Origin of the sequence: Scopulibacillus cellulosilyticus (assembly GCF_042665295.1) — a bacterium.
In the GTDB taxonomy this organism is placed as follows: Bacteria; Bacillota; Bacilli; order Bacillales; family Sporolactobacillaceae; genus Scopulibacillus_A; species Scopulibacillus_A cellulosilyticus.
The window spans coordinates 114,800-158,110 of the sequence record NZ_JBHTCO010000044.1 but is presented as its reverse complement, the minus strand read 5'-3'; the positions used below and the strand labels follow the sequence as shown (position 1 = coordinate 158,110).

The window sequence follows — 43,311 nt, the reverse complement described above, 5'->3', positions numbered from 1 at the left end:
TTGGTTTTAAGCGTTATGATCGTTTACGATTACGTGTTTTATTACATCATCAATATAAATCAATGGCATATCAGTTAGGTTAAGGAGTAGGAGCTATTACTCCTACCCCAACATTTGACGTAGAACCATTAAAAAAGCAGCAGAGGATATTTAAGATACCTTTGCTGCTTTTATTCTTTAATAATCATCCATATTTTTTTAAGTTTATGTAATAGATCATCATGATTTAAAAGATCATAAATAAACGATTCCAATTCTGGAGATCTTTTTATAGATTTTAGTAATGCAATATCCTTTTGGCTAAAATAAGTTGAGGTATTTTCTTGAACGATAGATGAGGATAACCCCAATAAGAAATCCGCCGGAACCTTAAAGAATTCAGCAAATGCAGCAATCATTTCCGGATCAGGTTTACGGTCGCCTGATTCGTAACGGCTCAACTGAACATTGCTGATTTTAAGCTGCTCCGCAAGTTGTTTTTGTGAAAGATCGCTCTTTTCACGAAGTAAACGTATTCTGGAACCAAGTGTATTCCCCATTAGAGGAAACACCCTTTCGTTTTTTTATTTTTACGTATGCTTTCAGAAATTTTAACACGATTACTTTTTTATCAGAATTTTATTGCCAAAAAGGATAAATTTGTTTGATTTAGTCTAAAAAAATTGGTAAAATTATTACAAAATTACCATTATGGCAAGGTGATATTATGAAAAAACTTGACGTTAATTTAAGCAAAATGAAAGAATGCCGCAAAGCTACTAAAATGTCGCTTAATGAAATGTCAAAAAAACTGGGGTTCAAAAGTCCAAACGGATACTATTACCTGGAAACCGGAAAAAGTAAAATTTCAGCTGAAATGTTAGCTAATGTTGCACTTATATTAAATATTCCTATTGAAGAACTTTTTACAGAAGCCGAGCGATCGTCTTAGGATAAAATTTCTAAGATATTTTTTACACTTTAAGAAAGTATAAGCGGGTTTTCCTGCGCCTTTTAAGACTTGCCAATCGGCAAGTTTTCTTTATTGAGTCATCATAAAAGGCGGTGTTAAAACGATTTATATAGTGAATAAACAAATCCTTACAGGTATATCAAAATAAAATTGATAAAAAACTAGGCAAGTGTATATCTGAGTGATAAACTTAGGGATGATGCCTAAGTTTATTACAAATTAGGCTTAAAGAAGATGTTCAAAAGGTCTCTTTTGAACACGCACCTAAAGAAAGGGGCAATCATTGTGTGCGGATTTGTTGGTTATATTTCAAATAAATTATTAAAGCCGGATGATCATGACCAGAATTTAATGCCTGAAAGAACAGCGATCATTACTCATAGGGGTCCTGATGATGATGGATTTTATACAGATGATACTGTTCAATTAGGTTTCAGGCGGCTCAGCATCATAGATTTAGAAGGTGGACACCAACCGCTTTCGTACGAAAATGATCGTTATCATATTATTTTTAATGGAGAAATTTATAACTATCTTGAATTGAAAAAGACGTTAGAAGATAAAGGATACCAATTTGCAACAACATCCGATACTGAAGTCATTTTAGCGCTTTTTACTGATAAAAGAGAAGAAGCTTTCAAAGACCTTCGCGGTATGTTCGGCATTGTCATTTGGGATAAGCAAGAGAAAGAACTTTATGCTGCAAGAGATCCTTTTGGCATTAAGCCATTTTATTTTATGGAAACTGAAGATGGAACATTTTTTGCATCCGAAAAGAAAAGTCTATTGGTTGGAAAAGACACTGACCCAGTATCACAAGCTGCGCTTCAACATTACCTTACTTTCCAATTTGTTCCGGAACCTTATACCATGGCTGAGTCCATTAAACGATTAGAACCAGGTCATTATTTAAAGAAAAAAGTCGGTGATGACCTCAAAGTAAAAGCTTATTGGAAACCGGAATTTCATCCTGTTAAGCAGACACTTGATGAAGCAAAGCAAAAAATTCGCAATGTTTTAAGGGATTCTGTAAAAATTCACATGCGCAGTGATGTACCGGTTGGTGCTTTCTTATCCAGCGGCATTGATTCTACAAGCATTGTTGCATTAGCTAAAGAATTCCATCCGGCGATCAAAACTTTTACAGTCGGATTTGAACGTGAAGGATACAGCGAGATTGACATTGCAAAGGATTCTGCAGAAAAGCTTGGAGTAGAAAACATACATACGGTTATCACTCCTGAAGCCTTTGTTAACGAATTGCCTAAAATTATTTGGCACATGGACGATCCTGTTGCAGACCCTGCTGCCATCCCATTATATTTTGTTGCAAAAGAAGCAAGCAAGCATGTTAAAGTTGTGCTGTCCGGTGAAGGGGCTGACGAGTTATTCGGAGGATATAATATTTACCGTGAACCGCTTGCTTTAAATTGGTTTAATAAGATTCCTGCACCAGGCAGATATATGATAAAGAAAGCCGCTCAAATGCTTCCTGAAGATGTTAAAGGGAAAAGTTATATTATGCGCGGTTGTACGCCAATGCAAAAGAGATATATAGGCAATGCCTTTATGTTTAATGAGGATGAAAAGAAATTCGTCTTAAAGACACATCAGGTTACAAGACATTTTACAGATATTACTTCGCCGATTTATCAACGTGCAGCATCATATCAAGATGTTGAAAAAATGCAATATATTGATATGCATACTTGGCTTAGAGGAGATATCTTAGTCAAAGCCGACCGGATGACAATGGCTCATTCATTGGAATTGCGGGTTCCGTTCCTTGATAAAGAGGTATTTAATGTAGCCTCAACGATTCCTTCTTCCATAAAAACTGCGGAAAAGACTACAAAATTCGCTTTACGTGAGGCTATGAGGGGAATTGTTCCTGATTCAATTCTTTACAGAAAGAAACTTGGCTTCCCTGTTCCAATCCGTGTGTGGTTAAAAGATGAATTATACGATTGGGCAAAAAATATCATCCGTGACAGTCAAACAGATGAATTTATTAATAAATCCTATGTCTTGAAGCTTTTAGAAGATCATAAGAATGGGAAAAGGGATAACAGCCGTAAAATTTGGACAGTCCTTGTCTTCATGATCTGGCATCAAATTTATATTGAAAAATCGATCACTATCGATCATCTTCAATTAGTTAATGCATAAGAAGAGGCCATAAGGTCTCTTTTTTCGACGATTCATTGCAAAAACATGTGAAATATTTCCCGGGACATGTTAAATCATCAATCTTCTTAGACCTATAAACCTTTTTATCATCTCGGGTTTTTTGTTTTCTATTCTTTCCTATGTTATACTTTAAAGGTTAATAAAGTGAAACTTCCATCAGTGTGGTGCCTTTCCCCGCTGATGGTCAGTAGAACAAATCGGGGTGTTAGCGTCCGTTAACCCCCGCCTAACTTCAATGCTTTACAGAATTTAAGGCGGAGTCTTACGGACGGTTACACCGGGAAAAATCTGTTAGGAGTTGTTTTCATGCAGGAGAATTTTAACGTTGGAGACATCATCGAAGGTAAGGTAACGGGGATTAAGCCTTTTGGGGCTTTTGTTGCTATAGATGATGAACATCAAGGCCTTGTTCATATTTCCGAGGTTGCTCATCAATATGTTAAAGACATCAACGATTTCCTTAAAGTCGGCGATGTTGTTAAAGTGAAAATCTTAACCATTGACGAAGAAGCAGGCAAAATTTCTTTATCTATTCGTGCGACATTGCCGAAGCCTGAAGAGAAAGAGAAACCTCAAAAAGCGCCAAGAAGTAACAGTCATAATAACAATAAGCCATCATCTGCGGCCAAGCCCGGTTTTAACACATTGGAACACAAATTAAAGGATTGGTTAAAGGAATCCAACGAACGTCAAGCACAATTAAATAAACGCCTGAAAAAATAAAGGGCAGCCCGTCATAAAAGGGCTGCTTTACTTTTTGCATTTAGAGCTATAAGTGCCGGCAAAGCTGCAGTATGAAAAAGCTTCTTATCTGCTTTGCGGCGAGAAATAGATCTTTGAATATGCTGCACTGCCATACTATTTTATGCCTTTAAGGCTTTCCAATGGTTTTCTTTATCCTATGGATTTGATCAATATATTTATTATGCCTATTTGACTGTAGGGTCCGGATCGGCTGCGAATGCTTCTGATGGCTTAAACAATAAAGTTAAGCAGTACAATGCACTAATTCCCACTATACCATATATGACTCTTGACACAACGGCAGCTTGTCCGCCAAATATGGCTGCAATTAGGTCAAATCGAAAGAAACCAATGAGTCCCCAATCTATGCCGCCAATAATAATGATTGCCAAAGCGGTGCGCTGTAGACCATTCATATATGTGCCTCCTTTAATAAGAAGATTTATTTCCTTTATAGATTATCTACAACAAAGATAAATTATTCATGGTCCATTATTTTGTGTAAAACTAAGGAAATGATTTTAAATATTGCACATTACAAAGCAATGGTTAAAATCCCTATTTTTTAGGCATATTATAAGCAAATATGTTTAAAACTTTCTTTATATGCTATTGCAGTAAAAGACATGGATTTGTCAGATGTAAAAAAGTTTTCAAGTGAACACGCTTACACAATCCAATTATTTGATTTAAGAAAAACCGTTTTGTAAAGTAAAGATGAACGTTACATATTGGAGGCTTTAATATGAGTGAAAAAGTAACTTTTGACTACAGCAAAGCATTAACCTTTTTTTCACAACATGAAATTGATTATTTGTCGAACGCAGTTGAAGCGGCACACAATGCGCTTCATAATAAAACAGGTCAAGGCAGCGACTTTTTAGGATGGCTGGATTTGCCGACAAACTATGATAAAGAAGAGTTTGCCAGGATTAAAAAGGCAGCTGAAAAAATAAAATCAGACTCTGATGTTCTTCTTGTTATCGGCATCGGCGGATCTTATCTTGGTGCACGCGCTGCTATTGAAATGCTGAACCATTCTTTCTATAACTTATTAGATAAAGAAGAACGCAAAGCGCCGCAAATTTTCTTTGTTGGCAACAGTATCAGTTCAACATATACGAAAGAGCTTTTTGCATTGCTTAAGGATAAAGATGTTTCTGTTAATGTCATTTCCAAATCCGGAACAACAACCGAACCTGCAATTGCCTTCCGTATTTTCCGCAGCTTCTTAGAAGATAAATACGGAAAAGAAGAAGCAAAAAAACGTATATACGCAACTACAGATAAAGAAAAAGGTGCATTAAAAACATTAGCCAATAATGAAGGTTATGAATCCTTTGTTATTCCGGACGATGTTGGCGGCCGTTATTCTGTATTAACTGCTGTTGGATTATTACCAATTGCTGCAAGCGGCGTTGATATTGATGAAATGATGAAAGGTGCGCGTGACGCCCAAGAAGACTTCAGTGCTCCTAAACTTGAAGACAACCAGGCTTACCAATATGCTGCTGCACGTAATGTACTGTATAACAAAGGCAAAACGATGGAGTTATTGGTGAATTATGAACCTGGATTGCACTACTTCTCAGAATGGTGGAAGCAATTATTTGGCGAAAGCGAAGGTAAAGACTTTAAAGGACTTTGGCCGACTTCTGCCGATTTCTCTACAGACTTGCACTCTTTAGGGCAGTATGTACAAGAAGGCCGCCGGCAAATGATTGAAACAGCCGTACTGGTTGAGAAACCTCGTGAAGAAATTGTTATTGAAGAAGATGCTGAAAACCTTGATAAATTAAATTACTTAGCAGGAAAAACAATGGATTTTGTAAACAAAAAAGCCGCTGAAGGTACACTTCTGGCACATACCGACGGTGATGTGCCTAACTTAAGGGTTGTTATTCCTGAGTTAACACCTTACTATTTCGGTTATGTTGTATACTTTTTCGAAAAAGCTTGTGCTATGAGCGGTTATCTTCTTGGCGTTAATCCATTTGACCAACCTGGGGTTGAGGCATATAAGAAAAACATGTTTGCGCTTCTAGGAAAACCAGGATTTGAATCTGAAAAAGAAGAGCTTGAAAAACGTTTGAATCAATAAAACTTATTACAGTCTAATCCCTCTTGTTGATAAACAAGGGGGATATTTTACGCTAATAGATTTTTTGAGCATCTTTTTAATGTATTCAAATTATTCATGCTATAGTAAGGATAGCGTAAAAAAGAACCCAGCTTAGAATAAGATGATTTCAATAAAAAAGGAGAGATTTTTGTGCAAGAAGAGATTGTATTTAAGCAATTAGAAACAGTAAGAAATTCAACATTAGATCTATTGGAGTCAATTCCTGAATCGGACTGGGACGTCATTCCTCAAGGATTCAGAAATAACATTCGTTGGAATGCCGGACATATTGTCACTATACTGGACCTCTTTGCCAGTGGTCTGCGCTCAATTTCACCAAATCTTCCAGAACGTTATCTCGCTTATTTTGCAAAGGATACAAGCCCGGCAGATTGGACGGATCAACCGCCTGCTAAGGAGGAAATCATACAACTTTTAAAAGAACAGCCAGGCTGGATCCGTACTGCATGTGAAGGGAAGCTGGATGAGAAATTACCTAAGCCGTTTAAAGGATTTGAAACAATCGGTGAGGTGCTGTCATTTGGAATTTTTCATGATGGCCTGCACACGGGGATTATTAATGCTCAAAGTAAGGTAATAAAGGCAGAAAAATAAAAGAAGTTGTATAAATAAAAGCTGAAGGAAAGTCGCCCTTCAGCTTTTAAAATGATTTTTTTTGAATATAGATCACTATTTACATTTATCCGTTTACAATTGTACCGCCATTGACATGAAGCATTTGCCCTGTCATATACGAAGAATCTTCAGAGGCAAGAAAAACATAAGCGGGAGCGAGTTCCTTCGGCTGTCCGTAGCGTTTCATCGGTGTATCTTTTCCAAAGCGGTTTAATTTGTTTTCTGTAAAAGTCGCTGGAATAAGCGGTGTCCAGATTGGTCCTGGAGCTACGCCATTAACTCTGATGCCTTTTTTTAAAATATCTTGATTTTGAGAAAGAGAACGGGTGAAGGAAACGATAGCTCCCTTAGTTGAAGAATAATCAAGTAGTGTTGGGTTGCCTTCATAAGCTGTTATAGAGGCCGTATTAATAATTGCACTGCCCGCCGGCAAGTGATCAACGGCAGCTTTCGTCAAATAGAACATTGAGAAAATATTCGTTCTAAAGGTACGGTCAAGCTGTTCTTTTGTTATATCCTGAATGCGTTCGCAAACATGCTGCTCCCCGGCATTGTTTACTAAAATATCTAAACGTCCAAAGCTGTCTACAACTTGTTGAACCGCTTTCTGACAAAAGCTTTCATCACCGATATCACCGGCAATGATCAGACAACGCTGTCCCTGTTGTTCAACAAGATTTTTTGTATCTTCAGCGTCACTATGCGCTTCATAATAAATAACTGCAACATCTGCTCCCTCTTTGGCATACGCAATGGCTGCCGCTTGGCCGATCCCGCTGTCACCGCCGGTAATAATCGCAACCTTGCCTTTTAATTTTCCGCTGCCAACATACTTAGGGTCGTCCGTTACAGAATGAGGAACCATATCCTTTTGGATGTCAGGCTGTAAATATCCATGCTGAGGCTCTTGAGTTGTGATCTTAACTTCATTATTTTCCTGCATGATTAACATCTCTCCTTACACAGTTTGTCCTTAATTTTCCCGAAAGAACTTTTTGTAAAACAAAAAGTTAATATTTAATATTTAATATTTAATAGTATAAGCACACAAACGGTACTCCTGTATTAAGGCTTGGCAACAGTCAAGTTTTCATTCTAAAAAGGGTGACACTTATAGGAACAGAATGATAAAATAATGAAGAGATTAAATTTCTGAATCAGTTGTCATGATTCTCTTTAACACATATTTCATTGTCATTTATAGAGTTATCGAACGAATGATTTAGTGTTGAAGAGGAAGAGGTGTTTGTTGATGAAAAAGAATGCGAAGCAATCATTTCTGGGTAGAGTCATTAATATAGTTCTTAGTATTGTTCAAATTATTATTGCCCTTTATATCGTTATTAAACTATTCGGCGCCTCCAATGTGCCGTTTGTTCAATGGCTTAATAGAATAAGTCAGCCTTTGCTGCATCCGTTTGAAGGAATGTTCAATCCGGTTACTTTCAGTAAAGGATATACATTGGATCTTTCAGCTGTATTCGCGCTGATTGTATATAGTGTTATTGGTTATATTTTAATTAAACTTGTCTCAATGTTAAATCGTTAAAAAGCACGAGGGGATATGCTTTTTACTTTTTTTAAGGTAGATACTAAACGATGAAAATCATCGGAAATAAAAAATTAGACAAAAAAGCGGTTAACAGGTAAGTGCAAATAGCACTTGCTTTTTTTATAGGCATCTCTCTTTTGTTGTAAGGATAATTTTTTGTCGAACGAAAAATGTGGAATCCGCTTGATGAATAGGCTAAAATTAACGGTACTAAAGCACTAACAAAAGGGGAGATAAGATGAATAAAAAGGGGATATTATCACTGATCGGAATAGGGGTATTAGCTTCATCGTTGTCCTTAAGTCCAGCCCACGCACAAACTCATCAACATAAATCCTCGAAAGCGGAACTGCAAAATCAAGTTCAAAGTAAATTGTTGAAACCAGGTTATCTTAGTTCTCATAAAATAAACCAGTTTAATAGTCAATCAGTATTAAAAGGGATCCAATCTTCGAAAGACTTAAAAGGTAAACGGACGTTTAATGGTTCCGGTAATAAGAACAAAAATGATTTCTTGACGGAGATCGAACCTAATGATGATTTTACTGCTGCAAATACTTTACCATTAGATCAAACGATGGTTGGTCAGTTATTGCCGTATTATGATGTAGATTTCTATAAAGTCAAAGTACCGAAGGGAACGTTGGTCATTGGCGGCATGACAAATACCAGTGCAATTGATTTAATGTACGCAGCAGTTGAAAAGGACTTTAAAGATAATGGCAACTTGGAAATCTTAGACATTGAATATCAAGATGGGGCGTTATTTGAAGCATGGAAAGTCAATAAAGCAGGGACATATTACATAGGCGCCTATGATGATGACGGACTTGACAATACGAAAAATGATCTTTATGCACTGCAGGCTCAATACATAGATACTGCTGCTCCGGATAAACCTGCTGTAAATAAAGTTGATAATAATGATAAAGTGGTAACAGGTAAAGCGGAAGCCTACTCAACAGTAACAGTAAAAGCCGGAGGAAAAACTCTTGGGTCGGCAAAAGTATCTTATAATGGAGCATTTTCTGTTAAAATCAAAACTCAAAAAGCGGGAACGAAATTAACTGTAACAGCTAAAGATAAGGCGGGAAATGTTAGTAAAGCTGCGACGGTAACGGTTAGAGATGTTGTTCCGCCAAGCAAGCCGACAATATACAAAATTGATGATAATGACAAAGTTATCAAAGGAAAGGCAGAAGCTAATGCATATATTACCGTCAAAGCGAAAAGCAGAACGATTGGTACGGGTAAAGCAGACAGCAAAGGCTATTACAGTGTCAAGATTAAGTCTCAAAAAGCTGGAACAAACGTTTATGTATACGCTAAAGATAAAGCAGGAAACGTTAGTAAAGCGGCGGTAAGAAAAGTTGTAAAACACTAAATATATAGTGCGTCCGGCTCCTTTGGGGTCGGACTTTTTAAAGATTATATAACAAATGGCGCCGAATTAACAATATACAGGTTGTTATATTTTTGAGATACTCTAAAATAGGGGAACGGGTGTTAAGGATCATAAATAAAGAGGACGTGTTCTTTAAATGGATGACTATTTAAGATCTGATTGCGAAAATTGTTTTGGCTTGTGTTGCGTTGCTTTACCTTATAGCAAATCAGCAGACTTTGCATTCAATAAAGACAGTGGGGAGCCTTGCCGTCATTTATGTTTAGATAATCGTTGCAGCATACATGACCAATTAAGAGATAAGGGCTTTCGTGGATGTGTCTCTTACGAATGTTTTGGAGCTGGACAACATGTTTCGCAGAGTATATATAAAGAAAATGATTGGCGAAATAACATGCAAAGTTCAAGGGAAATGTTTGCGGTATTCCCTGTTGTTCAACAATTACATGAAATGCTCTATTATCTAAGACAAGCCTTAAAGCTAACGGAAACAAAGCGATTTCAAAAAGAATTAAAAAAGGCTTATGATGATACTATACAAATGACAAATAAGACACCTGAAGAAATTTTAAGCTTAGAGATACCTTCCCATCGAAATACAGTTAACGATTTATTAATAAGGACAAGCGATTTTGTTCGGAAAGGCTTTGTTAATAAAAAAAGTAAAAAAAGTAAAGGGCTTGACTATTTAGGAGCAAATTTGCAAGGTATTGATCTAAAAGGAGAAAATTTAAGAGGAGCGCTTTTAATTGCAGCTAACTTAAGAAATGCAGATTTAAGAAAAGTGGATTTTATCGGTTCAGACTTAAGGGATGCTGATTTAAGCAATGCCGACCTGACTGATTGTATATTCCTAACACAATCTCAAGTTAATTCAGCAAAAGGGAATCTACAAACTAAACTGCCCTATTATATAAATACACCTAATCATTGGCAAAGATAACGGGTCAAAAATGGTGCAATGTAGGGGCTCTCACTTAGGAGCCCCATTATAGTGTGCCTGGCACATACTCAAAAGAGCACTTACCAAAATTGGAGTGCTCTTTTCATCGCCCAATGGCATTAATCATATGCTCTGACAGTTGAATTTCCTCCACTCCATTTCTTAAGATAAAACTCGGCTTGATGATCAGAGCCATCGACGTATTTACCAATATTTCTGTAGATGACACAGCCATGTGAATCAAAATCTTCCGGAAATGAGACATCACCGGTATAATTATAAGGGTTATCATCGTATACCACCCAGTCATCTGGATTAAACGGATCTTCCTCCATCAGCCGATAGTTACCCTCTTTACTACTCTTGTTAAGACAAACTTTAAAATCACCTCCACCTGATTTAAAGTTTCTACTTTGGTGGGTAAACACATCGCTCCCTTGATAATCCCAATCACCACTGCCATATGGCTGAACAGTGTTTGCCTTTGATGTGGCTGGGATGATTACCAACGATAGTGCGAACATAGCAAAAACTATACCTATTTTCTTCATCATTTTATCCAATCCCTTTCGTTTAAAAGATTCTGCCCCTCCATGACGGCTGAGACCTTAGGTTAATGAACTAAAATTAACCTCCTTCGCTATGACCGCCTGACTTCTGACAATTTAAATTAATTACATTCAGTTTAGACAATACAGTGTAGAAATCAAATAACGATTGACCCATCTTTAAATGGGATAGGAGTAGGAAAAAACACAAATGTGTCATAAAAAGGAAGTTTGAATCGATGCCATATTCCTAGAAGCGATTTTTGTAATTCTCTTAATGCGCTATATGTAATGCCAGTTTATTTAGATAATCGTATATTTTTATCGTAAATCCATTTTTTCTTTGGTTAATCTAACTCTTTCAGATTGCCAGATAAATCATAAACTAATAACAAGAACCATACTGTTTTCTGAAAGGAATGTTTATATGAGCCGGGAACATTCCTTTATTACAAAGTGTTAAAACATCAAGGTATAATCTGATTTCAAAAAAGTGCTTATAATTTATTTCAAAAAAGGATTATTTAAATACGTGGTGTCGGTTAAAGCCTCGAAAAAACGTAAATCGTAAAACATGAAATCACATACTTTAAAGTAGGGTGGTTTTACCACTTATTGTAAATACATAAAAATAGAAGAATCTCTCCATATCACCAGTGGTTTTTTTAGTTACTTTTAGTACAAACTAACCATTGAAGAAATTTACAATCTTAATGATGGAGGGATCACGTTGAAGGCTTTATTCAAGTGTGCTTTACCATTTATAATAACTTGTTGTTTCTTTGTTCTTTCTTTTCCAAACGAGGCTTATCTTCAAACAGATTATGCAAAATGGGGAAAAATTGCACTAGAAAAAACTAAAGAAAGATATCCTGATAGCAATGTTAGTGATTATGCATATATGGGTCATGAAAAAATTGCAGATAATGTTGCAGCTGATTGGTTTGAGTTCCAATTAAAACGTGATGGGAAAACAAAGTCGTTAAAGGTTAGGGTCACATATAGTTCTGAGACTGACAAGCTTATCGATATAAACTTTTTTGAGTTAGAACAACCAGAGGGGTCATGACCACTTTTAAAAAACCTATTATAATTTAAGTCATAGAGGATAATTTAAATATATGGGTTACAACACTATAAATTCCACACTAAAAAGTATCTCAAAAGAACGAAGCGGTTACCTCCCGTGACCCCATTTAAAAGTCCCCTAAATACTTGTCATTTAGTATCTAGGGAACTTTTTTTATAAATGAAAGGGATACAGGCGCGAGCCCCGAAGGAGGAAAAAATTAATGAGTCCTCCCATTAGTTTTAACAACCGTATAAGAATGGTGACAAGCCATGTAATGGGTCTTAACAGCTTTAAGGAGTGTTAAACCCTAAATACGGAATCCCGACCAGATATGCGGGATTCACACAGTGGTTTCACTCGAAGTACCATAGCACACAAAGCCCTCTAAGATCTTCAACACAAGCCTTACTTTTTCTTCAGATTTTCTTTAAAGAAGGACTCGAGCTTGTCAAAGGGGATTAAATCCACCCGGTCGTACAGATCCATATGACCTGCGCCCGGAACAATATAGAGTTCCTTCGGTTCGGCTGCATGTTCCACTAATCTGTTCACGACAGGCTATGAAACAGACATTTTCTAAAAATGAATTTACGGATTGGTTTAGTGAAAATTTTGATAAATTAAACGTTGTGACTACACTGTTACAAGTCAACGAAAATAAAAAAACACAGTGTTCCCGCTTGGGGAATCTGTGTTTGATAGGCTTTGTTATGGTGGAGCATAGGGGGCTCGAACCCCTGACCTCTACGCTGCCAGCGTAGCGCTCTCCCAGCTGAGCTAATGCCCCATTGCTTTTGGACAAGTATTAATTTATCATATTAAATATGGTATGTCAATAAATAAATTCGATATATTAATCTTAAAAAATAATTTTATCATATATAAAAAAAGTTTTTGTTTAAACCCCAATAAAATTAAATATATGACGAATATATTAATAAAGTTACAGTTTCATAAAATAACTCCTTATTCGTACACTAAATTAACGCCTTTTTAAAAGGCGTTAATTTTTTTATGCTAATTTAGCGGAAAATAATTATAAAACTGTATGAAGAGCGCTCTATTTTTTTAGTAAATTCGTGTATTGATTTTGGAAAATTGCAATTTTATAATCCAGAATATAAAACATTAAATAAAATCACGATTTATACTAAGGAGTGTAAAAAAGTGAACAAAAAAGCAGCTGATGTAACCATACGTCATATATGGGAAGCAAGAAAAAGGATTGCTGGAATCATTAATAAAACGCCATTGATTAAATCTTCTATTCTGTCAGAAAGGCTTGGCCGGCCGGTTTATTTAAAACTTGAAACTGTTCATGAAATCGGGGCTTTTAAGGTAAGAGGGGCTGCTAACAAAATATTAAGCTTAACCCAAGAGGAACAAAGGCGGGGTGTAACGACCTTTTCAACAGGGAATCATGGTATGGCTGTCGCATATGTCGCCAAACAGCTTGGAATTGATGCTGTTATTTGCATATCAAATCGTGTACCAAAAGTAAAAGTTGATTCACTAAAAAGATTAGGGGCACAAATCGAAATTTACGGTGACAGTCAAGATGATGCCGGAGAACGCTGTCTGCAATTAGAGAAAGAGAAAGGATTAACAGTCATACCGCCTTTCGATGATCCATTTGTTATTGCTGGTCAGGGAACCATCGGTCTTGAAATATTAGAGGAACTTCCAAATATTCAAGATATTATTATCCCTTTATCAGGCGGCGGGCTGCTTTCCGGAGTTGGACTGGCCTTAAAATCAAATGATCAAAACATAAGGGTAACGGGTGTGTCGATGAACCATTCCGCTGTTATGTACGAAAGCTTAAAAGCGGGAAAACCTGTTAAGCTGGATGAGAAAAACACCCTTGCTGACAGTTTACTCGGCGGAATTGGACTGAATAATCAATATACATTTAAAATGGTCCAAGAATATATGGACGAGATCCTTCTTATTTCAGAGGAGGAAATCGCTTATAGCATGGCATTTATGCTTGAACAGCATCGCATGGTGATTGAGGGGGCTGCAGCAGCCGGTGTAGCAGCTGTTTTAGAAGGAAAAATCACCGGCGGAGATGGTGATCTCGCCATAGTTATTAGCGGTAACAATGTTTCTCTTTCAACATTAATTGAAATTGCCAAAAATTATAGTCATCCCTTAAAACATTTATAAATGATAAAATTAATGTAACGGAATTTGAATTAACTTTATCTTCTAGTCGTTGGAGGGGAACATCTTGAAATTAACAGTAGAAAAGATTTTAAACCTCGATATTATGAAAAAAGCAAAAGTAAGAACAGGGAAAGATATGATCAATAACAGTTGCGTCCAATGGATTTCAGTTATTGAAATGCCTGTTGAAAACTTTGTTCGAAAAAATGAGTTTGTTTTAAGCACAGCAATAGGATGCGGGCATGATACTGAACTTTTAAAGCAATATGTACAAGATATTATTGATTCAGAAGCTTCAGCTCTAGTATTTGCTTTAGGACGTTACTTGTTTGATATTCCCAAAGAAGTCATTGAATTAGCCGAACGCCGAAACTTTATTATTATTGAGCTCCCATGGGAGATTCGCTTTGCAAATGTTATTCAAGATGTTATGCATGAATTAAATGGTTTGCATTATAAAGAATTAGAAAGATCTGAGAAAATACAGCAGCGGCTGTTAAAGTTAATTTTAGAAGGGGCAGAGCTGGATGAAATCGCAAATTTTGTTCAGCAAAATGTAGACTGTCCAATTGCAGTTACAGACAGAAAAGGGAACCTAAAAGGCAAAAGTAAGAACAGTCAAAGCTTTATTGGAACATGGAATGATCTAGTATCCTCGGGTGTTATCCCATCAACAAAACCTCTTTCGTCAACTCATGATCCGATGCTTCAGAAGATTAAAAAGGTTGAAGCCGATCAGCATGTTATGCTTCAATTACCTGTCATACAGACATCAGGTGATGCACAAGGGTATTTATATGTTATTTTACCTGCTGATAAGTCAAAAGATGAATTTTTAACACAAGGAATCGTAACGGTATTAGAACATGCAGTAACAACAATAGCACTTTGGCTTTCAAGGCAGAATGCCATTGAGGAAACAGAAATGCGGATGCGCAGTGATTTTATATGGGAGCTTGCAAAAGGGGACATTGATACATGGGATCACGCAACTGCAAGAGCCAAATCATTGGGCTACAATTTAAAGGTTCCTTATGTTTGTATTGTCGGTTTTCCGGAAAATTTAAAGAAACTCTTTCAAAAAAGAAACCAAGATTATCATTCCTTTGAAACGTGGTTTCAAAATATGATTCGTTATATTGAAGAAGAAATCTTATATGCTGTCCAGTCTTTAAAAAGGGAAGTCATGGTGACAACCCAAGAGGACAAGCTGATTATCTTTTTAGAAACACCTGTTGATAAGAAAAATGAAAACGCTAACAATTTTTTGGATCTCGTAGAACGCCGATTACGGCATTTACTTCCTGAGGTTGTCATGTCGTGGGGAATAGGAAACTATCACGACGGTATTCTTGGGTTTAAAGAAAGCTATCAAAACGCACAAGCGGCTTTAGATATTGGACGGCGCAAGAAAGGATCAGGATATCGTATGTTATACGATGATACCAGGATCGATCGAATGCTATTAAGCCTTGCTGACATTACTGAAATGAGAGACATGGTAATGGCAACGATTGAACCTTTAGTCCATTATGATGAACAAAGGAGTATGGATTTAATCGGTACTTTTACTGCATATAATCGTCATCACGGTAATGTAAGCCAAACATCACGATCATTAAATTTACATAGGCAGTCTTTACTGTATCGATTAAGAAAAATAGAGTCGTTAACTGGACTTTCACTTATCGACCCTGACGATCTTTTTTTGCTGGACTTATGCATTAAGATTTGGAAAGTTGGCATAGCAGTAGAAGTTTAAGTATTAATACACAAAGAGAGTGACTATTACTCACTCTCTTTGTGTATTGTCTTTTTGATGAAAATAAATTGACTAAAAGCTGGCATGAAATTTCATACATTTTTATGAATGATAAGATTGCCTATTTTTATTATTATAAATTTACGAAATGATTATTCCTAAAATTTATAATAATTAAATTAACAAAAGCGGGGGATTGGTTATATGTCATTTGGAACATCTGAATATAGAACAAGAATTCAGAAGACGAAAGAAAGAATGGCGTCGGAAGGGATAGAAGTTTTACTTATTACTGATCCGGCCAATATGAACTACTTATCCGGTTACGATGGCTGGTCTTTTTATGTACATCAAATGTTAGTCATTATTATTGATGAAGATCAGCCGATTTGGATTGGCCGAGGACAAGATGCAAATGGCGCTAAAGTGACAACTTGGCTTTATCATGAAAACATTATTCCATATCCTGATGATTACGTACAATCAGATACAAAACATCCAATGGATTTTGTTGCAGATATACTGAAACAAATCGGACAAGATAAACGCTCGATCGGTGTTGAAATGGAAAATTATTATTTTACAGCAAAATGTTATGAACATTTAAAAAAGGGTCTGCCGAATGCAAAGTTAAAAGATGCAACGCTTCTTGTCAACTGGGTTCGGGTGATTAAATCGGATGAAGAAATTGAATATATGAAACGGGCCGCCAGAATTGCTGAAAAAGCAATGGAAACAGGAATTAAATCAATTGAAGCGGGCGTTCGTGAATGTGATGTTGCCGCGAAAATCTTTTATACACAAGTCAGCGGTACAGAAAAATTCGGCGGTGATTATCCGGCAATAGTTCCGCTCCTGCCATCCGGTGAGAAAACATCAACACCGCATTTAACATGGACAGATGAACGTTACAAAGCGGGAGATACAGTGATTTTAGAATTAGCGGGTTGTTATAAACGCTATCATTCACCACTTGCAAGAACTGTAAATATTGGGACGCCGACTGATAAAGTAAAAGCGCTTTCAGATGTTGTTATTGAAGGATTAAATGCTTGTCTTGATGCAGTAAAGCCTGGTGTCCTTTGTGAAGAAATAGAAGAAGTGTGGCGGAAAACGATTGAAAAAAGCGGCATTATAAAAGATTCACGACTAGGTTACTCTATGGGACTCAATTATCCGCCAGATTGGGGTGAGCATACGGCCAGCATACGGAAAGGGGACAAAACCATTCTCGAGCCAAATATGACGTTCCATCTTATCCCGGGGATTTGGTTAGACGATTATGGATTTGAAGCAAGTGAATCTTTTCGGGTAACTGAAAACGGCTGTGAGGTTTTTGCAAAGTTTCCAAGACAATTGTTTATAAAAGACGGTTTACTGACAAATTAACAGAAAATTCAAGGTGGTGAGAACATGCTTATATTTACAGAACTTGAACTAAAACAATATATCCATTTAAATCAAGAAGCCATTAGTGTTGTGGAAGATGGATTTACAAAGCTTGCTCAAAAAGAAGTTGAAATGCCGCCGATTATGAGAGTCGATATCCATGATCAAAACGGTGAAGTTGACGTTAAAACAGCTTATGTAAAAGGAAAAGATATGTTTGCTATTAAACTTTCATCCGGATTTTTCAATAATTATAAACTTGGTCTTCCAAGCGGCAACGGCATGATGATATTAATCAGTACAAAAACAGGCATTCCACAAGCCATTTTACTGGATAATGGCTATTTGACAGATATTCGTACCGCGGCAGCTGGAGCTATAGCGGCAAAGTATCTTTCCAAGGAAAAAGTTGAAAAAGTTGGTGTGATTGGAGCAGGCGGCCAGGCAAGGTTTCAGCTAAAGGCATTAAAGCAAGTCAGGGATTTTAAAAAGGTGTTCGTGTACTCTCGTACCGCAACGAATGCTGAACAATATGCAAAAGACATGTCCAATGAACTTGGTGTCGAAGTTATTGCAACAGAAAATGCTGAAGAGGTTGTTAAAAAAAGTGATACCGTTATTGCAACGACACCGTCAACAGAACCTGTTATAAGAGCGGAATGGCTTCATCCCGGACTCCATATTACGGCGATGGGTTCTGATGCTGAGCACAAACAAGAACTGGAACCGGAAGCGTTAGTACGTGCTGATAAGCTGGTTTGTGATACAAAAGCACAATGTGCACGTTTGGGAGAACTTCATCATGCGTTTGATCGCGGCATCCTAACGAATGATCGTCACATTATTGAGCTTGGTCAGATAACATCAAATCAATTAACAGGCAGGGAAAATGACAATGAAATAACTATTTGTGATTTAACAGGAACAGGGGTACAAGATACAGCAATTGCACTGTTTGCTTATAACGAACTGGTGAAACGCAGCCTTGGATTAAATGTTGAGAACCAAACAGTATCATTAAATAACTAGTAAAGATAAGGAGAGATCATATGACAAACAAACATGTTAAAGCAGGTACTAAAGCAGTATGGGCGGGGGAAAAAGATTATTTAGTGCATGGTGCAACTCAAGTGCCGGTCGTTCTTAGTGTTGCTTACGGTTATGAAGATATGGATGAGTGGTATGATGTGGCGATTGGAAAGAGAAAGGGACATATTTACGGACGAAATACAAATCCGACAGTGCAAGCATTTGAAGATAAAATAAAAACGCTTGAAGGGGCAGAAGCAGCGACAAGCTTTTCAACAGGTATGGCTGCGATCAGCAACACATTATCTACATTTTTAGTACCTGGTGATCGGATTGTCTCTATTAAAGATACGTACGGCGGGACAAATAAAATCTTTACAGAATTCCTTCCGCGTCAACAGGTCGAAGTGGTACTTTGTGAAACAGGCAATCACGAGCAAATTGAAACAGAAGTTGCCAAAGGCTGCAAAATCCTATACCTTGAAACGCCGACAAATCCAACAGTAAAAATTACGGACATTAAACGTATGGCGAAGGCAGGTCAAGATGCAGGCGCACTTGTCATTGTTGACAATACTTTTGCCACCCCAATGAATCAAAATCCGCTTTCTTTAGGGGCCGATTTGGTTATTCATAGTGCAACCAAATTCCTGGGAGGCCATGCGGATGCCTTGGGCGGCGTTGTCTGCGGTTCAAAGGAACTCGTAGAAAAAATTTATCACTTCCGTGAAATTAACGGTGCAACAATGGATCCAATGGCAGCGTATCTCATTTTACGCGGTATGAAGACCCTTCATCTTCGCGTTCGCCAACAATGTGAAAATGCAATAACCCTTGCAAAATATTTACAAACTAAAGAAATCGTCGAGGGCGTTTATTATCCCGGCCTTGAAACACATCCAAATCATGATATTGCGAAAAAGCAAATGAAAAACTTTGGCGGTATGCTTAGCTTCTCGGTTAAGGGCGGCGTTGATACAGTAAGAGATCTTCTTCCAAAATTGCAATTCGCCAACCGTGCAGCTAATCTTGGTGCTGTTGAAACAACTGTCGGGCCTGCCCGGACAACAAGCCACGTTGAATGTACCCCTGAGGAGCGTGCGGCAATGGGGATTCCTGAAGGACTCATTCGTATTTCTTGCGGGATTGAAGATATTGAAGACATTATTAGAGATTTTGAACAAGCTTTTAAGCATGCTGAAAGCGCCTTACAAGTTTAAAAGGAGGTGGACGAAAGATGCCCAATCATCACCCAATTGTTGAACAAGTAAACAGCCTGTTTGACAAACTGGTTGAGTGGCGGCGCAGGTTTCATCAAAATCCCGAACTTAGTTTTAAGGAGTTCGGGACCGCCCAATTTGTTGCTGACACTTTACGAGGATTTACCGGAATAGAAGTGGAAACAGGAGTCGGCACTGAAACAAGCGTTATCGGTACACTAACTTCAGGCGGCGGTCCAACTATTGCGATTAGAGCTGACATGGATGCTCTGCCCATTCACGAAGAAAACCAAACCGCTTATTGCTCAAGAAACGACGGGGTTATGCATGCTTGCGGACATGACGCACATACTGCAATTTTACTAGGCATTGCCAACATACTTTCCGATGCCTTTAAAAAGGAAGAATTAAGAGGAACAGTCAAATTCATATTTCAACCGGCAGAAGAAAGTACGGATGAAAATGGACTATCGGGATCACCTTACTTAGTTAAAGCAGGTGTATATGACGAAGTTGATGCTGCTATTGCCCTTCATATGTGTCCGTGGCTTCCAGCCGGTGCTGTGCAAATTAATGATGGTTACAGCATGGCAAATGTCGACGTATTTGAAGGAAAGATTTATGGAACCGGCGGGCACGGTGCATACCCTGAACTTGGAACAGATCCGATTTGGATGCTGGGACCTGTGATGCAGGCTTTACATGGTATTGTTGCACGTAAAGTATCCGCTTTAGAATCAGCGGTTGTAAGCATAGGTCAAGTTCAAGCAGGAACGGCAAGCAATATTATCCCTACAGAAGTTTCTATTACAGGTACGATTCGCAGTTATTCACCCGAAATCCGTGATTTATTAGCTTCGGAATTAGAGAAGGCATTTTCAATCGTTCAATCCTTGGGAGGAGATTATTCATTCGAGGTGGTAAGAGGGGAACCTGCATTAAATAATCATCCCGTTATCAACAGGTGGTTGATAGAAACAATGAAGGAATTATACCCTCAAATTCAAATTACCAGGCGCCCGTTTGGGATGGGCGGGGAAGACTTTGGCTATGTTTCGCAAAGACTTCCAAGTTCAATGTTCTTTCTGGGTTGTGCAACAGAAGGTGATATCCAGAGAGATTTGCATAAACCGATTTTTGATATTGACGAAAATTGTTTAGCAGTTGGCGCAGCAATTCTTTCCCAAACAGCGATTAAGTTTTTAAAAGGTGAAGTCTTACCGATTAATCATAATTTGGAGGTACAAACATTTGGCTCATAAACTGGCATTTATCGGTTTTGGTGTTGTTGGTCAAGGTTTAGCTGAAATTTTGAGAGAAAAAAAGGATGAATTAAAAGAAAGCGAAAATTTTGAAGCAGAAATCGTTGCGATATCAGATTTAAATAAGGGATCCATTTATCATCCGGACGGTTTGGATATTGATACGGCTCTGCAATTATTAAAAGAGACTGGTAATCTCGAAGACTATCCGCAAACGCCCGGGCTTGTAAAAGGGTGGGACAGCTTTAAAACGATTCGTGAAACAAACGCTGATACAATTATTGAGGTTTCTTATACTGATGTGAAAACAGGACAACCAGCCATCGATCATTGCCGGACCGCGTTTGAAAATGGAAAAAATGTCGTCATGACAAATAAAGGTCCTGTTGCTCTTGCTTATAGAGAACTTTCGGAAATTGCCGAGAAAAATGGTGTTTACTGGGGCTTTGAGGGAACGGTTATGAGCGGGACGCCGGCATTAAGAATGCCGATTGTGACGCTTGCCGGAAATAATATCACTGAAATACGCGGTATTCTTAATGGTACGACAAATTACATTTTAACAAAAATGGAAGAAGAGCATGTACCTTATGAAGAAGCTTTAAAAGAAGCACAGGCGCTTGGTTACGCCGAAGCGGATCCGACAAGTGATGTAGAAGGCTATGATGCAAGATATAAAGTTGTTATTTTATCAAACTATGTGATGAAATCGCCCCTTACAGCAGAAGAGGTATCATGCAAGGGTATTTCAGACATCACATTAAAAGATATTGAGGAAGCAAAGGCAGAAGGCAAGCGCTGGAAACTGTTAGCGAAAATTCGTAAAGAAAATGGTAAAGTAATTGCTGACATTGCTCCGGAAAAAGTTGATTTAACGGATCCGCTCGCCTCAATCGGCGGCGCTGTTAATGCAATTACGTATGAATGTGATCTATTAGGGACAGTGACGTTAAGCGGTGCCGGTGCCGGAAAAGTCGAAACTGGATTCTCCCTTTTAATAGATTTAATTAACATTCACCGTGAAAGAAAGCTGATAAATATTTAATCACAGAAAGGCGGGAATGATGATGACAACAAAAGTTGCCGGTCGAAAAATGTATTTTGCGGGCGGTTGGGTAAAGCGTGATCAAGTCATTGAAGTGCGTGATCCGCAGGACAATAGTATTATTGATACGGTACCCGCTGCTTCAGCGGAAGATATGCTTAAATGTATCGAGGAAGCAAAAAAAGGAGCAAAAATTGCTGCGGCTATGCCTGTACATGAACGAATATCGATCATTAATAAAGCAGCGGACTATATTGAAGCAAATAAAGAAAAATATGCTCGCACAATTGCCCGTGAAGGCAGTAAAACAATCCGAGAAGCCGGAAAAGAAGTCATAAGATGCATTCAAACACTTCGAATTAGTGCTGAAGAAGCGAGAAGAGTTCATGGTGAGACAATTCCGTTCGACCAGATGCCGGGGAGTGAGAACCGGGTCGGTTACTATCAGCGTGTACCGATTGGTATTATCGGTGCTATTACACCGTTTAATGATCCATTAAACCTGGTCGCGCACAAGGTAGGACCGGCGATTGCTTCAGGAAATGCCATTATCGTTAAACCGGCAACTGTCACACCATTAAGCGCCCTTTTACTTGCAGAAGCTTTTTCTGAAGCTGGAATTCCTCCCAAGATTTTATCTGTTATAACGGGTTACGGAAGCGAAATTGGTGATGTGCTTGTGACACATCCTGCGATTCGAATGATTTCATTTACAGGCGGACTTGAAGCAGGGGAAGAAATTGCCCGTAAAGCAGGCTTGAAAAAAATCAGTATGGAGTTAGGTTCCAATTCACCTGTTATTGTACTGGAGGATGCCGATTTAGAAGAGGCTGTAGAATCAACGGTTTCCGGAGCTTTTTGGGCAGCAGGCCAAAACTGCCTCGGTGTCCAGAGAATTTATGTTCAAGAGAGTATTATGAATCAATTTGAAACTGCATTTGTGAAACGTACCAATCAATATAACATCGGTGATAAGCAATCTGAATTAACCGATATGGGCCCTCTGATAACCGAAAAAGAAGCCATTCGCGTCGAAAAATTGGTAAATGAGGCAATTGAAAAGGGAGCTGCATTATTAGCAGGCGGAAAACGTCATGGAGCATTCTATTCACCAACTGTTTTGAAAAATATACCAGAAGAGTGCGCGATTGCAAAAGAGGAAATCTTCGGACCTGTTGTTCTGTTTTACCCATTTTCGGATATTGATAAAGCAATCGAAAAATCAAATAATGTTAATTACGGTTTACAGGCAGGCATCTTTACAAAGAATATAGATAAAGCTCAGAAGGCCATTGCTAAAATGGATGTTGGCGGTATTATGATTAATGACAGCAGCGACTATCGTATTGATGCCATGCCGTTTGGCGGTGTAAAGAAATCAGGGCTTGGAAGAGAAGGTATCAAATTTTCGATTCATGAAATGACAGAGCCGAAAGTCGTTTGTTTTAAACTGTCTAATTGTTAAAAATCGGCTTAAATTAAACTGATTGTTTAAATATCGATTTAGAAGGGAAGATGCTGGATAAAGCATCATTTCCTTTCGATCCATTTATCTGAAAATTCAACATCTTAAGCTTACATTTATAATCTATTAACCTAAAATTTAATTGGTTTAGCCATCATTGGGCCGGCCGGTAATGGCTTATGCAAAATCTGTGGACGGTGAGAATAAAAAATGGTTCTAAAATAAATGAATAAATGAGGAGGCACGTTGTGGGCCATATACAAAATAAAAAGTTAAAAAAAGAGGATATTACCATTGTTGATACTAAACTTGCTAAACAGTCTATGATTGGGACAGCCCTTGGCAACGCTATGGAGTGGTTTGACTTTGGTATTTATTCATATTTGGCTGCTACGATGGGTAAAGTATTTTTCCCAAAAATTGATCCTTCTGTTCAGTTGATATATGCTTTTGCAACTTTTGCGGTTGCGTTTATAGCACGGCCTATCGGCGGTTTGGTTTTTGGGATGATAGGAGACCGCATTGGCCGCAAGAAAGTTTTGGTTATTACATTGATTATGATGGCTCTCGCGACTTTAAGTATTGGCCTTATTCCAAGCTACGCTTCTATTGGTGTTTACGCACAGATTTTATTACTTTTTATAAGGATGGTACAAGGATTTTCAACAGGAGGAGAATATGCAGGTGCAATGACTTTTATTGCAGAATCTACGCCGGATAAAAAGCGGGGTTTTATGGCAAGCGGCTTAGAGGTTGGAACGCTTGTCGGTTATAGTGCCGGCGCCGGGATTGTCACATTGTTGAGCTTTCTTCTTGGTTCCGAAGCAATGGTCGAGTGGGGTTGGAGAATACCGTTTATTGTTGCAGCTCCATTGGGATTCATTGGTTTATATTTTCGGAGCCGTTTGGCGGAAACGCCTGCCTTTGAAGCAATGATGAAGGCGGAAGAAGAAAGAAATCGCGTTTCCCTTAAAGAGATTATTATCAATCATTGGAAACCATTGTTGATTTGCATAGGTATAGTATTCTTTTATAACACAATGATCTATATGGTACTGACTTACATGCCGTCTTATTTGTCAGAACAACTCGGTTACGGTGAAACAAAAGGGTTAGTTTTGATCCTTGCAGTGATGATTATCATGATTCCGTTTGTTTTAGCAATGGGTTATTGGAGTGATCGCATTGGCAGAAACCGAATTATTAAGGGTGCTTTAATCGGTACTGTTGTACTAAGCATACCGGCACTCATGATGATTGGTAAAGGAAATAACTATACTGCCTTCTTTGGCTTACTTATCTTGGGCTGGCTGTTAGCTTCTTTCGAAGGAACACTTCCTGCAACGCTGCCGTCTTTATTTTTTACAAAAGTCAGGTATGGTTCCCTCGCTATTACTTATAATATTTCCACATCTGTATTTGGGGGCACTACACCGCTTATCGTTGCTTGGCTGGTCAGTATTACTAAGAATCGTATGGTCCCCGCTTATTATTTAATGGCTGTTTGTATTATTGGGCTTATTATCGTTGCATTTTTTGTCAAAGAAACGGCAGGGAAATCCTTGCGCGGATCATCTCCAGCTGTTGAAGATCCAAGTGAAATTAATGAAATATTGAAAAATCCGGATAAAGCCCTTTGGTGGGAGGAGGAAATAAAAGAAACTGGAGGGAAGGTTATTAATGAAAGCAAGGAAATAACCGGGGCACGATACAAAACGTAACAAATATAGATTAAGCTGTATCTCTTGAGTCATTTCCTCTTAGCAGCTTAAAAAGGCAAGTAAGCAAAACAATATAAATCATATTATTTACGACACTTTCCCCATTAATTAAAGCGCTTCCAACAGGAAGCGCCTTAATTATCCATGCAAATGATTTTTAATTGTTGCTCTAATTGGGTGATTGCCGAATACAATTTTATTAATAGCATTAATTTCTGTTTGAGTTAAATGGGCATTCTTTTCGATTTTGTTTGCCAATTCTAAAAGGACTTGGCAGATTTCATCTTGTTTGTGCATCCTGCTTGTTTTCATTTTTAATTCTTTTGTTAAGTACAACTTTTGTTCGTTTGTTAATGGGAGATATTCGATAATATGATTCATGCGGGAAGTGAATTGTCTCAATTTGATAATGTAAGCAACGAGATGTATAACTGCCAGTGCTCCTAAAACGATAAAGAATGGTACCATAATTCCCATGTCCATTAATGTGCCGTAAACTAAGATTAGGATGGTTTCACAGATTGCTGATGCGGCTAGAAAGGATGTGATATAATATGCAAAGTTTGGTTTCAGTTGATTTTGCTTATTAGACAAAACCATGCTCATTTGTCATCACTCCTTTTAAAATGTTCACAAAGTTTTAACATTTGCTTTTATTATATACTATGCACTTGACAACTTGCAATGAATAAAACTTTAAAATTTTAATATTTTTGAATTATTAATAAATTGTTAATATGTCATTACCAAAAATCCGCAAACCCCTTATATTGAATATTCAAAACAGGAGTAATATATTATAAATAATGAAAACAAAGGAAAAATCAAATCGGTAAATCAGGAAAAAGGATGAAAAGGTGAAACCGCTATGAATTGTACAAGCCAAAACATTTCGGAGGTTTTAACATGATAGTTAGAGAAAGATCAAAGGATTTTGTGTTAATTCAGCAAGACGACCATGCAAGAATTTCTGGAGATTTTGCCAGGCTGTGGCGGGATGATTACTTTATAGGGAATGACCGGCGGAAGGAAGTAGAAACGGCTGTTGCGGAACATGACCGCGGCTGGATTGCACCGGACAGTGAGCCGTTTATAGATGATAAAACGGGAAAGCCCTATTCATTTTCCGATTTTCCGTTAAATACAAAACTTGTCCTTTATAAACACGGTATTAACGAAACCGAAGCGGCCAATTCTTATGCCGGTCTGCTTTCAAGCTATCATTATATGAAGTTTATTGAAGGTGAGAATACATCAGAAGCAAAGGTATTTGTTCATATGGAAAAAGAAAGGCAGAAGCGGATTATTCGTAAAACCAGTCATTTTAATAAAGATATTTTCCTTTTTCATTATGATTTACTGAAGCTATGCGATAATTTATCTCTGTATCTTTGCCTGAATGAACCGGGTGTATTAAAAAGTGAGGAGCACCCTTGGTTTCAAAAGGGGATCCCTGTACCAAAGACTTTTAATTTTATAGAGGTCGAAACTTTTGATGTCAGCTGGCTGGATAAAAAAACAGTGCTCTTATCACCATTTCCTTTTACTGATAAATTTACTGTTCTGCTAAAATATAAATGTGTAGAAAAAGAAGAAATAAAGAATCACGGACTGATTGAAGCTTATCAGAGGTCACCGTGGATGGAGCTGAGAATATTGTTGACCGGGGAAAGCGGTCAAATAAATGGGGTATAAATGAATAAGGCAGGCTTCCTTTGGATATTATCATCCAAAGAAAGCCTGCAAAATTAAATGTTTACTGCATGTTTCGCTTTTTTGACCTGTTCCTTAATCTCTTCGCTTTCTTTAGCAAAAATAGAATCAACGAGGCGAATCGCCGCATTTCCATCTTCTAAGCTGCAATACTTCTTGTAAAATTTGTCATAACGCTTCTTATAATCTTTCTTAATTTCATCTATATTTAGAACAGCCTCTATTATTTCTTCAGTATTTCTTAATAAGGGACCCGGTGCTTCCTTTTCAAAGTTCATGTAAAAGCCCCGCAGCTGGTCACGATAGAGTTCAAAGTCATATGTGTAAAACAAAATAGGACGTTTTAAATTAGCAAAATCGAACATGACTGAGGAATAATCTGTGATAAGAATATCAGATAACAGATACAGTTCTTGAATATCAGGATGCTCAGAAACGTTATAAATAAAGTCACGATATTCTTCAGGGATATTAAGCTTATTTTTGATAACAACATGCATTCTTAATAACAGGATAAAGTCATCACCTAATGAACTTTTCATTTTTTCAAAATCAAAATTGATATCAAAAGTAAATTTATTATTTTTCGTTGCTTGATTATCCCGAAAAGTCGGGGCATAAAGAATAACTTTTTTATCTTTAGGTATATTTAATTTACTTCGCAGTTCATTTGCCTTTGCCGCTCTATCTTTTTGATAAAATATATCGTTGCGCGGATAGCCGATTTCCAAAACTTTTCCCCGATAATGAAATGCGCTTAAAAAGGCTTTTGTTGCATAGGAACTAGGTGAAATTAAATAATCCCAATGAGAAGTTGCCTTGTAGACGCGCTCTAAATAATCAGGATCCCGGCCTTGAATATGATCAATGTCAAAGAGCATTTTCTTCAAAGGTGTGCCATGCCATGTTTGTATATATAATGTCTCCGGCCGCTTTTCGATATAGGTGGGAAAGTTTTGGTTGTTAACCCAATACTTCGCCCTGGCCAAATAGAAATAATATTTTGGTGACAGTCTTTCCACTCGCATTGTGTTTGGATCACTAAAGCGAATGTTTTCATTGTATATCCAAACCTTTTTGTAGTTAAGGCCGCGGTTCACCAATTCCTCATATATATATCTTGGACTGTCTGCATACTGTTTCCCAACGCCGCTCTCAAAGACAATCAACTGGTTATCTACAGGGAGTATTCGCCTCGCAATATTATAGAACAGACGCATAGTGGGAAAGTATAGATGACTTTTGCGATATTTGTTAAATAGCGTTAAACAAAAGTCGCTCTCTATAAGCTTTTTGAGACGCTGCTTTTTAGGTTTAAATGTCAAGATCGTTTGATAAATGCGATCATTTGCATGGCAATCGTTATATTTCAAAAATTTTGAAGCCCTCTTTTTATATTCATCTTTCATTTTAAATTGATTTTTGGCGTAGTATTTAACTAGAGGGCAAATGTCATTTAATTTGTTTACGATGTCACCTGGCAAATCATTATCCAGGTCAAGATGTGACGGGTGTTTTCCAATAAATCGTTCCCTGTCAAATTGATAATAGATAATAGGCTTATTTAAGAAACTAAAATCAAAACCAACACTTGAATAATCGGTAATCATTAAGGCACTTTCTTTTAATAGTTTCTGAACATCAACTTCGCCTTGACTTATGACACGAACCGGCGCGTTTGTAAAGTAAGATGTGAATTTTTGCATATTTGGATGCAGACAAAATATAATCTCGAAATGATATTCCCGAGATAATTGATGAAGTAACGGGTGATGCACAAGTTGTTTAAAACGATCGAAGTATTCACTTTCTAAGAACGCATCGTCTGTAATGATCCAATCGCGCCATGTTGGAATAATTAATATTTGCCTTTTAGTATTTATATTGTTTGCCAAAAGGTTATCGAAGCGGGACAGGCCGGTAATTTTTACTTCATGCGGATCATATCCGAAGTCTTGAACAATCATGTTTTTTTCAAATTCCGAACTTACGAGAAACAAATCAGTATTAAAAGCCGGCGCTTTCTTTCCATAATTGGCAACCATATTTTTTGTTCCCATAACGCCATGCTGAAGGAAAACTTTTGTTGCTTTAACAGCCTTTTTAAAGCGTTTTGTACGTAAAGGAAACAGATAATCAGGATGATGCGACCCAATAATTCTTTTTGCCATTAACGAATAGAGGATATGCTTTTTTGATTTATAGTAAATGGTATGACCTAAGGGTTCAATGTTTTGAAGCTCAGGCGAGTGTTTGTCAATGACGTAATATACATGTCGCTTTGGATGGTTCTCACGCATATATTTGAAAAAATGGTAACCCGTATCTTGTGCTTTATATGAACGCTCACCAACAAGCCAAATATTCTTTCTGCTGTAAAAAGGCCTTATCATCCAAGCCCAACGCAGCATTTTTCGTAAATATTTAAAGGCATCACGATCAAATTCATCGACTTGCAGTGAAAGGTTAAATTGTTTGAATGTGTAATATGGCGTTATAACAAATATTTTATCTTTGTTGCGCATATATCCGCCTTTAAGAAAGTGACGGGCGAAAAATCGGGGCTTTCCAATCCGGACGAGCACTATTTCATCTTGGTCATGATATTTTAAGTAAAAGAAGAAATCGTAAATATCTTCTTCAAATTCATTGACGTTAAAAATTTGGCTCAATTGTATGTCCGAATTATAAAGATATTGATACAAGCCATTATTTTTATGATAGTTTTCTTTTAATTTTAAGGAAAGCGGAATTTTCTTCTCAATGTTCGTATCCCGTCCCCGCAACATAATATGGGCACTTTCTATTCGTGAATGGCCTGTATATAATTCCCCGGAAAAAGTCAATCGGTTATTTTTTATTTTTAATTGTTTAATATGATGGGTTGAAACCGGGTTTAAATCCGTATTAAATGCCAACGATAAATTACCATTCTTTGTTGTATACACGATAAGTGAATACTGATCAACGGTTACTTTCTCAATACTCTCTAACTTTGTATCTTCAAACCTGCCCAGGCGTATTAAGTATTCAATAAATGGCTCGCCATTTTTTAATAAACCGTAATCGGCCTCATTTTTAACTTTTTCAAGACGTTCTTCACTGACATGCTTAATTGGTGTTCGTATTTTTATGTAAAAGTCAAAAATAACTTCCTCGCAACAGCACTTTTTAATGAAATCTTTCATGGAAACTTTAAATTCGAAGTTTGAAGATGGTTTAATATTGGTTAATAAGATTTTACTGTCGTCTATCCTTGATTTAACCCACAATTCTTTTGCTTGATAGGATTTTCTTGAGAAGCGTCCGCTGATATATAGTTGTTCATTTTTTTGTTTTAAGGTTAAACGTTGTTTTAATTGATTTCCCTTGGTATTTATAACCTTTTTATTTAACCTTTTGAAAGTATTTCTTATTGAGCCCTTTACATTCATAAAGACATCCACCTCTAAATAGACCGAAACATAAAACTAAACTATCCTATTAAAAATATAAAATTATCACGCATTTACCATCTGAATAATGGTTTAGTCTTATAATTATGTCGAATTTAGTAACATGTTATCAGATTATGACCCTATTATTTTTTTCAATTTATTTGATTTTTGATAAAGATTGTTTCATATCATTACTTCTGTTTTAACGCATTAATAAATTAATAACATTAAAAGGTGTAATGAAAACAAATCGTAAATTTTGTAATTTGTGATAGTTCTTTATGAATGGTACGGTTTTACCTGCGGGATATTAGAGGATAAAAAAGGAAAGGCCGGATGGTCCGGCCTTTAAAGTTTACATCACCTTTCTTAATAATATTTTAGCTTCAATGATAATTATAAAGCGAAATGATCAAGCTTACCGCTAATAAGCTTATATAAAAAATCCATGTCCGGGAAGGACATGGATTTCAGCTAAGATTTTCACGTATATATTTAATTGTTTTACCTAAATCATTTGTTGTCGGGCGGCCAAACGGTCCGGTTTGCAGCTGTTGAAATACCAGCTGTCCCTGGTCGTCAACAATAAATATCGCCGGTTCTATATGTTCTCCGTGATCCTTGTATGGTGCATCCTCTTCATGAACAAAAATATCGTAACCCTTAGCAGCTCTTCGCTCATTATCTCCTAGGACGGTAAATGTTAGAGCTTGGTCTTCAACAAGCTCTTTAAGCCTGTCAATCTCGTCGGATGATATCGCAATAATATGGGTGTTTTGAGCTTTAAATTTATCAATGTCTTGCTGCAAACTCGAAAGAAAGTCCCTTTCAGCCGGGCACCATTCACCTCTGAAAAAAACAATCAGATGCCAGCTTTTATGTTCTGTTTGATGATCTTTAAAAGAAAAAAACTCACCAGCTGTTGATATTAAATTAAAATCAGGTGCCTTATCTCCAATTTTTAATCTAGGCATGCCGTTTCCTCCTTTTTTGGAAAAACCATGCTTACAAGTTTTCTATAATTACTTTACCTCATTTTAACTAAAATTAAACATGATTATGATGTTTAGAAAAAGCTTTCTTTAGGGAAATAACACAAAAAAGGCAAAGGTGAGTGATCTTATGTCATTAACTAAAGAGCAAATGAATGAATTAAGAACCGATTTAGTTATAAGGAAAGAACAATTAGAAGCTGATTTAAATAAAGGGATGGATTTTGATAACGGGGAAAGTGAGATGTCCTCAGTTGATAACCATTTAGCCGATTCAACGGGTGATATGGTCGATCGGGAAAAGACGATATCAGAGCATTTTCTTAATGAAAATGAACTCCAGGAAATTAATGAGGCATTAGAGCGAATGGAAAACGGCCAGTACGGGATTTGTGTTGATACGGGTGAAGAAATCCCTTATGAACGCCTCAAAGCTGTACCATATGCTAAAAGGACAAAAGAAGCTCAAGAAAGGTTTGACAGTCAAAGGGCGGGAGCTGATCAAACTGCTCAGGCTTCGACAAGCCGTTTGCAAAAACCAAAAGGAAAAATAGAAGACTCAAGAAAGAGAACAATTGAACGGATAGAAGAGGAACATAATTAAATAGAAAAAGCTGATAAAAATGAATTGCAGCGATAATACGGGATTTTAATCATTTTGACTGTTTGGCTGATACTGTTTTAAGATAACGACCAAGAGGTTTGCTTATTATCCCCATCAGCAAACTGCTGAAACTGGGATTTTGCCTGTTTGCTGTTCATGACATTATCGTTTATTTTTATCCAAAAGGATGGTGATAAGATGCAGGCAAGATCCAAAAATCAACTTAAAGGTATTGATGTCAGTCATTGGTAAGGGAATATTCACTGGGAAAAGGTAAGACAAGAAGGTATTGATTTTGTTTTTATTAAAGCAACAGAGGGGCATACATTTGTTGATAAAATGCATAAAGAGTATTATAAAGGCGCAGTAAAGGCCGGAATTGCCGCAGGGTTCTATCACTTCGCAAGATTTAAAAATAAAATGGAAGCTAAAAAAGAAGCGGAACATTTTATTCAGACTGTTAAAGCATTTCCGGCTGATTTGCCGCATGTCCTTGATTTAGAAGTGGCATCGGGAGCATCCCGGTCAATATTATCACAAGCCGCATTAGTCTTTCTTGATTTAGTAAAAGAAAAAACAGGGCAAGATATTATGCTTTATACGTATACGATTTTTGCTAAAAGACATTTAAACAGCTTATTAAAGTACATCCCTTTATGGATCGCACATTATGGGGTTGATCGTCCCGGAGATAATGGTATTTGGGAGAGGTGGCAAGTCTTTCAATACAGTGATAAAGGCAGGATAAATGGGATTCAAGGGAATGTTGATCTTAATGTTATGATGCCATCATTACCCGATCATCATCGTGAGGCAAAAAGTAATAGTGATAAAAAATTCTATAAGATTAAGAAAGGGGATACCTTTTGGGACTTAGAAACAAAAAATGGTTTTCAGCATGGTACATTAGAAAAATTAAATCCGGGGATTGACCCAAGAAAACTGCAAATTGGACAAAATATTGTTTTTCCAAAGTAAAAACCCCTGAAAAAATCAGGGGCAAAATAAAGGGGGAGAAGATATTCAGCTTATCTTTATTATGGGCACAATGCCAAATTTTATACATTAAAACTATTTTTTAATGAAAGTTTAGCTGATCATTAAAAATAAGTTACAATGGTTTTATTTAATGGAGGTTGTTCAATTGGAATTAGGATTAAAAGATAAGAAGGTACTTATTACAGGAGGATCTAAAGGTATCGGTGCGGCAGTTGCCGAGGTTTTAACAGAAGAGGGAGCAAAAGTTGGGGTTATTGCCAGAGGACAGGAAGCATTGGATCAAATAAAAGATAAATTAGGTGTTGCCGTTTATCAAGCGGACCTCTCACGCCATAGTGAACGGGAGCGGGTCTTTAATCAATTTATGGAAGACAATCAAGGCATTGATATCCTTGTTAACAATGTCGGCGGAAGCAATGGCGGACAAGCCCTTGAAACGGATATGGATACTTTTAATGAAGCAATGGAATTAAACTATTTTGCTTCAGTTCATTTTAGTAAGATGGCTGCGATGGCAATGAAAGAACAGCAGTCTGGAAGTATTATAAACATAACATCTGTATATGGCCGTGAAAGCGGCGGCAAAATTACTTACAATAATGCAAAGTCCGCTCTGATCAGTTTTACAAAAGGATTTGCTGATGAAGTGATTAAATATGGGATTCGTGTCAACAGTGTTGCGCCGGGCTCGATTTTGCACCCTACGGGAAACTGGCAAAGGCGACTGGAGGAAAACCCCGAACAAATGAAGAAGTTTGTAAGTGATAATATTCCGGCAGGACGTTTTGGACGTGCCGATGAAGTGGCTAATGTTGTTGCATTCCTGGCGTCGGAAAAAGCATCTTGGGTTGTGGGAGCTTCTATTAATGTCGATGGCGGGCAATCTTATATGAATTTTTAAAATATAATAACAGGGCTGTCCTAAATAAGTCTGCAAAACTGTTTATGGACAGCCTTTTTATATATATAAATAGGGAATAAAAATAAGAAAAACTAAGCCTTTCGCTATTAAGAATTGGCGGCAAGCCAAGTTTTCCTAATAATTTATAATTACTTTTACTTTTGAATAACAGAGAATTTAAGAGAGGCAGGGACGTTTTCGTACTGAAGTAATATATGCATTTATCCGGAGGTTCAGGCCGTTAGAATGGAACTTGTGTTGCTTCCTCTTTAATTAACAATTCAGTTTCAGCAATCGCCTCCAAAGAAGATCCGTACGCGCTCATCCAGTTCCCAATAATGGACAGTTTACGTCCTTGTATTTCCGTACTGCGTTTTTCTGATAACTGCTTACTAAATCCGACCGCTCCGAAGGTCTTGCCGATAGTCTGTAACCAAACACCAAGCACAGCCTTTTCTTCTGAAGTTAAATCGGAAGTATCCCCTTTTTGTAACCGTTCGCTCTGTCTCCGTAAAAAGCGCAATTCCTTAGTAACACCAACAGCTTCAAGAAAGGCCCCCATAACTTGGATCCATGTTCCCGTAAATGTTTCATTTGTTCCCGGGGGATATTCATTATTAAGATTTAAGCCTCCATTACTTTCAAGTTTTTGTAACATTCGTTTTGTCACAGCTTTTTGCCTTTCATTCATCACTTCACCTCCAGTAAACGACTTATTCACATAACTTGTTATAGGATATGCGTTTCAATTGCAGCTTGCTCACAGATACTTTCATCAACAATATAGAAATTTAAATGTATCCCGTTTATAGAAACCAATGATGAAGTAGGCGGTTTAACCGAGCTCAGTAAGTAAAAAACATTGCAGCGATATGGGATTTTAAAATTTTTCAAACGGAGGTTAGTAAGAATTATTCATAAGAATCACTTCCTTAGTGAAAGATAAAAATAAAAACGGAGTGATCATATGAAAAGATGGCTAATAATTTTTTCATTATGTCTCATGATATTTCCATCAATTCCAGCCTCAACTGGGCAAGCCGCTGAGGTTAATGGCGGGAATTGCCAACCGCTTGAGAAGATTTTTAAGACTAAGATAAATAGCAATGGGGATGTCTGTCAATTAGATATCCCTCGTAAAAATTTAAATGTGACTATGAATGGGTTAAAATTATCTCCAAATCTTATGAGTATAGGCTTTATGGTAAACTTTCAACAGGTTGGGGATAAAACTGCTGTTATGGGTGAATTTGCTCTATTAGGAGATGAAATTAACCCGGTTATCGACCAGTTAAGAAAAGGGCAATTAGAAGTATCGGCTCTTCATAATCATATGATCGATGAAAACCCGAGAATATTTTACCTTCATTTTGAAGGGCTTGGTGATATAAATCATATAGCCCAGGCTATAAAATCGGCGATATTAGAAACACATGAAAAGAATAACAATACAAATTACATAAATTTAAGTGATTAGACCGGCTCACCTGAGTGAACCGGTCTATTTTTATAGAAGGGTCCATATGACTGGAATTTCGCATTTTCCCTAATTTGTGATTAATAAAATAGTTTTGTAAAATTAATATTATCATATGTATTTAAGAGTTGTATTTTAAATAAATGAAAGTGATTTCCTATATAGAGAATCCATATTTGCTGGGAGTTGGAGTTATGAATCAATTGATTCGTTCATTGACGGTTCGTGATTTATTAGGGCGTCCTTCGTTTTCTGATGCGAAGCTTGTGGCAGGACATAAAGGATGCCATAGAAAAGTCCGCTGGGTACATATAATGGAAGTCACTGCTATTGAAAAATTTATCCATGGCGGGGAATGTATTTTAACAACCGGACTAGGTTTAAAAACATTTCAAAATAACCCTATTCAATATTTGACAAGGCTCCTTGAAGCGGGAGCAGCCTGCTTATGTATTGAATTAGGCAATGATATAAAAGAGATTTCAAGCGGCTTAATTGATTATGCGGATCAGCAACATTTTCCTCTTATTGTTTTCAATAAAGAGGTTCGTTTTGTAGACATTACCCAAGATATTAATAGTTTTCTTATCCATCAACATGTGGACCAATTAAAAGCTATTGATAAACTGTCAACAGATTTTAATCAGGCTGTTTTACATAAAAATGGCGAGATACAGGTTCTAAAGCTCCTTCATGAACATTCCCATGCATACATTTTATATGAACATGGCAATGAATATGATAGTTATCCTGTCAAATCACAAACGATGTTTCATAATGACAGGGAAATCATCAATAAGCTTAGAGAAAAGGGTTCTAATAAAATCATCCAAGAACCTTATGATAATGAAAAGCGAATATTTTGGCTTGTACAGCCGGTAAGTGTTTTAGGACAAACTTTAGGATACTTATATTTAAAAAGATATGATAATGCCTTTTCAGAATGGGATAAGTTAATGACAGACCGGGCAGGATTAGTTTTGGCTTCAAACTTGTTTCAGAAACAATTGACAGTCGAAAGAAAGCGGGAAAGAGAACAGCAAATAATAGAAGATCTTATTCATAATCGTTCAGCTGATGAGGAAACATTAAGAGATTTAATTGGCGAGCCATGGCAAAATCGATATGTTTATCGCTTAATTTATGTTGATACAGGAAATATAAGTGAACATCAATTAAAAACCCTTCAGGCCGGCTTCAATGAATTGGGCATTTATCCTCTTTTATCTAATATGCCGACAAGGTTAATTATTCTTGCTTTTGATTTTAATGCTGAGAGAAAGAATTGGCAGAAGGTTATTGAGGACTTGCAGAAATTAAATCTTGCAGGACAAATAGGGATCAGCCGGCTAAGAAGCCAGTTAAAAGATGTACCGTTGAGTTATCAAGAGGCAAAGGCGGTTGCCAAAAGGAAACATCAGCTTAATCAATTAAGCTCATTTTATGAGGAAAACGGCATTTATCAATTAATGGAATTATCAACGGATAAAGAAGTCTGGCAAAGATTTATTTATGATCAAATCGGTCTGCTAATTAACCACGATAAGGAAAATCCTGAACTTTTGTCAACCTTGAAAGCCTATTTAACTCATCAAGGGTCAAAGACAAAAACAGCTGAAGCCTTATATATTGTCAGACAAACCCTCTATCATAGGCTTGAAAGAATTAAAAGCTGCCTTGGAGAGGATTTCATGAACCCTGAGCGGCGCATACCGATAGAAGTTGCCATACGTATTTATGAATTAATGAAAGAATCCTGAATATCTCTTGAAATCTTTATTTTATTTCTTTAAGCTAATATAGCTGATTAATTTGTTCGGAAAAACGAGAGTTAAGAAGGAGCTTAAGTATGATTTTTAAATCACAAAGTGTGCTTCCCGCTGTTAGGAAGATCAAAGACTTTGAGAGGCTGATGGATTCGAAAAATAACTATGTTGTTATTTTGGACAGCCACGTCGCTCAATTAAGTGCACTCGTAAAAATAGGCCATCAACACAAGAAAAAGGTTCTCCTCCATGCGGATTTAATTCATGGGTTGAAGAATGATGAGTATGCAGCGGAGTTTTTATGCCAGGAAATTAAACCCGACGGGATTATTTCAACCCGGGGAAACGTATTATCCGTCGCAAAGAAACGGGGACTCATTACGGTCCAAAGGTTATTTTTACTTGATTCACTTGCCCTTGAAACAAGTTACAGATCATTAGAAAAAGTACAGCCGGATGTTATTGAAGTTTTGCCTGGTGTTGTTCCTAAAATGATTATCGAGATCCGTGAGCGGACAAAACTCCCCGTCATCGCCGGAGGATTAATCCGTACAGAAGAAGATGTCCGCCAAGCCTTTGAAGCCGGGGCTTCAGCCGTGACAACATCTTTAAAAAGCCTCTGGCACCTGAATGGTTAATAGGCTATGTGATTAAAGACAATAGTGACCGTCCTAAAAACCGAGACGGTCATATTATTGTGTCTTTGGCAATGTAATTATAAAAGCCGTTCCTTTTCCTAACTCACTGTCGACTTGTATCGTTCCTTTATGCATGTCGACAATTTTTTTGACGATGGATAGCCCAAGGCCGTTTCCTCCGCGGACCCGGTTGCGGGATTTATCAGCTTTAAAGAAACGCTCAAAGATATGTTGAGCATCTTCTTGACTTATGCCGATGCCGGAATCAGAAATGCGTACGAGGACTTGATTTTGTTTTTTCCATAAAGAAATACTAATCGTTCCGTTTTCCGGCGTGAATTTTATACTGTTATTGATGAGATTTACCCAGACTTGACTTAATAAATCTTTGTCAGCAGTTATTGTTGCTTCATTAAGATCAATATCCATTTTAATGTTTTTTTCGATCCATTGCGGTTCACAAGCTAAGATAATCGAGCGTAATTGCTGATCAAGTCGATACTCGCTAGCTTCAAATGGGTGATGCTCTGATTCCAATGATGTTAATTTCAATAAGTTATCACTAAGCTTTGACAACCTTTTACTTTCGGTTTCGATAATGTCAAGATAGTGCCGCCGTGATTCGGAAGTTAACTCTTCATTTTTCAATGCCTGGGCAAAACCGCTGATCGATGTGAGCGGTGACTGAATTTCGTGCGAAACATTAGAAACAAATTCTTGACGAAGTTGTTCGATTTCCCTGAGCTCAACGGCCATATGGTTAATACTTGCAGCAATTTTTCCAACAGGATGGTCTTTTTCATTACCATAGACTGATGCGGGAAGATGGACGTTGAAATCACCTTTTGACATTTGTTCGATGGCCGTTATCAACGATTGCAAGAACTCAAACTGCTTTCGCTGGATGCCGGTATACTTAGCAATGATGAACATCGTACAAGCAATTAATAAAATGCCGAGAAAAGAATTAATCAACTGTACGGCAAGCTTAGGGATATGAATGTTAAAAGCATGATAAATCAAATCTGTTAAAAAATATGCCGCTGTCCAAGCCAGCAATAAACAAAAAATTGTGGTGGAAATTCTAAACCAAAATCGCTGCCGGCTCATCTCTGGATCTCCAACCGATAACCAAGACCGCGAACGGTCTTAATTTGAAATAAATGCTCTGCTTTAGCAAACCGCTTTCTCAACCGCTTAATATGAACATCAACCGTCCGCTCATCACCTTCATAATCATATCCCCAAATCTCTTCAATCAGCTGTTCACGGGAAAAGGTTTTACCCGGGTAGCTCGCTAATTTGAAAAACAGCTCAAACTCTTTTAAAGGCAGTGTTAAAGATTTGTTGCCCAATGATACTTCGTAAGTTTTTCGATCAAGCTGCAATTCACCGATTGTCACTTTTTGTGAAATGGCGATCCGATAACGTTTAAGCAGGGCTTTGACACGGGCAACAAGTTCCGGAGGTTCGAACGGTTTGACGAGATAATCGTCGGTTCCAAGTTCGAACCCTTTGATTTTTTGTGCAGTTTCGCCTTTTGCAGTCAGCATAAGTATCGGCATATCATAATAGGTTCGTAATTCTTTACATAATTCCCAGCCATCCATATTCGGCATCATAATATCTAAAATAACAAGATCAGCTTTTGTCGTTTCTAGGATATTGAGAGCTTTTAGGCCATCTTCCGCCTCAAAAACATCAAATCCTTCGTTTTGAAGAAAGTATCGGATCAGTTCGCGAATATGCGGATCATCGTCAACGATTAAAATCTTTGTCATTACAAAACCTCCTTATTATTATTCATTTGAATGGTTTAGCACATCTTACACTGACTCTTTTATACGCAACTGTTGCGTTGGAAATTCCCGATACATGACATGACTGATCATTAATTCTTCATGCGTCCCTTTGCCGGTTATCCGCCCTTTTTCAGAAAACTTATCAATCGGCGTATCACCAAGCTTAATTTGCCCGGACGCGGGTTCATAATAGCGTTCCAGTAATGAAAACAGTGTTGTTTTCCCGCCGCCGCTTGGACCGGCAAATGCTGTTACTTTGCCTGGTTCTTCAGTAAAGTGGATGTCTTCTAAAATCATTTCTTCTTTATTATAGGAAAAAAATAGATGTTCAGCAGTAATCGTTTTCTGAGGATAGTTAACTTGACGCCAATTCCTGCGGCTTTTTGTTTTATCCATTTATTCATTCATCCCTAATCTTATAATGTGTCAAAATGACATGGTTTCATTTCCACAATTATCATAGCAATGTTCTGTGAACTGAATATGAACTTTTCTTAAGGCATAAGCGGATCTTTGGAATCCATCTATATTGACACCGCTTTCATGATATGATACTTTATAACTAATAAGTTAATAATTGAGATTGAGATAATGAGACTCACAACTGGCTGTAAATTCTTTTAAAGGTTTATAGCTTACTGGTTGTGGGTCTTTTTATTTGAGGAGGCAAATAAGAATGTCAGGGTTTCTGGGTGAAGTCATCGGTACAATGATTTTAATCATACTTGGGGGCGGCGTGTGTGCCGGCGTTAATTTGAAGAGATCGAATGCAGAAAATTCCGGTTGGATAGTGATTACATTTGGCTGGGGCCTGGGTGTTGCCATAGGCGCTTATGCAGTAGGCAAATTTAGCGGCGCTCATTTAAATCCGGCTGTTACTTTAGGTTTTGCAATGATTGGAAAATTCCCATGGTCTAAAGTGCCGATTTATATCATTGCGCAAATGATCGGCGCTTTCATAGGCGCATGCATTGTCTATCTGCATTATTTACCCCATTGGAAGGCTACGAAAGATCCGGCAGCAAAATTAGGTGTTTTCTCAACAGGTCCGGCTATACCGCATACTTTCTCAAACTTACTAAGTGAGATTGTAGGGACTTTTGTTTTAGTATTAGGTTTATTATCAATCGGGGCAAATAAATTTACCGAGGGATTAAACCCTTTAGTCGTCGGATTTCTAATACTGGCGATTGGTTTATCCTTAGGAGGAACAACGGGGTACGCCATTAATCCTGCACGTGATTTAGGACCGAGAATTGCTCATGCCGTTCTTCCCATAGCAGGAAAAGGGAGTTCTAATTGGGGGTATGCTTGGATACCCGTTGTTGGGCCTATATTAGGCGGTATATTTGGCGCATTATTTTATAAAGGATTTTTCCTGGGTGAATTTTTACCGAGCTTTTGGATTGTAGGCGTTATACTATTAATAGTTATCATTGCCGCTTATATGACAGAAAAGAAGATACCAGCGAAAAGATATATGAAAGCAGAATCAATAAATACACAAGAATAGTCTAAGAGGAGGATAAAAATGGAGAAAAAATATATTCTGGCATTAGACCAAGGGACGACAAGTTCGCGAGCGATTCTATTTAATGAAAAAGGAGAAATTGTTCAAGTTTCCCAAGAAGAATTTAAGCAATATTTTCCTAAGCCTGGTTGGGTCGAACATAATGCGAATGAAATTTGGGGAAGCATATTATCAGTGATTGCCGGCGTTTTATCAACAGCTGATGTTTCCCCAAAGGAAATCGCCGGTATCGGGATTACGAATCAAAGGGAAACAGCGGTCGTTTGGGATAAAAACACTGGAAAACCAATTTATCATGCGATTGTATGGCAATCACGCCAAACTATGGATATTTGCGAACAGTTAAAAAGTAAAGGCTACAATGACTTATTTAGGTCAAAAACAGGATTGCTCATTGATCCATATTTTTCAGGAACTAAAGTTAAATGGATTTTAGATAACGTGGACGGCGCCCGTGAAAAGGCTGAAAAAGGTGAGCTGCTATTTGGCACAGTTGACTCATGGCTCGTTTGGAAGCTTTCCGGCGGTCAAGCCCATATTACCGATTATTCTAATGCATCAAGGACGTTAATGTATAATATTCATGACCTAAAATGGGATGATGAATTATTAGATATTTTGGGCGTCCCAAAATCGATGCTGCCTGAAGTCAAATCTTCTTCAGAAGTTTACGCCCATACGATTGACTATCATTTCTTCGGTGAAGAAGTCCCTATTGCGGGAATCGCCGGTGACCAGCAATCTGCGTTATTCGGGCAAGCATGCTTTGATGTCGGGATGGCGAAAAATACTTATGGGACCGGCTGTTTTATGCTTATGAATACCGGCGATAAAGCTGTCCAATCTGATCACGGCCTGCTGACAACGATTGCCTGGGGATTGGATAATAAAGTTGAATATGCATTAGAAGGCAGTATCTTTGTCGCGGGTTCCGCAATACAATGGCTTCGCGACGGTTTGAAAATGATTGAAAGCGCGCCGGAAAGTGAAACATTCGCTGCAAGAGTTTCTTCCACTGATGGTGTTTATGTAGTCCCGGCTTTTGTCGGGCTTGGCACGCCGTATTGGGACAGCGATGTCAGGGGAGCGGTCTTCGGTTTAACGAGAGGAACAGAAAGGGAACATTTTGTCCGGGCGACCTTAGAATCACTTGCCTACCAGACGAAGGATGTTTTGAACGCTATGGAGACAGATTCTGGGATTCAATTGAAATCGCTTCATGTTGATGGAGGAGCAGTCGCCAATAATTTCTTAATGCAATTCCAAAGCGACCTTCTTAATGTTCCTGTCGAGCGGCCGACTGTCAGTGAAACAACTGCCCTTGGAGCAGCTTATCTGGCAGGGTTGGCAGTAGGGCTATGGCAAAGTAAGGACGATATCACAAATAGATGGAAAATAGACCGCGCATTTGAGCCGCAAATGGAAACTTCTGAGCGAGATCAATTATATAATGGCTGGAAAAAAGCTGTGCAAGCAGCAAGAGCATTTAAATAATTTTACAAATAACCTTTTATACGATATAATAAAGATAAGTTAATAAAGTACGGTCAAGGTTAGTGAGAGACCATGATACCCTATGCAGTATTATCATTACTTTGCATTCATAGGTGTATTGTGGTCTCTTTTTTTATGCTGGTATTAGCTGAATCAAGGAGTTTGAAAATAATCGTCTGTATAAGAAATCAATTTTTGTAACCAAGACTTTTAAAAAGTCCTTTTCGATATTATTTTTAGGGGTGATCATAATGACTTTTTCAAGCATGAGACGGACTGAAATTTTAGACAATATGACAAATGAAACGCTTGACCTTCTGGTTATTGGCGGGGGCATTACCGGTGCAGGCATCGCGCTTGATGCCAGTGTGCGCGGTCTTAATACAGGACTTGTAGAAATGCAAGATTACGCGGCAGGTACTTCGAGCCGTTCAACCAAACTTGTTCATGGCGGGCTGCGTTATTTAAAACAATTTGAAGTCAAGCTTGTCGCTGAAGTAGGTAAGGAGCGTGCTATTGTGTACGAAAACGCGCCGCATGTCACTCAGCCTGAATGGATGCTCTTACCGATATACCAAGGAGGAACCTTCGGTAAATTCACAACTTCTATTGGTCTTGCAGTCTATGATTTCTTAGCAAAGGTCAGAAAGCATGAAAGAAGAACAATGCTAAACCGTGAAGAAACGCTTAAAAAAGATCCATTATTAAAAAAGGAAGGCTTAAAAGGCGGC

General features: G+C 37.6%; 39 protein-coding genes, 1 tRNA gene and 1 pseudogene (1 of these 41 running past the window's edge). 29 read left to right on the top strand and 12 right to left on the bottom strand.

The window, feature by feature from the left end; genetic code table 11:
- Positions 1–170 precede the first annotated feature (170 nt).
- On the bottom strand, positions 171–539 hold the full coding sequence (locus ACFQRG_RS21125; protein ID WP_380969944.1) for a helix-turn-helix domain-containing protein: 369 nt from the start codon (positions 537–539) through the stop codon (positions 171–173).
- Positions 540–706: 167 nt separating this feature from the next.
- Here ACFQRG_RS21125 and ACFQRG_RS21120 point away from each other — a divergent pair, with 167 nt between their 5' ends.
- The 3 genes from ACFQRG_RS21120 (at position 707) to yugI (ending at position 3,865) form a co-directional block, all read left to right on the top strand.
- On the top strand, positions 707–931 hold the full coding sequence (locus ACFQRG_RS21120) for a helix-turn-helix domain-containing protein (RefSeq protein ID WP_380969942.1): 225 nt from the start codon (positions 707–709) through the stop codon (positions 929–931).
- Between the two features lie 306 nt (positions 932–1,237).
- Positions 1,238–3,121: an asparagine synthase (glutamine-hydrolyzing) gene (gene asnB, locus ACFQRG_RS21115; protein ID WP_380969940.1), complete on the top strand. Its 1,884-nt coding sequence runs from the start codon at positions 1,238–1,240 to the stop codon at positions 3,119–3,121.
- A 327-nt stretch (positions 3,122–3,448) separates the two neighbouring features.
- Complete coding sequence (yugI, locus tag ACFQRG_RS21110; RefSeq protein ID WP_380969937.1) at positions 3,449–3,865, top strand: S1 domain-containing post-transcriptional regulator GSP13; 417 nt, start codon at positions 3,449–3,451, stop codon at positions 3,863–3,865.
- Positions 3,866–4,071: 206 nt separating this feature from the next.
- Here the strand turns inward: yugI and ACFQRG_RS21105 are convergent, their stop codons facing one another.
- Complete coding sequence (locus tag ACFQRG_RS21105; RefSeq protein WP_380969935.1) at positions 4,072–4,302, bottom strand: DUF378 domain-containing protein; 231 nt, start codon at positions 4,300–4,302, stop codon at positions 4,072–4,074.
- 329 nt (positions 4,303–4,631) lie between these two features.
- On the opposite strand from ACFQRG_RS21105, the gene ACFQRG_RS21100 reads away from it, so the two are divergent.
- Positions 4,632–5,987, top strand: a complete 1,356-nt coding sequence (locus ACFQRG_RS21100) for a glucose-6-phosphate isomerase (RefSeq protein WP_380969933.1) — start codon at positions 4,632–4,634, stop codon at positions 5,985–5,987.
- Between the two features lie 171 nt (positions 5,988–6,158).
- Positions 6,159–6,623 (top strand): DinB family protein, encoded by a 465-nt coding sequence (locus tag ACFQRG_RS21095; RefSeq protein WP_380969931.1) that lies wholly within the window; start codon positions 6,159–6,161, stop codon positions 6,621–6,623.
- Between the two features lie 85 nt (positions 6,624–6,708).
- On the opposite strand, the gene ACFQRG_RS21090 is transcribed toward ACFQRG_RS21095, so the two are convergent.
- Entirely contained in the window at positions 6,709–7,587 is an 879-nt protein-coding gene (locus tag ACFQRG_RS21090; RefSeq protein WP_380969929.1) for an SDR family oxidoreductase, read from the bottom strand.
- A gap of 309 nt (positions 7,588–7,896) precedes the next feature.
- Between ACFQRG_RS21090 and ACFQRG_RS21085 the strand changes: the two genes are divergently transcribed.
- The 3 genes from ACFQRG_RS21085 to ACFQRG_RS21075 all read left to right on the top strand — a co-directional run bounded on the left by ACFQRG_RS21085 (position 7,897) and on the right by ACFQRG_RS21075 (position 10,544).
- Positions 7,897–8,193 carry a YggT family protein gene (locus ACFQRG_RS21085; protein WP_380969927.1) on the top strand — a complete coding sequence of 99 codons (297 nt, stop codon included), beginning with the start codon at positions 7,897–7,899 and terminating at the stop codon, positions 8,191–8,193.
- Positions 8,194–8,434: 241 nt separating this feature from the next.
- Complete coding sequence (locus ACFQRG_RS21080; RefSeq protein ID WP_380969924.1) at positions 8,435–9,580, top strand: Ig-like domain-containing protein; 1,146 nt, start codon at positions 8,435–8,437, stop codon at positions 9,578–9,580.
- A gap of 157 nt (positions 9,581–9,737) precedes the next feature.
- Positions 9,738–10,544: a pentapeptide repeat-containing protein gene (locus ACFQRG_RS21075; RefSeq protein WP_380969922.1), complete on the top strand. Its 807-nt coding sequence runs from the start codon at positions 9,738–9,740 to the stop codon at positions 10,542–10,544.
- Positions 10,545–10,663: 119 nt separating this feature from the next.
- Here ACFQRG_RS21075 and ACFQRG_RS21070 read toward each other — a convergent pair whose 3' ends face one another.
- Positions 10,664–11,098 carry a hypothetical protein gene (locus ACFQRG_RS21070; protein ID WP_380969920.1) on the bottom strand — a complete coding sequence of 145 codons (435 nt, stop codon included), beginning with the start codon at positions 11,096–11,098 and terminating at the stop codon, positions 10,664–10,666.
- Between the two features lie 724 nt (positions 11,099–11,822).
- On the opposite strand from ACFQRG_RS21070, the gene ACFQRG_RS21065 reads away from it, so the two are divergent.
- The gene (locus tag ACFQRG_RS21065) at positions 11,823–12,161 is read left to right on the top strand and encodes a DUF3889 domain-containing protein (protein WP_380969918.1); all 339 of its coding nucleotides are present in this window, start codon (positions 11,823–11,825) and stop codon (positions 12,159–12,161) included.
- Between the two features lie 530 nt (positions 12,162–12,691).
- Positions 12,692–12,802 (top strand): annotated as a pseudogene (locus ACFQRG_RS21060) (LysR family transcriptional regulator); the annotation flags it as partial.
- A 73-nt stretch (positions 12,803–12,875) separates the two neighbouring features.
- Here ACFQRG_RS21060 and ACFQRG_RS21055 read toward each other — a convergent pair.
- Positions 12,876–12,951 (bottom strand) — tRNA-Ala (locus tag ACFQRG_RS21055).
- Between the two features lie 380 nt (positions 12,952–13,331).
- Between ACFQRG_RS21055 and eutB the strand changes: the two genes are divergently transcribed.
- The 9 genes from eutB (at position 13,332) to ACFQRG_RS21010 (ending at position 25,226) form a co-directional block, all read left to right on the top strand.
- Positions 13,332–14,333 (top strand): hydroxyectoine utilization dehydratase EutB, encoded by a 1,002-nt coding sequence (eutB, locus tag ACFQRG_RS21050; RefSeq protein WP_380969915.1) that lies wholly within the window; start codon positions 13,332–13,334, stop codon positions 14,331–14,333.
- A gap of 64 nt (positions 14,334–14,397) precedes the next feature.
- Complete coding sequence (locus ACFQRG_RS21045) at positions 14,398–16,095, top strand: PucR family transcriptional regulator (protein WP_380969913.1); 1,698 nt, start codon at positions 14,398–14,400, stop codon at positions 16,093–16,095.
- 204 nt (positions 16,096–16,299) lie between these two features.
- Positions 16,300–17,484, top strand: a complete 1,185-nt coding sequence (locus ACFQRG_RS21040; RefSeq protein WP_380969911.1) for a M24 family metallopeptidase — start codon at positions 16,300–16,302, stop codon at positions 17,482–17,484.
- 24 nt (positions 17,485–17,508) lie between these two features.
- Positions 17,509–18,513, top strand: a complete 1,005-nt coding sequence (locus ACFQRG_RS21035) for a cyclodeaminase (protein ID WP_380969909.1) — start codon at positions 17,509–17,511, stop codon at positions 18,511–18,513.
- Between the two features lie 20 nt (positions 18,514–18,533).
- Positions 18,534–19,733, top strand: coding sequence for a cystathionine gamma-synthase family protein (locus ACFQRG_RS21030; RefSeq protein WP_380969907.1), 1,200 nt, complete (start codon positions 18,534–18,536; stop codon positions 19,731–19,733).
- A gap of 17 nt (positions 19,734–19,750) precedes the next feature.
- Positions 19,751–20,995 carry a M20 metallopeptidase family protein gene (locus tag ACFQRG_RS21025; protein ID WP_380969905.1) on the top strand — a complete coding sequence of 415 codons (1,245 nt, stop codon included), beginning with the start codon at positions 19,751–19,753 and terminating at the stop codon, positions 20,993–20,995.
- The gene (locus ACFQRG_RS21020) at positions 20,985–22,040 is read left to right on the top strand and encodes a homoserine dehydrogenase (protein WP_380969903.1); all 1,056 of its coding nucleotides are present in this window, start codon (positions 20,985–20,987) and stop codon (positions 22,038–22,040) included. The genes ACFQRG_RS21025 and ACFQRG_RS21020 overlap by 11 nt, the downstream gene beginning before the upstream one ends.
- Before the next feature lie 22 nt (positions 22,041–22,062).
- A complete protein-coding gene (locus tag ACFQRG_RS21015) occupies positions 22,063–23,505 on the top strand; it encodes an aldehyde dehydrogenase family protein (protein WP_380969901.1) in 1,443 nt (480 codons plus the stop codon).
- Between the two features lie 323 nt (positions 23,506–23,828).
- On the top strand, positions 23,829–25,226 hold the full coding sequence (locus tag ACFQRG_RS21010; protein ID WP_380969958.1) for an MFS transporter: 1,398 nt from the start codon (positions 23,829–23,831) through the stop codon (positions 25,224–25,226).
- Between the two features lie 138 nt (positions 25,227–25,364).
- Here ACFQRG_RS21010 and ACFQRG_RS21005 read toward each other — a convergent pair whose 3' ends face one another.
- Positions 25,365–25,832 carry a hypothetical protein gene (locus ACFQRG_RS21005; RefSeq protein WP_380969899.1) on the bottom strand — a complete coding sequence of 156 codons (468 nt, stop codon included), beginning with the start codon at positions 25,830–25,832 and terminating at the stop codon, positions 25,365–25,367.
- A 300-nt stretch (positions 25,833–26,132) separates the two neighbouring features.
- Here ACFQRG_RS21005 and ACFQRG_RS21000 point away from each other — a divergent pair, with 300 nt between their 5' ends.
- Positions 26,133–26,921, top strand: coding sequence for a DUF3891 family protein (locus tag ACFQRG_RS21000; protein ID WP_380969897.1), 789 nt, complete (start codon positions 26,133–26,135; stop codon positions 26,919–26,921).
- A 53-nt stretch (positions 26,922–26,974) separates the two neighbouring features.
- Here the strand turns inward: ACFQRG_RS21000 and ACFQRG_RS20995 are convergent, their stop codons facing one another.
- Together ACFQRG_RS20995 and ACFQRG_RS20990 are read right to left on the bottom strand one after the other, a co-directional pair.
- Positions 26,975–30,373 (bottom strand): CDP-glycerol glycerophosphotransferase family protein, encoded by a 3,399-nt coding sequence (locus tag ACFQRG_RS20995; RefSeq protein WP_380969895.1) that lies wholly within the window; start codon positions 30,371–30,373, stop codon positions 26,975–26,977.
- Between the two features lie 473 nt (positions 30,374–30,846).
- Positions 30,847–31,350, bottom strand: coding sequence for a peroxiredoxin family protein (locus ACFQRG_RS20990; protein WP_380969893.1), 504 nt, complete (start codon positions 31,348–31,350; stop codon positions 30,847–30,849).
- A 148-nt stretch (positions 31,351–31,498) separates the two neighbouring features.
- On the opposite strand from ACFQRG_RS20990, the gene ACFQRG_RS20985 reads away from it, so the two are divergent.
- From ACFQRG_RS20985 to ACFQRG_RS20975, 3 genes are all read left to right on the top strand, one after another.
- Positions 31,499–31,972, top strand: coding sequence for a TraR/DksA family transcriptional regulator (locus ACFQRG_RS20985; RefSeq protein WP_380969891.1), 474 nt, complete (start codon positions 31,499–31,501; stop codon positions 31,970–31,972).
- 258 nt (positions 31,973–32,230) lie between these two features.
- Entirely contained in the window at positions 32,231–32,950 is a 720-nt protein-coding gene (locus ACFQRG_RS20980) for a GH25 family lysozyme (RefSeq protein ID WP_380969954.1), read from the top strand.
- A gap of 166 nt (positions 32,951–33,116) precedes the next feature.
- Positions 33,117–33,872, top strand: a complete 756-nt coding sequence (locus ACFQRG_RS20975) for an SDR family NAD(P)-dependent oxidoreductase (protein WP_380969888.1) — start codon at positions 33,117–33,119, stop codon at positions 33,870–33,872.
- A 241-nt stretch (positions 33,873–34,113) separates the two neighbouring features.
- On the opposite strand, the gene ACFQRG_RS20970 is transcribed toward ACFQRG_RS20975, so the two are convergent.
- Entirely contained in the window at positions 34,114–34,563 is a 450-nt protein-coding gene (locus tag ACFQRG_RS20970; protein ID WP_380969885.1) for a DUF6944 family repetitive protein, read from the bottom strand.
- Between the two features lie 276 nt (positions 34,564–34,839).
- Here ACFQRG_RS20970 and ACFQRG_RS20965 point away from each other — a divergent pair, with 276 nt between their 5' ends.
- The 3 genes from ACFQRG_RS20965 (at position 34,840) to ACFQRG_RS20955 (ending at position 37,753) form a co-directional block, all read left to right on the top strand.
- Positions 34,840–35,349 carry a DUF1259 domain-containing protein gene (locus ACFQRG_RS20965; RefSeq protein WP_380969882.1) on the top strand — a complete coding sequence of 170 codons (510 nt, stop codon included), beginning with the start codon at positions 34,840–34,842 and terminating at the stop codon, positions 35,347–35,349.
- Positions 35,350–35,543: 194 nt separating this feature from the next.
- Entirely contained in the window at positions 35,544–37,109 is a 1,566-nt protein-coding gene (locus ACFQRG_RS20960; RefSeq protein ID WP_380969879.1) for a PucR family transcriptional regulator, read from the top strand.
- Between the two features lie 89 nt (positions 37,110–37,198).
- Positions 37,199–37,753 carry a glycerol-3-phosphate responsive antiterminator gene (locus ACFQRG_RS20955; protein WP_380969877.1) on the top strand — a complete coding sequence of 185 codons (555 nt, stop codon included), beginning with the start codon at positions 37,199–37,201 and terminating at the stop codon, positions 37,751–37,753.
- Positions 37,754–37,807: 54 nt separating this feature from the next.
- Here the strand turns inward: ACFQRG_RS20955 and ACFQRG_RS20950 are convergent, their stop codons facing one another.
- The 3 genes from ACFQRG_RS20950 to ACFQRG_RS20940 are packed head-to-tail and all read right to left on the bottom strand — an operon-like array spanning position 37,808 to position 39,951.
- A complete protein-coding gene (locus ACFQRG_RS20950; protein ID WP_380969874.1) occupies positions 37,808–38,863 on the bottom strand; it encodes a HAMP domain-containing sensor histidine kinase in 1,056 nt (351 codons plus the stop codon).
- A complete protein-coding gene (locus ACFQRG_RS20945; RefSeq protein WP_380969872.1) occupies positions 38,860–39,534 on the bottom strand; it encodes a response regulator transcription factor in 675 nt (224 codons plus the stop codon). Before ACFQRG_RS20945 ends, ACFQRG_RS20950 begins: the two co-directional genes overlap by 4 nt.
- 45 nt (positions 39,535–39,579) lie before the next feature.
- Positions 39,580–39,951, bottom strand: a complete 372-nt coding sequence (locus ACFQRG_RS20940) for an ATP-binding cassette domain-containing protein (protein ID WP_380969870.1) — start codon at positions 39,949–39,951, stop codon at positions 39,580–39,582.
- Positions 39,952–40,231: 280 nt separating this feature from the next.
- On the opposite strand from ACFQRG_RS20940, the gene ACFQRG_RS20935 reads away from it, so the two are divergent.
- The 3 genes from ACFQRG_RS20935 to ACFQRG_RS20925 form a co-directional block, all read left to right on the top strand.
- Complete coding sequence (locus ACFQRG_RS20935; protein ID WP_380969868.1) at positions 40,232–41,068, top strand: MIP/aquaporin family protein; 837 nt, start codon at positions 40,232–40,234, stop codon at positions 41,066–41,068.
- An 18-nt stretch (positions 41,069–41,086) separates the two neighbouring features.
- The gene (glpK, locus tag ACFQRG_RS20930; RefSeq protein WP_380969866.1) at positions 41,087–42,580 is read left to right on the top strand and encodes a glycerol kinase GlpK; all 1,494 of its coding nucleotides are present in this window, start codon (positions 41,087–41,089) and stop codon (positions 42,578–42,580) included.
- A 251-nt stretch (positions 42,581–42,831) separates the two neighbouring features.
- Positions 42,832–43,311, top strand: partial view of a glycerol-3-phosphate dehydrogenase/oxidase gene (locus tag ACFQRG_RS20925; RefSeq protein ID WP_380969864.1) — the beginning only. 1,185 nt of this gene lie beyond the right edge of the window; only the first 480 of its 1,665 coding nucleotides appear in the window; it begins with the start codon at positions 42,832–42,834; its stop codon lies off the right edge, out of view.

Coding starts and splice junctions, on each gene's coding strand:
- ACFQRG_RS21125 (WP_380969944.1), bottom strand. CDS start 539: ATGGGGAATACACTTGGTTCCAGAATACGTTTACTTCGTGAAAAGAGC.
- ACFQRG_RS21120 (WP_380969942.1), top strand. CDS start 707: ATGAAAAAACTTGACGTTAATTTAAGCAAAATGAAAGAATGCCGCAAA.
- yugI (WP_380969937.1), top strand. CDS start 3,449: ATGCAGGAGAATTTTAACGTTGGAGACATCATCGAAGGTAAGGTAACG.
- ACFQRG_RS21105 (WP_380969935.1), bottom strand. CDS start 4,302: ATGAATGGTCTACAGCGCACCGCTTTGGCAATCATTATTATTGGCGGC.
- ACFQRG_RS21100 (WP_380969933.1), top strand. CDS start 4,632: ATGAGTGAAAAAGTAACTTTTGACTACAGCAAAGCATTAACCTTTTTT.
- ACFQRG_RS21090 (WP_380969929.1), bottom strand. CDS start 7,587: ATGCAGGAAAATAATGAAGTTAAGATCACAACTCAAGAGCCTCAGCAT.
- ACFQRG_RS21085 (WP_380969927.1), top strand. CDS start 7,897: ATGAAAAAGAATGCGAAGCAATCATTTCTGGGTAGAGTCATTAATATA.
- ACFQRG_RS21080 (WP_380969924.1), top strand. CDS start 8,435: ATGAATAAAAAGGGGATATTATCACTGATCGGAATAGGGGTATTAGCT.
- ACFQRG_RS21075 (WP_380969922.1), top strand. CDS start 9,738: ATGGATGACTATTTAAGATCTGATTGCGAAAATTGTTTTGGCTTGTGT.
- ACFQRG_RS21070 (WP_380969920.1), bottom strand. CDS start 11,098: ATGATGAAGAAAATAGGTATAGTTTTTGCTATGTTCGCACTATCGTTG.
- ACFQRG_RS21040 (WP_380969911.1), top strand. CDS start 16,300: ATGTCATTTGGAACATCTGAATATAGAACAAGAATTCAGAAGACGAAA.
- ACFQRG_RS21035 (WP_380969909.1), top strand. CDS start 17,509: ATGCTTATATTTACAGAACTTGAACTAAAACAATATATCCATTTAAAT.
- ACFQRG_RS21030 (WP_380969907.1), top strand. CDS start 18,534: ATGACAAACAAACATGTTAAAGCAGGTACTAAAGCAGTATGGGCGGGG.
- ACFQRG_RS21025 (WP_380969905.1), top strand. CDS start 19,751: ATGCCCAATCATCACCCAATTGTTGAACAAGTAAACAGCCTGTTTGAC.
- ACFQRG_RS21015 (WP_380969901.1), top strand. CDS start 22,063: ATGACAACAAAAGTTGCCGGTCGAAAAATGTATTTTGCGGGCGGTTGG.
- ACFQRG_RS21010 (WP_380969958.1), top strand. CDS start 23,829: ATGATTGGGACAGCCCTTGGCAACGCTATGGAGTGGTTTGACTTTGGT.
- ACFQRG_RS21005 (WP_380969899.1), bottom strand. CDS start 25,832: ATGAGCATGGTTTTGTCTAATAAGCAAAATCAACTGAAACCAAACTTT.
- ACFQRG_RS21000 (WP_380969897.1), top strand. CDS start 26,133: ATGATAGTTAGAGAAAGATCAAAGGATTTTGTGTTAATTCAGCAAGAC.
- ACFQRG_RS20995 (WP_380969895.1), bottom strand. CDS start 30,373: ATGAATGTAAAGGGCTCAATAAGAAATACTTTCAAAAGGTTAAATAAA.
- ACFQRG_RS20990 (WP_380969893.1), bottom strand. CDS start 31,350: ATGCCTAGATTAAAAATTGGAGATAAGGCACCTGATTTTAATTTAATA.
- ACFQRG_RS20985 (WP_380969891.1), top strand. CDS start 31,499: ATGTCATTAACTAAAGAGCAAATGAATGAATTAAGAACCGATTTAGTT.
- ACFQRG_RS20970 (WP_380969885.1), bottom strand. CDS start 34,563: ATGAATGAAAGGCAAAAAGCTGTGACAAAACGAATGTTACAAAAACTT.
- ACFQRG_RS20965 (WP_380969882.1), top strand. CDS start 34,840: ATGAAAAGATGGCTAATAATTTTTTCATTATGTCTCATGATATTTCCA.
- ACFQRG_RS20960 (WP_380969879.1), top strand. CDS start 35,544: ATGAATCAATTGATTCGTTCATTGACGGTTCGTGATTTATTAGGGCGT.
- ACFQRG_RS20955 (WP_380969877.1), top strand. CDS start 37,199: ATGATTTTTAAATCACAAAGTGTGCTTCCCGCTGTTAGGAAGATCAAA.
- ACFQRG_RS20950 (WP_380969874.1), bottom strand. CDS start 38,863: ATGAGCCGGCAGCGATTTTGGTTTAGAATTTCCACCACAATTTTTTGT.
- ACFQRG_RS20945 (WP_380969872.1), bottom strand. CDS start 39,534: ATGACAAAGATTTTAATCGTTGACGATGATCCGCATATTCGCGAACTG.
- ACFQRG_RS20940 (WP_380969870.1), bottom strand. CDS start 39,951: ATGGATAAAACAAAAAGCCGCAGGAATTGGCGTCAAGTTAACTATCCT.
- ACFQRG_RS20935 (WP_380969868.1), top strand. CDS start 40,232: ATGTCAGGGTTTCTGGGTGAAGTCATCGGTACAATGATTTTAATCATA.
- glpK (WP_380969866.1), top strand. CDS start 41,087: ATGGAGAAAAAATATATTCTGGCATTAGACCAAGGGACGACAAGTTCG.